63 protein-coding genes (2 of these 63 only partly in view) are annotated in these 54,353 nt (G+C 59.6%); 38 read left to right on the top strand and 25 right to left on the bottom strand.

Annotated features, from left to right (window positions below; translation table 11 throughout):
- The 4 genes from flgK to ACP15L_RS10825 form a co-directional block, all read right to left on the bottom strand.
- Positions 1-197: the 5' portion of a flagellar hook-associated protein FlgK gene (gene flgK, locus ACP15L_RS10810; protein ID WP_425084153.1), read on the bottom strand. It extends 1,255 nt beyond the left edge of the window; 197 of the gene's 1,452 nt are visible here — the first part of the coding sequence; it begins with the start codon at positions 195-197; its stop codon lies beyond the left edge, outside the window.
- A gap of 27 nt (positions 198-224) precedes the next feature.
- On the bottom strand, positions 225-1,520 hold the full coding sequence (locus ACP15L_RS10815; protein ID WP_425084154.1) for a flagellar hook protein FlgE: 1,296 nt from the start codon (positions 1,518-1,520) through the stop codon (positions 225-227).
- Positions 1,521-1,611: 91 nt separating this feature from the next.
- Positions 1,612-2,451, bottom strand: coding sequence for a flagellar motor protein MotB (locus ACP15L_RS10820; RefSeq protein ID WP_425084155.1), 840 nt, complete (start codon positions 2,449-2,451; stop codon positions 1,612-1,614).
- A gap of 87 nt (positions 2,452-2,538) precedes the next feature.
- Positions 2,539-3,876, bottom strand: a complete 1,338-nt coding sequence (locus ACP15L_RS10825; RefSeq protein ID WP_425084156.1) for a FliI/YscN family ATPase — start codon at positions 3,874-3,876, stop codon at positions 2,539-2,541.
- A gap of 87 nt (positions 3,877-3,963) precedes the next feature.
- On the opposite strand from ACP15L_RS10825, the gene ACP15L_RS10830 reads away from it, so the two are divergent.
- From ACP15L_RS10830 to ACP15L_RS10870, 9 genes are read left to right on the top strand one after another with little or no spacing between them, the layout of a single operon-like run.
- Positions 3,964-4,353 (top strand): FlgB family protein, encoded by a 390-nt coding sequence (locus ACP15L_RS10830; RefSeq protein ID WP_425084157.1) that lies wholly within the window; start codon positions 3,964-3,966, stop codon positions 4,351-4,353.
- Between the two features lie 12 nt (positions 4,354-4,365).
- On the top strand, positions 4,366-4,752 hold the full coding sequence (gene flgC, locus ACP15L_RS10835; RefSeq protein WP_170479807.1) for a flagellar basal body rod protein FlgC: 387 nt from the start codon (positions 4,366-4,368) through the stop codon (positions 4,750-4,752).
- A 12-nt stretch (positions 4,753-4,764) separates the two neighbouring features.
- Positions 4,765-5,055: a flagellar hook-basal body complex protein FliE gene (gene fliE, locus ACP15L_RS10840; protein ID WP_170463000.1), complete on the top strand. Its 291-nt coding sequence runs from the start codon at positions 4,765-4,767 to the stop codon at positions 5,053-5,055.
- Between the two features lie 3 nt (positions 5,056-5,058).
- Positions 5,059-5,331 carry a flagellar biosynthetic protein FliQ gene (locus ACP15L_RS10845; protein WP_425084158.1) on the top strand — a complete coding sequence of 91 codons (273 nt, stop codon included), beginning with the start codon at positions 5,059-5,061 and terminating at the stop codon, positions 5,329-5,331.
- Positions 5,331-6,041: a flagellar hook-basal body complex protein gene (locus tag ACP15L_RS10850; protein ID WP_425084159.1), complete on the top strand. Its 711-nt coding sequence runs from the start codon at positions 5,331-5,333 to the stop codon at positions 6,039-6,041. The genes ACP15L_RS10845 and ACP15L_RS10850 overlap by 1 nt, the downstream gene beginning before the upstream one ends.
- Positions 6,042-6,056: 15 nt before the next feature.
- Positions 6,057-6,842, top strand: a complete 786-nt coding sequence (flgG, locus tag ACP15L_RS10855; RefSeq protein ID WP_425084160.1) for a flagellar basal-body rod protein FlgG — start codon at positions 6,057-6,059, stop codon at positions 6,840-6,842.
- Positions 6,842-7,258: a flagellar basal body P-ring formation chaperone FlgA gene (flgA, locus tag ACP15L_RS10860; RefSeq protein ID WP_425084161.1), complete on the top strand. Its 417-nt coding sequence runs from the start codon at positions 6,842-6,844 to the stop codon at positions 7,256-7,258. The genes flgG and flgA overlap by 1 nt, the downstream gene beginning before the upstream one ends.
- The gene (gene flgH / locus ACP15L_RS10865) at positions 7,258-7,989 is read left to right on the top strand and encodes a flagellar basal body L-ring protein FlgH (protein WP_425084162.1); all 732 of its coding nucleotides are present in this window, start codon (positions 7,258-7,260) and stop codon (positions 7,987-7,989) included. The genes flgA and flgH overlap by 1 nt, the downstream gene beginning before the upstream one ends.
- Before the next feature lie 9 nt (positions 7,990-7,998).
- Entirely contained in the window at positions 7,999-8,520 is a 522-nt protein-coding gene (locus ACP15L_RS10870) for a flagellar basal body-associated protein FliL (protein ID WP_425084163.1), read from the top strand.
- Between the two features lie 5 nt (positions 8,521-8,525).
- Here ACP15L_RS10870 and ACP15L_RS10875 read toward each other — a convergent pair whose 3' ends face one another.
- The 8 genes from ACP15L_RS10875 to ACP15L_RS10910 form a co-directional block, all read right to left on the bottom strand.
- Complete coding sequence (locus ACP15L_RS10875) at positions 8,526-8,906, bottom strand: hypothetical protein (RefSeq protein WP_425084164.1); 381 nt, start codon at positions 8,904-8,906, stop codon at positions 8,526-8,528.
- Positions 8,903-9,988, bottom strand: coding sequence for a flagellar type III secretion system protein FlhB (flhB, locus tag ACP15L_RS10880; protein WP_425084165.1), 1,086 nt, complete (start codon positions 9,986-9,988; stop codon positions 8,903-8,905). The genes ACP15L_RS10875 and flhB overlap by 4 nt, the downstream gene beginning before the upstream one ends.
- The gene (locus ACP15L_RS10885; RefSeq protein WP_425084166.1) at positions 9,985-10,758 is read right to left on the bottom strand and encodes a flagellar biosynthetic protein FliR; all 774 of its coding nucleotides are present in this window, start codon (positions 10,756-10,758) and stop codon (positions 9,985-9,987) included. Before ACP15L_RS10885 ends, flhB begins: the two co-directional genes overlap by 4 nt.
- Entirely contained in the window at positions 10,755-12,782 is a 2,028-nt protein-coding gene (gene flhA / locus ACP15L_RS10890; RefSeq protein WP_425084208.1) for a flagellar biosynthesis protein FlhA, read from the bottom strand. Before flhA ends, ACP15L_RS10885 begins: the two co-directional genes overlap by 4 nt.
- Before the next feature lie 69 nt (positions 12,783-12,851).
- Positions 12,852-13,550, bottom strand: a complete 699-nt coding sequence (locus tag ACP15L_RS10895) for a lytic transglycosylase domain-containing protein (RefSeq protein WP_425084167.1) — start codon at positions 13,548-13,550, stop codon at positions 12,852-12,854.
- Positions 13,551-13,623: 73 nt separating this feature from the next.
- The gene (locus tag ACP15L_RS10900) at positions 13,624-14,052 is read right to left on the bottom strand and encodes an Lrp/AsnC family transcriptional regulator (RefSeq protein WP_425084168.1); all 429 of its coding nucleotides are present in this window, start codon (positions 14,050-14,052) and stop codon (positions 13,624-13,626) included.
- A 49-nt stretch (positions 14,053-14,101) separates the two neighbouring features.
- A complete protein-coding gene (locus ACP15L_RS10905) occupies positions 14,102-15,316 on the bottom strand; it encodes an MFS transporter (protein WP_425084169.1) in 1,215 nt (404 codons plus the stop codon).
- A 3-nt stretch (positions 15,317-15,319) separates the two neighbouring features.
- Complete coding sequence (locus ACP15L_RS10910) at positions 15,320-15,574, bottom strand: metal-sensing transcriptional repressor (protein ID WP_170641861.1); 255 nt, start codon at positions 15,572-15,574, stop codon at positions 15,320-15,322.
- A gap of 133 nt (positions 15,575-15,707) precedes the next feature.
- On the opposite strand from ACP15L_RS10910, the gene ACP15L_RS10915 reads away from it, so the two are divergent.
- From ACP15L_RS10915 to ACP15L_RS10945, 7 genes are all read left to right on the top strand, one after another.
- Positions 15,708-16,322 (top strand): ribonuclease D, encoded by a 615-nt coding sequence (locus ACP15L_RS10915; protein ID WP_425084170.1) that lies wholly within the window; start codon positions 15,708-15,710, stop codon positions 16,320-16,322.
- Positions 16,319-17,281, top strand: coding sequence for a KpsF/GutQ family sugar-phosphate isomerase (locus tag ACP15L_RS10920; RefSeq protein WP_425084171.1), 963 nt, complete (start codon positions 16,319-16,321; stop codon positions 17,279-17,281). The genes ACP15L_RS10915 and ACP15L_RS10920 overlap by 4 nt, the downstream gene beginning before the upstream one ends.
- A gap of 11 nt (positions 17,282-17,292) precedes the next feature.
- Entirely contained in the window at positions 17,293-17,892 is a 600-nt protein-coding gene (lptC, locus tag ACP15L_RS10925; protein ID WP_425084172.1) for an LPS export ABC transporter periplasmic protein LptC, read from the top strand.
- Positions 17,893-17,895: 3 nt separating this feature from the next.
- Positions 17,896-18,390, top strand: coding sequence for an LptA/OstA family protein (locus ACP15L_RS10930; protein ID WP_425084173.1), 495 nt, complete (start codon positions 17,896-17,898; stop codon positions 18,388-18,390).
- On the top strand, positions 18,390-19,148 hold the full coding sequence (gene lptB / locus ACP15L_RS10935; RefSeq protein ID WP_170379956.1) for an LPS export ABC transporter ATP-binding protein: 759 nt from the start codon (positions 18,390-18,392) through the stop codon (positions 19,146-19,148). Before ACP15L_RS10930 ends, lptB begins: the two co-directional genes overlap by 1 nt.
- A gap of 252 nt (positions 19,149-19,400) precedes the next feature.
- Positions 19,401-19,964, top strand: coding sequence for a ribosome hibernation-promoting factor, HPF/YfiA family (hpf, locus tag ACP15L_RS10940; protein ID WP_170379957.1), 564 nt, complete (start codon positions 19,401-19,403; stop codon positions 19,962-19,964).
- Between the two features lie 57 nt (positions 19,965-20,021).
- On the top strand, positions 20,022-20,486 hold the full coding sequence (locus ACP15L_RS10945; protein WP_170379958.1) for a PTS sugar transporter subunit IIA: 465 nt from the start codon (positions 20,022-20,024) through the stop codon (positions 20,484-20,486).
- A gap of 63 nt (positions 20,487-20,549) precedes the next feature.
- Here ACP15L_RS10945 and ACP15L_RS10950 read toward each other — a convergent pair whose 3' ends face one another.
- Positions 20,550-21,065, bottom strand: coding sequence for a CAP domain-containing protein (locus ACP15L_RS10950; RefSeq protein ID WP_425084174.1), 516 nt, complete (start codon positions 21,063-21,065; stop codon positions 20,550-20,552).
- 169 nt (positions 21,066-21,234) lie between these two features.
- Here ACP15L_RS10950 and ACP15L_RS10955 point away from each other — a divergent pair, with 169 nt between their 5' ends.
- Positions 21,235-21,834 (top strand): L,D-transpeptidase, encoded by a 600-nt coding sequence (locus ACP15L_RS10955; RefSeq protein ID WP_170470964.1) that lies wholly within the window; start codon positions 21,235-21,237, stop codon positions 21,832-21,834.
- Positions 21,835-21,974: 140 nt separating this feature from the next.
- Complete coding sequence (locus tag ACP15L_RS10960) at positions 21,975-22,157, top strand: hypothetical protein (RefSeq protein WP_425084175.1); 183 nt, start codon at positions 21,975-21,977, stop codon at positions 22,155-22,157.
- A gap of 75 nt (positions 22,158-22,232) precedes the next feature.
- On the opposite strand, the gene hemH is transcribed toward ACP15L_RS10960, so the two are convergent.
- Together hemH and ACP15L_RS10970 are read right to left on the bottom strand one after the other, a co-directional pair.
- Positions 22,233-23,282: a ferrochelatase gene (gene hemH, locus ACP15L_RS10965; protein WP_425084176.1), complete on the bottom strand. Its 1,050-nt coding sequence runs from the start codon at positions 23,280-23,282 to the stop codon at positions 22,233-22,235.
- Between the two features lie 56 nt (positions 23,283-23,338).
- Positions 23,339-24,169: a class I SAM-dependent methyltransferase gene (locus ACP15L_RS10970; protein WP_425084177.1), complete on the bottom strand. Its 831-nt coding sequence runs from the start codon at positions 24,167-24,169 to the stop codon at positions 23,339-23,341.
- Here ACP15L_RS10970 and ACP15L_RS10975 point away from each other — a divergent pair.
- Genes ACP15L_RS10975 through ACP15L_RS10990 form a run of 4 tightly spaced genes read left to right on the top strand, consistent with a single transcriptional unit; the run spans position 24,150 to position 26,495 of the window.
- The gene (locus ACP15L_RS10975) at positions 24,150-24,914 is read left to right on the top strand and encodes a double zinc ribbon domain-containing protein (protein WP_425084178.1); all 765 of its coding nucleotides are present in this window, start codon (positions 24,150-24,152) and stop codon (positions 24,912-24,914) included. The genes ACP15L_RS10970 and ACP15L_RS10975 overlap by 20 nt on opposite strands.
- 38 nt (positions 24,915-24,952) lie before the next feature.
- Positions 24,953-25,210: a glutaredoxin 3 gene (grxC, locus tag ACP15L_RS10980; protein ID WP_425084179.1), complete on the top strand. Its 258-nt coding sequence runs from the start codon at positions 24,953-24,955 to the stop codon at positions 25,208-25,210.
- Positions 25,210-26,040: a carbon-nitrogen hydrolase family protein gene (locus tag ACP15L_RS10985; RefSeq protein WP_425084180.1), complete on the top strand. Its 831-nt coding sequence runs from the start codon at positions 25,210-25,212 to the stop codon at positions 26,038-26,040. The genes grxC and ACP15L_RS10985 overlap by 1 nt, the downstream gene beginning before the upstream one ends.
- 14 nt (positions 26,041-26,054) lie before the next feature.
- Positions 26,055-26,495, top strand: coding sequence for a MarR family winged helix-turn-helix transcriptional regulator (locus tag ACP15L_RS10990; protein ID WP_170379967.1), 441 nt, complete (start codon positions 26,055-26,057; stop codon positions 26,493-26,495).
- 397 nt (positions 26,496-26,892) lie between these two features.
- On the opposite strand, the gene ubiG is transcribed toward ACP15L_RS10990, so the two are convergent.
- Complete coding sequence (ubiG, locus tag ACP15L_RS10995) at positions 26,893-27,639, bottom strand: bifunctional 2-polyprenyl-6-hydroxyphenol methylase/3-demethylubiquinol 3-O-methyltransferase UbiG (protein ID WP_425084181.1); 747 nt, start codon at positions 27,637-27,639, stop codon at positions 26,893-26,895.
- A gap of 49 nt (positions 27,640-27,688) precedes the next feature.
- On the opposite strand from ubiG, the gene pip reads away from it, so the two are divergent.
- The 7 genes from pip to ACP15L_RS11030 all read left to right on the top strand — a co-directional run bounded on the left by pip (position 27,689) and on the right by ACP15L_RS11030 (position 35,954).
- The gene (gene pip, locus ACP15L_RS11000; RefSeq protein WP_170470976.1) at positions 27,689-28,666 is read left to right on the top strand and encodes a prolyl aminopeptidase; all 978 of its coding nucleotides are present in this window, start codon (positions 27,689-27,691) and stop codon (positions 28,664-28,666) included.
- Positions 28,663-29,481 carry an ABC transporter substrate-binding protein gene (locus ACP15L_RS11005; RefSeq protein ID WP_425084182.1) on the top strand — a complete coding sequence of 273 codons (819 nt, stop codon included), beginning with the start codon at positions 28,663-28,665 and terminating at the stop codon, positions 29,479-29,481. The genes pip and ACP15L_RS11005 overlap by 4 nt, the downstream gene beginning before the upstream one ends.
- A gap of 160 nt (positions 29,482-29,641) precedes the next feature.
- Positions 29,642-30,232, top strand: coding sequence for a ribosome maturation factor RimP (gene rimP / locus ACP15L_RS11010; protein WP_170379971.1), 591 nt, complete (start codon positions 29,642-29,644; stop codon positions 30,230-30,232).
- Complete coding sequence (nusA, locus tag ACP15L_RS11015; protein WP_170463030.1) at positions 30,232-31,842, top strand: transcription termination factor NusA; 1,611 nt, start codon at positions 30,232-30,234, stop codon at positions 31,840-31,842. The genes rimP and nusA overlap by 1 nt, the downstream gene beginning before the upstream one ends.
- A 23-nt stretch (positions 31,843-31,865) precedes the next feature.
- Positions 31,866-32,489 (top strand): RNA-binding protein, encoded by a 624-nt coding sequence (locus tag ACP15L_RS11020; protein WP_425084209.1) that lies wholly within the window; start codon positions 31,866-31,868, stop codon positions 32,487-32,489.
- Positions 32,490-32,497: 8 nt separating this feature from the next.
- Positions 32,498-34,972, top strand: coding sequence for a translation initiation factor IF-2 (gene infB / locus ACP15L_RS11025; protein ID WP_425084183.1), 2,475 nt, complete (start codon positions 32,498-32,500; stop codon positions 34,970-34,972).
- A 217-nt stretch (positions 34,973-35,189) separates the two neighbouring features.
- The gene (locus ACP15L_RS11030; protein ID WP_425084184.1) at positions 35,190-35,954 is read left to right on the top strand and encodes a caspase family protein; all 765 of its coding nucleotides are present in this window, start codon (positions 35,190-35,192) and stop codon (positions 35,952-35,954) included.
- 28 nt (positions 35,955-35,982) lie between these two features.
- Here the strand turns inward: ACP15L_RS11030 and ACP15L_RS11035 are convergent, their stop codons facing one another.
- The 6 genes from ACP15L_RS11035 to ACP15L_RS11060 form a co-directional block, all read right to left on the bottom strand.
- Positions 35,983-36,822, bottom strand: a complete 840-nt coding sequence (locus ACP15L_RS11035; RefSeq protein WP_425084185.1) for an alpha/beta hydrolase — start codon at positions 36,820-36,822, stop codon at positions 35,983-35,985.
- Positions 36,822-37,697 carry a tryptophan 2,3-dioxygenase gene (locus ACP15L_RS11040; RefSeq protein ID WP_425084186.1) on the bottom strand — a complete coding sequence of 292 codons (876 nt, stop codon included), beginning with the start codon at positions 37,695-37,697 and terminating at the stop codon, positions 36,822-36,824. The genes ACP15L_RS11035 and ACP15L_RS11040 overlap by 1 nt, the downstream gene beginning before the upstream one ends.
- 64 nt (positions 37,698-37,761) lie before the next feature.
- Positions 37,762-38,790 carry an L-threonine 3-dehydrogenase gene (gene tdh / locus ACP15L_RS11045; protein ID WP_170667979.1) on the bottom strand — a complete coding sequence of 343 codons (1,029 nt, stop codon included), beginning with the start codon at positions 38,788-38,790 and terminating at the stop codon, positions 37,762-37,764.
- Between the two features lie 19 nt (positions 38,791-38,809).
- Positions 38,810-39,760 carry a PLP-dependent cysteine synthase family protein gene (locus ACP15L_RS11050; protein ID WP_425084187.1) on the bottom strand — a complete coding sequence of 317 codons (951 nt, stop codon included), beginning with the start codon at positions 39,758-39,760 and terminating at the stop codon, positions 38,810-38,812.
- On the bottom strand, positions 39,757-40,944 hold the full coding sequence (locus ACP15L_RS11055; RefSeq protein ID WP_425084188.1) for a glycine C-acetyltransferase: 1,188 nt from the start codon (positions 40,942-40,944) through the stop codon (positions 39,757-39,759). Before ACP15L_RS11055 ends, ACP15L_RS11050 begins: the two co-directional genes overlap by 4 nt.
- A 100-nt stretch (positions 40,945-41,044) precedes the next feature.
- The gene (locus tag ACP15L_RS11060) at positions 41,045-41,608 is read right to left on the bottom strand and encodes an XRE family transcriptional regulator (RefSeq protein ID WP_170689395.1); all 564 of its coding nucleotides are present in this window, start codon (positions 41,606-41,608) and stop codon (positions 41,045-41,047) included.
- A gap of 118 nt (positions 41,609-41,726) precedes the next feature.
- Between ACP15L_RS11060 and ACP15L_RS11065 the strand changes: the two genes are divergently transcribed.
- A complete protein-coding gene (locus tag ACP15L_RS11065; protein ID WP_425084189.1) occupies positions 41,727-42,902 on the top strand; it encodes an acetyl-CoA C-acyltransferase family protein in 1,176 nt (391 codons plus the stop codon).
- 97 nt (positions 42,903-42,999) lie between these two features.
- Here ACP15L_RS11065 and ubiB read toward each other — a convergent pair whose 3' ends face one another.
- Complete coding sequence (ubiB, locus tag ACP15L_RS11070; RefSeq protein ID WP_425084190.1) at positions 43,000-44,529, bottom strand: 2-polyprenylphenol 6-hydroxylase; 1,530 nt, start codon at positions 44,527-44,529, stop codon at positions 43,000-43,002.
- A complete protein-coding gene (ubiE, locus tag ACP15L_RS11075; RefSeq protein ID WP_425084191.1) occupies positions 44,530-45,282 on the bottom strand; it encodes a bifunctional demethylmenaquinone methyltransferase/2-methoxy-6-polyprenyl-1,4-benzoquinol methylase UbiE in 753 nt (250 codons plus the stop codon). It abuts the gene before it with no gap.
- An 86-nt stretch (positions 45,283-45,368) separates the two neighbouring features.
- On the opposite strand from ubiE, the gene mutM reads away from it, so the two are divergent.
- The 6 genes from mutM (at position 45,369) to recF (ending at position 51,965) form a co-directional block, all read left to right on the top strand.
- A complete protein-coding gene (gene mutM / locus ACP15L_RS11080; RefSeq protein WP_425084192.1) occupies positions 45,369-46,220 on the top strand; it encodes a bifunctional DNA-formamidopyrimidine glycosylase/DNA-(apurinic or apyrimidinic site) lyase in 852 nt (283 codons plus the stop codon).
- Positions 46,221-46,286: 66 nt separating this feature from the next.
- Positions 46,287-47,063 carry an enoyl-CoA hydratase gene (locus ACP15L_RS11085; protein WP_170379984.1) on the top strand — a complete coding sequence of 259 codons (777 nt, stop codon included), beginning with the start codon at positions 46,287-46,289 and terminating at the stop codon, positions 47,061-47,063.
- Between the two features lie 227 nt (positions 47,064-47,290).
- Positions 47,291-47,554, top strand: coding sequence for a 30S ribosomal protein S20 (gene rpsT, locus ACP15L_RS11090; RefSeq protein WP_142638226.1), 264 nt, complete (start codon positions 47,291-47,293; stop codon positions 47,552-47,554).
- A gap of 530 nt (positions 47,555-48,084) precedes the next feature.
- Positions 48,085-49,461: a chromosomal replication initiator protein DnaA gene (gene dnaA, locus ACP15L_RS11095; RefSeq protein WP_425084193.1), complete on the top strand. Its 1,377-nt coding sequence runs from the start codon at positions 48,085-48,087 to the stop codon at positions 49,459-49,461.
- Between the two features lie 225 nt (positions 49,462-49,686).
- Positions 49,687-50,808: a DNA polymerase III subunit beta gene (gene dnaN / locus ACP15L_RS11100; RefSeq protein ID WP_170351930.1), complete on the top strand. Its 1,122-nt coding sequence runs from the start codon at positions 49,687-49,689 to the stop codon at positions 50,806-50,808.
- Positions 50,809-50,867: 59 nt separating this feature from the next.
- Entirely contained in the window at positions 50,868-51,965 is a 1,098-nt protein-coding gene (recF, locus tag ACP15L_RS11105; protein ID WP_425084194.1) for a DNA replication/repair protein RecF, read from the top strand.
- Here recF and ACP15L_RS11110 read toward each other — a convergent pair.
- Positions 51,962-52,528, bottom strand: coding sequence for a carboxymuconolactone decarboxylase family protein (locus tag ACP15L_RS11110; RefSeq protein WP_425084195.1), 567 nt, complete (start codon positions 52,526-52,528; stop codon positions 51,962-51,964). The genes recF and ACP15L_RS11110 overlap by 4 nt on opposite strands.
- A 100-nt stretch (positions 52,529-52,628) precedes the next feature.
- On the opposite strand from ACP15L_RS11110, the gene ACP15L_RS11115 reads away from it, so the two are divergent.
- Positions 52,629-53,201: a TetR/AcrR family transcriptional regulator gene (locus ACP15L_RS11115; RefSeq protein ID WP_425084196.1), complete on the top strand. Its 573-nt coding sequence runs from the start codon at positions 52,629-52,631 to the stop codon at positions 53,199-53,201.
- A 102-nt stretch (positions 53,202-53,303) separates the two neighbouring features.
- Positions 53,304-54,353, top strand: partial view of a DNA topoisomerase (ATP-hydrolyzing) subunit B gene (gene gyrB, locus ACP15L_RS11120; protein WP_425084197.1) — the beginning only. It continues 1,368 nt past the right edge of the window; the window shows 1,050 of its 2,418 coding nt (coding positions 1-1,050); the start codon lies at positions 53,304-53,306; its stop codon lies beyond the right edge, outside the window.

Genomic DNA, 54,353 nt, shown 5'->3' on the forward strand with positions numbered 1-54,353 from the left:
AGAACCGGGTCCTGATGTCGAATGATGCCTGCGGTGCGGACGCCATTGCCTGAAATCAGGCTGGTGGTCAGCTCCAGTGAGCGTTTTGCGTAGCCGGGCGTCAGGGCGTTGGCGATGTTTCCGGAAACGACCGACGCGCCCCGGCTGGTGGCGGTCAGACCGGTCATGGCGTTGTTCAAAGCTGTCGACAGGTTCATCCGACGGGTCCTTTCCGAGGGTCAAAGTCAGCGTTTGATATTGGTGGTTTCCTGCAGCATCTCATCGACGGTCTGGATCACCTTGGCGCTTGAGGAATAGGCACGCTGGGTCTTGATCATCGAGGTCAGCTCGGTCGCGACATCCGTGGTGGATTCCTCGCGCGCAAAGGATACGAGGTCACCCGTTGGACCCTCGCCTGCATTCCACAGGAAGAACGTGCCGCTCTCACGCGACGGTGCGTAGGTTTGGCTATCCAGCGCGGTCAGGCCGTTTGGGTTTGGGACATCTGCCAGAGGGATCTGGAACATGCGGCGGCTGACGCCGGTGTCGTAGAAGGCGTAGACATATCCGTTTTCGTCAACCTGAACGCTGGTCATCGTTCCCACCGCTGACCCGTCGCGCGTGATCGAGACGGGGGCGAAGGTGTCCGACAATTGCGTGATCCCATCCGCATCGCCGATCTGGCCGATATTGATCTCCATCGGGCCGCCCGCGACGTTCACAACCACGCTGCCGGTTGCCGGATCATACGCGCCACCTGTTACCGGAGTGACCGTGGCAAGCGTACCGCCTGCGGTCCGGCTGTCAGTGAAGGTCAGAGTGTATTCGCCGATCACCGCCCCGCCTGACGCTGAATCGCGCATGATCATGGTCCATTCATTACTGGACCCTGTTGCCGGCACGGTCGGCACCAGCTCGATATCGACGCTTTCGGATTTGCCAAGGTTGTCGAAGTATTCAACAGACAGGGGCTGTGTATCACCTGGCGCGCCCGCATCTGTGGCAGTGGCGGGCAGGTTCATGCGCAGGTTCATCTGTGTTGTTGGGGCACCCGACAGCTGATTCACACTTAGTTGAATGGGCTCGAGCGCAGCTGGCGTATCCCTCGGCACAGCAGGGATCGAACCATCCGGATTCGCACGCCAACCGAGAAGCACCAGGCCCGACTCTGTCACCAGATACCCCTGATCATTGGTGCGAAACGACCCGGTGGTGGTCAGTAGCATCTCATTCGAGCCGCCTACAATCTGTGAGCTTGGCTGCACCGGTAGCATACCCCGCCCGCGCACGGCCAAATCGGTCGAGTTGTTGGTAGTGACCAGCGAGCCACGTTGATCGATCAGCCGCTGGCTTGTGGTGCGCACACCACCGGCGGAATAGCTACCCCCCTGGCCCGAGGTGACCATGGAATGAAAATCCGTCTCCACCCGCTTGTAGCCGTAGGTCGAGGAGTTGGCGATGTTGTCTGAAATCGTAGCCAGCCTGTTGGCATTGGCCTTCAACGCGGCCACACCGGCATTCAGCGAAGAGGAAATGGTCATTGGCACGCCCTTCTGTTGCGTCAATCGTTGATGCAACAGGTAACGCGCTGGGCCTTAACAGCGCGCTAACAGGTAAAATGCCACCTATCCTTTAGCCATTTCGCAAAAAGATCACCTCGATCCGGTTGTTGCGAACGGCCATGGGATTGCTGTTCGACAACTCTCGGTCCGCGTGCCCGGTCACCCGGTCAAGCCGTTGTTCTAAAAAACCTTTATCCTCAAGAAGCTGCCGAACAACCTGCGCCCGCGCGGTGGACAGATCCCAAGCCGGGTTGTCGGCCAGAACCACTGGAGACGCGCTGACATGCCCTTCGACGGCGACGTCATTGCGCACGAGATCCGATGATCGGGCCACCAACAGAGCAAGCGCGCGCATCATCGTGGTGGGCTTGTCTGTTCCCGATTCGAACAGAGGCTGATCCTCGGTGGCGAACAGTTCTACCACCAACCCTTCGTCGGTGACTCGCGTGACGATGTGCTTCAGCACCTTGTCCGACACCATACTCTCGCCCGTGCGTCCCAAAAGCTGCGCTTCGAGTGTCGAGAAATCCTCGGTCGTTCCCTTACCTGCGCCGTCGGCATCCACCCCGGTGGAGCCGCGCGCCTTTCGGGCATCGGTCGGGAAACGGGCGCTTGCGCCCGATCCGTCCATCACCATCGTTTTCTCGGAAAACATGTTGTTGCCGCCAAAGGCCCCATCGCCCCCACCCGAGACCGGATTCACCGGAATCGTTGGCGAGAAATAATCCGCCAGCCCTTTGCGTTGTTTTTCGGTCGTTGCATTCAGCAGCCACATCAACATGAAGAAGGCCATCATGGCCGTGACGAAGTCCGCATATGCGACCTTCCACGCGCCACCGTGATGGCCATCGCCACCTGATACACGCTTCTTCTTGATGATGATTGGCGCCGCATTGGTTTGCGCACCCATCTCCACCACCTTTTTATCACCCAGTTACAGGCGTAGCAGTGCAGGTCTTAAGGGCGACTTAACACTTAAAATGCTTCGGATTTCGCCTCATCTCGGCAAGCCTGCCGACGCCCTGCGCAGGATCAGGGACAGCCGGTTGAAACTGTTCTCAATACCCTCCGGATCGGTTTTGCCAAAGAAGCTGTCCAGCTCATCATGAACACGCACGGCCTGATCCAACAGCGGGTCCGAACCCTCGGCATAGAGACCGGCCCGGATCATCACCTCGGACTGCTCGTAGCTGCCCACAAGTTTGCGGGTTTCCGAGATCATCTGGTTCTGCGCCTCGGTCGCGGCAACGGGCAGGCTGCGCGATACCGACCGGCTGAGGTCGATCGCGGGGAATCGCCCGCGCTCGGCGATGTCGCGGCTCAGGACGATATGACCGTCCAGAACGCCACGCAGGATATCCGCAACGGGTTCGTCCATATCGGAACCAGCGACCAGAACGCTGAAAACAGCCGTGATGTCGCCTTGAGCCTGTGTGCCCGGACCGGCGCGCTCACACAGATTGGCGATCAAAGGGGTCACCGACGGTGGGAACCCGCGCAGCGAGGGGAATTCCCCCATTGCCACGGCGATTTCACGATGCGCCTCGGCAAAACGCGTGACCGAATCGGCCAGGAACAACACGTTGAGGCCCTGATCTCGCAGATACTCGGCCACCGACATCGCTGACCACGCGCAGCGGCGACGGGCCAGAGCGGACTGATCCGAGGTCGCCGCAACGACAATAGCGCGTTTCATCGCCTCGGGCCCCAGCGCATGGGCCACGAATTCATTCACTTCGCGCCCGCGTTCCCCGACCAGAGCCACGACAACCGCATCCGCCTGCATCGACCGGGCCAGAGTCGCCAGCAGCGTCGATTTCCCAACGCCCGAGCCAGCGAAAAGGCCAACGCGCTGGCCCTGCACGATCGGCAGCATGGTGTTAAGCACTGCCAGGCCCGTTGCCATCCGTTCACCCAGCGGTTTGCGCTCCACAGCGGGCGGAGGAGGTTGCACAATGTCCCGCGCCTGCGCCCCCGGCAGCAGCGGTTTTCCGTCCAGCGCCCGGCCAAACGGGTCAATGACCCGACCTAACCAATGCATCCCCGGCGCAAACTCGGGCGAGGCCTTCAGGCTCACACGGTCGCCAAGGCTGACGCCATCGGGCGCAGAGCCGGGAATCATGTGGATATGCTCGGCCCCCACATGCAGAACTTCGCCCTCAAGATCGGGACCCGCGCGGCGGTGGAGCGTCAACAGGTCACCGATTCGCGCGTGGTCCGTCAGGCCGCTGACCTCGATCACCCCATGCGCCACGCCGGAGACAAGGCCCACATGGCGCACCGCAGACAGCCTGTCGAATTCGTATTTCAGAAGCATCGGATCGAGATCGGACATTGTGGGTTCTCCAACTGGGTTCTGAAAACGGTTTCTAAAGGAATCGGGGTTAAGCCTTGATTGAAATTGATCGAGGGAGAAGCCCCGATGTTCTCTGACCTGAACGTCTTTAAGACAGCGTACGCAATGGCAACCCATGCCGGACAACGGCAGGCCGTCATTGCGCGCAACATGGCCAACGCTGATACGCCGGGCTACCAGCCCCGCGATATCGAGGCCTTCAAAACCGCATTCGAAAACACCTCGGCTAAGACCGAAATGACCGCCACCCGGCAAGGTCATCTGAACGGCAGCAGCCCAACCGGGCAGAACTGGGCCGAGTATGAGGCTGAGCCGCACGGTGATCCCAATGGCAATGGCGTTTCGCTGGAAGGCGAGATGCTCAAAGCGATTGAGGTCAAGCGCCAGCATGACCGCGCCCTGGCGATCTATCGCTCGTCCATTGGCATTCTGCGCACCAGTCTGGGCCGCGGGTAAGGAGCGTTTGATATGAGCGATTTTTCCCATTCCCTGTCTGCCTCGGCCAGTGCTTTGCGCGCGCAAGCGGCCCGCTTGCGGCACGTGTCCGAGAATATCTCGAACGCGGATACGCCCGGATACCGGCGTAAAACCGTCCCTTTTGAGACCGTCCAGCAGGATGGAAAAGCGATGGTTCAGGCGGGCCGCGTGCAGCTGGATCGCCGCGACCTGTCTCGCATTCACGACCCGAGTCATCCGCTTGCCGATGAAAGCGGGCACTACCTCGGCTCGAATGTCGATCTGATGATCGAGATCGCAGACGCGCGTGAGGCCCAGCGAAGCTATGAGGCCAATCTGAAGATGTTCGATCAGACGCGGCAGATGTCGTCGTCACTTATGGAATTGCTTAGAAAATAAAGGAGAACCAGAATGGATATCCGATCCCTGACCGCCGCACAGAACTATACTGTCGCCCGCCCTGCAACGCAGGCCAATCCCGACCATGAAGGCATGGCACAAGGCCTGCGTTCAACGTTTCAGGACTTTGCCACAACCCTCAAGCAAAGCGAGCAGATGTCGCAGGCCGCGATGACCGGGCAGGCCGACCCGCATGCGCTGGTGCAGGCTCTGGCCCAGACGGAACTGGCCGTCGAAACCGCCGTGATCGTCCGAAACAAGGTGGTCGAGGCCTATCAGGAAATCCTGAGAATGCCGGTCTGAGCCATGCTGAGCGAAGGTCTTTTCTACGATATCGTCCGTCAGTCGCTTTGGGTCGCGGTGATCACCTCGGTCCCGATCCTGACGGTGGCGCTGATCTCGGGCCTGATCGTAGGTCTGTTTCAGGCCCTCACCTCGGTGCAGGAGATGACGCTGACCTTCGTGCCCAAACTGATCGCCATCGTTGTCGTGTTCTGGATTTCGATGGGGTTCATGACCCAGACACTTGTCACGTTTTTCACGGGAACCCTGGTTCCGCTGATCGCAGGAGGTCGCTGATGGATACCGCCTATGTCACCCTGTCCCGCCAATCCGGGCTGATGAATGAAATGCGGCTGGTGGCGAATAACATCGCCAATGCCAACACTACCGGCTATCGCGCGCAGGGGCTGGTGTTCTCGGAATTTGTCCGCGACATGCCGGGTAATCCGTCTCTGTCCATGAGCCGGGCCGAGGCGCGCAATACCTCTCAACAGCAAGGGGTCCTGACCGAAACCGGAGGGCAGTTCGACTTTGCTATCGAAGGGGACGGTTTCTTCATGGTTGAAACACCCGAAGGCAACCGGCTGACCCGTGCGGGCAGCTTCTCCCCCAATGCTGAGGGTGACTTGGTCGCTCCGGATGGCGCGCGAGTGTTGGACAGCAATGGCTCGCCGGTTTTCATCCCGCCCGACGCGGCCTCGATTGATGTGGGCGCCGACGGAACGCTCAGTGTCGAGGGGCAATTGCTTGGACAGATCGGGGTCTACCGGGTCGAAGACCTCAAGGATCTGGTGCGTGAAGGCAATGCGCGGTTCAGCGCGACAGGCAATATTGACCCCGTTGATGAGCCGGTTGTCCTGCACCGATTTCTCGAAGGTTCGAATGTCAACGCCATCGCTCAGGTGACTCGGCTGATCGAAATCCAGCGCGCCTACGAATTGGGTCAGAGCTTTCTCGAAACCGAACATGAACGGGTACGCGGCGCGCTCAAGGCGCTGATGCGCTAAGAAAGGAGATATCCCATGCGGGCATTGAAAATCGCAGCGACAGGTATGACCGCACAGCAAATGCGGGTCGAGACGATCTCGAACAACCTCGCGAATATGAACACTACCGGATACAATGCGCGCCGGGCCGAGTTCGCGGATCTGCACTACCAACAGATGGCGCGGGCCGGGGCGGTCAATGCGTCCGATGGGACGGTGCTACCAACGGGTATTCAGTTGGGTCTGGGCGTTCGCCCGGCCGCTGTGACAGTGCAGCTGGCACAAGGGGCCGTGTCGGCCACGGGCAATGATCTGGACGTGGCCATTGAAGGGCGCGGCTATCTTGAGGTGACGCTGCCCAACGGTCAGGCCGCCTTTACGCGCGATGGCAGTTTGAAACGCTCGGCCGAAGGGCTGATCGTGACATCGGACGGGTTCGCCGTCTCACCCGAGATCACAATCCCGGACGATGCACGGTCCATTTCGATCAATGCCTCAGGCGAGGTCTACGCCTATTTCGACGATGTCCCCGAAGGCCAACGCCTGGGTGAGTTGACCTTGACCAGTTTCTCAAACGCCAAGGGCCTGGAGGCCATTGGCAGCAACCTGTTCAAAGAGACCGAGGCTTCCGGCGCGCCGGTGCAGGGCGTCCCTGGCGAGGACGGTTTGGGCACATTGCGGCAGGGATATCTCGAGGACAGCTCGGTCGATGCTGTGCGCGAGGTGACCGAACTGATCGAGGCCCAGCGGGGCTATGAAATGAACGCCAAGGTCATCACCGCCGTCGATCAAATGATGAGCGCAACGACGCAGGTGCGCTGATGCGTGTGTTGCTGCTTGGCCTGACCCTGATGGTGCCGGTTGGAGCCCTTGCCGAGATCGTGGTGCCGACCCGGACGATCCGCGCGAAAGAGATCATCTCGCCCGAAGATCTTGAGACAAAGCCCCGCGATCTGCCGGGGGCTGTAACCGATGCGAATGCACTGGTCGGGCAGGAGGCTCGCGTTGCGCTCTATCCTGGCCGCCCAATTCGCGCGGCGGATGTCGGTCCGCCCGCGCTTGTGGATCGCAATGATCTGGTCGTTCTGGTGTTCAGCAGCCAGCCGCTGTCGATCACCACCGAAGGCCGCGCGCTGGGCCGGGGCGCGGTGGGGGACCGAATTCGTGTAATGAACCTGTCCTCGCGGACAACAGTGACGGGCCGGATACGGTCTGATGGTCAAATCGAGGTAAAGTGATGTCACGATTGTCAAAACCCCTTCTTCTTGCGGTACTTGCGATTTCGGCCTGCGGGCGATTGGATCACCTGGGCAAACCGCCCAGCTTCACCCCGACCGAGGATTCGCCGGAACAGGTGGCGATGCTGTGGCCGGGTCTGCCTTTGCATACTCAACCGCAGCGAACGGTGGATCGGTCGTCGCTTTGGAGTGGGGGGCAGCAGTCGCTGCTTGGTGACCAGAGGGCCATCAAGAAAGGCGATATCCTGACCGTCGTGATCGAACTGGACGAAGAGGCTGAGATTTCGAACAACACCAACAGGTCGCGGTCAGGATCTGAAAACCTGTCCGTGCCGAACTTGCTTGGACTACCGCAAAGGGCACAGGATAAACTGCCCGAAGGGGCCTCGTTCGACGAGGCCGTTGGGATCGAATCTGAGGCCTCAAGTTCCGGCCGCGGATCAGTGCGGCGGAATGAGAAACTGACCCTGCGCGTGGCCGCAACGGTGGTTGACGTGCTGCCGAACGGAGTTCTCTCGATCTCGGGCGCGCAAGAGCTGCGGGTGAATTTCGAACTGCGAGAACTGCTGGTGGCAGGTTATGTGCGCCCGCAGGATATCTCGCGCAAGAATGAGATCACCTATGACAAGATTGCTTCGGCACGTGTGTCCTATGGTGGTCGCGGGCAGATCACGGATGTGCAACAGCCGCGCTACGGCCAGCAGATCCTCGATACCGTTTTGCCGTTCTAAGGGGCTCTCATGATCAAGAAACTGCTTCCCGTGATCCTTCTGGTCGTTGGTACGGGCGCCGGCATCGGCGCCGGGACCTTCCTTGGGTCCGGTGAACCGAAGAAAGAGACTGAGGGGACTGAAAAGGTTGAAAAGGCCGATAAAGAAAAAAAGGAAAAACCCACCGAGTCCAAGGAAAGGGACAAAGGGAAAAAAGGTGAGGGCGGAGGCTTCGAATACCTCAAGCTCACCAAGCAATTTGTCGTGCCGATTGTGGAGGATGAGGAGATCTCAGCCCTCGTCACCATGTCCCTGAGCCTTGAAGCGAACTCGGCCATCACCGAAACCTTTTATGCGATCGAGCCCAAGTTGCGGGACGGTTTTCTGCAAGTATTGTTCGATCACGCCAATACCGGAGGGTTCGACGGTGCTTTCACGCATTCCGACAACCTCGGCACCTTGCGAAAATCTCTGCTTGAGGTGGCGAAGAAGGATCTGGGCGACGATGTCTCCAAGGTTTTGATCATGAGTGTCAGCCGCCAGGATACCTGAGGTCGTCACGGTTTAGGCCGTGACCGCGCGCGCTTCTGTTCGGCCTTGAGGGTGTCATTCAAACGTTCAACGGCTTGTTTGCGCCCAAAGGCCTGACGCAGTTGCTGCAGGGCTGCAAGTTTCTGTGCCCTGCATCGCGCCAGTTCCATGTTCAATTGCCGCCGTGTCGCGGCCTCCCACCCGTTCCACAAGACATCGGTTCCGGTGATTTGATACCCATCGGCCACTGCGCTGTCCTGACGGGTTTGCACGACCTGTGCGTCCAGACGCGCCAACTGAGCTTGCACACGCGCTTCGGCCTCCAACACGGGGCGCAGCTTTTGATATTCGCTTTGATAGACCGCTTCGGTGACCGATTTCAGGTCGGGCAGTTCGTGGCGTTTCATCCAATTTGTCCTTTCGCGCGCTTTCGCATGGCTTCGGCAAAACGGATCGCAGCAGCGACCGGGCGGTAGTGTTCTTCGGCGATCTCCTGCCCGATCTCGACGGTCGCGTGAATCGCGCGCGCCGTTGGCGGGTCCGAATGGATGGGAACGCCAGCCCCGCCCGCAGCCGACCGGATTGCGGCGGCCACCTCATCGACGCCCTTGGCCACGCAGACAGGGGCCGTCCCAGGCCCCCGGGACCATTTCAAAGCGACCGCATAGTGGGTCGGGTTCACGATCACGACGTCGGCTTTAGGCACATCGGCCATCATCGGATTGGTCGCAATCTCCTGCGCCCGTGCGCGGCGCTGTTGTTTGACATGCGGGTCGCCCTCGGCGTCCTTGGTCTCATCCTGGATTTCCTTTCGCGACATCCGGTTCTTGCGCATGTGTTCGGCATATTGCCAAACGTAGTCGACGACCCCGATCGCAAGCGCGATGGCGATTACAATGAACAGAAAGCGAAATAGCAGGTTCATCATCAGCAGGATCGAGCTGTGGGCTGGAGCGGCGCTGGCGGAAACGATCTCGGTCAGGTTGGCCTTGAGGAACAGGGCCAGACAAGTGCCGTAGATCACCAGTTTGGCAAAGCTCTTGGCGAATTCGAACAGCCCGCTCCGCCCGAACTTGTTCTTGGCGTTGTACAGGAGCGAGATCCGCGAGAGTTTGGGTTGCAACTTGGTGGGTGCAAAAATCAACGCACGCTGGGCGATAAGGCTCAGTAGAACCGCTGCTGTCGGAAGCGCAAACAGAAGGGCCACCGGCAAAAGCGCGCCTTTCAGCATTCCGGCGACCGGTGCTGATGCAGGCCCCGAAGTAACAAGCTGCGCGATGTCATCCGACTGGTCGATCAGAACCACAAACAATGTGCCCATCTGATCGACTGTAAACTTTCCGACCGTCAGTAGCGCGATCAGCAAACCGGTATAGGCGGCAACAACGGACAGATCGTTGGACTTTGCTACCTCACCTTTTTCGCGCGCTTTCTGAAGCTTCTGTGGCGTCGGGTCAAAGGACTTGTCACTGTCGTCGTCCGCGCTCATCGACCGGATTCCAGCGGGTTGAGGGTGAATGAGAACAACGCATCCGCCCATACAGACAGGATCAAGGGCGCTCCGGCAAACAGCAGGAACAGCCCGGCAAAGGTGATCGCCGGGGCGCCGACAAAGGCAACCATCAGCTGCGGCATCGCCCTGTTAATGACCCCGAGGGCGAGGTTGTAGATCAATGAGGCGATCACGAACGGAGTGGCCAGCGCAAAGGCCAACCCAAAGCTATGGGCGACTTGCCTGACGCCCCATTGTGATAGATCAGGGGCCGAGAGGGCCCGCCCCATCGGGAACATGGCGTAGCTGTGGATCAGGAACTCGGCAACGCGGATGTGCAGCCCCATCAGTACTGCTAGGGCCAGTCCGGCCAGGGTCAGGAACATCCCCAGCGCGGGGGCCGGATCGGCGGCCGCGCCACCCAGAAGCTGGGACAGCGACGTCGATTGCGCCGCGATGGACCCGGCGGTCTGCAGGGCCAGCACAAACAGGCGCAACCCCATGCCCAGAACCATGCCGACCAGAACCTCGGTGCCGACCAGGCGCGCCATCGGCAGCAGGCCCGGACCGGATTGCGGGGAGGGCACCGCTGGCAACACGATCAGGGTAAAGGCCACGGCGACCGCAAGCTTGACCCGGACCGGGATGCTGCGTTCGCCAAAAGCGGGCAAGAGGGTGACCACAGCGGACACCCTCAGAAAAACGGCAAACGCATGCCACAGCCCCGTGCCGAGTTGTCCCAACAGCTCGGGCGGCAGGGCGATCATGCGGGTACGGTTCCGACCAGGGCGGGGCGAGCCTCGAGCCCGATTTCTTCGAAGGAGAGAACCGGATTGGACACCCCGCGCGCCTGCATGATCGAGCGCAACAGGCGGCGCCGGCGGGTCGAGGTCACGACGGCTGGAAACAACCCGTGATCGGCGGATTGTGCGACGCTGTCCACCACACCGTCGGCCAGCTTGTTGAACAGGTTGGGGGGCAATGCCACGTCCAGCCCAGCGGCTGGGCCGTCAATCTGGTAGCTGGCAAACGTATCCTCCCATTCGGGGGCCAGTTGGATCAGCGGGATTGAGCCATCCTCACGCTTCATCTCGGCCACCAGCTGAAAGCCCAGCCGCTGGCGGACCAGTTCGCAAATGCCTTCGGGCTGGGTGGTGGTCAGGCGTGCTTCGGCTACGCTTTCCAGGATCAGGGCCATGTTGCGGATCGAGACACGCTCATCCAGCAGCAACCTCAGAACCGCGTGCAGCGTATCGATCGGCACCTTGTCGGGGATCAGTTCATCCAGCAGCTTGCGATTTGCCTCGGCCCGGACAGGATCGCTGAGGCGGGTCATTTCGGACAACAGACGTCGCAAGGACTTCAATGTCAGCAGGCGTGAGAAGTTCTGCTTGATGATCTCCAGCAGATGGGTCGCCAGAATCTCGGGCGGTGAGACGATGGTGGCCCCGTTCAGGGCGGCATCCTCTTGATCTTTGGGCAGAATCCAGCGTGCGGGGGCACCGTAGACAGGCTCGGTCACGTCATTGCCGTCGGGCAGAAACTCATGCCCGTCCTGCACCAGCGCCAACACCAGATCGGGGTTCAGCACGCCACGTGCCTGTTCGACGCCCTGCACCTTGATGACATAGGTGCCGGTGGGCAGTTCGGCGCGGTCGGTCAGGCGAATCTCGGGCAGGATGAGGCCAAAGGTCGAGGCCACATAGGTCCGCATATTCGCAATGCGCGCGTCCAACCCGGTTCCGGGATTAAGCACCATGCTGACAAGGTCGGGCGCGAATTCCAGATGCACGTCGTCCAGATCCAGAATATCTCCGATTGCTTGCGAAACAGGGGTTTCCGCTTCGGACGCGGGGGTCTGGGCCTGAAGCACCTCGGCCTTCTGTTTTTGATGGACCCTGAAGGCCGCGTATCCCAAGACACCCGCGCCCAGCATGAAGGGCAGGAAGGGCAGGCCGGGGACGAGGGCGAAAAGAACCATCAACACAGCCACCGTGCCCAGCGCAGCCGGGTGTTTGCCCAGTTGCGAGAAGATGGCGTTGTCGGTCGCGCCCTGCGTGCCGCCGCGCGCCAGCAATAGCGCCGAGGCGATCGAGATGATCACCGCCGGGATTTGCGAAACCAGACCATCGCCCACGGTCAGAATGGCGTAGGTTTCAAAGGCAGATGTGACCGGCATGCCATGTACGATCACGCCCATGACCAGCCCAATCACAAGGTTCAACAGCGTGATCAACAGCCCGGCAACCGCATCACCCTTGACGAATTTTGATGCGCCGTCGAGCGAGCCGAAAAAGGTCGTCTCTTGCTGTTCGCGTTCGCGCCGCTCTTTGGCTTGCTGGTGGTCGATGGCCCCGGCGGACATGTCGCTGTCGATGGCCAGCTGTTTACCCGGCATCCCGTCCAGAGCAAAGCGCGCGCCGACCTCGGCCATTCGTGCCGCGCCTTTGGTGATCACCATGAAATTCACGATCAACAACACGCAGAACACCACCAGGCCCAAAAAGATGCTGCCGCCCATCACGAAATTTGCGAAGCCTTCGATCACGTTGCCCGCCGCATTTGGCCCGGTATGGCCCTGACCGATGATCAGTTTGGTGGATGAGACGTTCAGCGACAGCCTCAGCATCAGCGAGGCCAGCAGGATTGTCGGGAAGGATGAGAAATCCAGCGGGCGTTCGATGAACAGCGTCAGGGTGAAAATCAGAATGGCCAGCGCGAAGGAGGCGGCCAGCCCAACATCCAAAACCCAGGCGGGCATCGGCAGGATCATCATCACGATGATGGTCATCAGCACCAGTGCCAAAAGGACGGTGGGCGAGAACAGGGATCGGGCGTTTATGGTGGTCACGCTGACCTCCTAGTTGAATGCGATGAAGGCGGTGGCAGCACCCGCCGCTGGAACCAAAGATCCCAGAGATCTGTCATTGGAATCAACCGGTTGCACCGGGATCAGCGGGGCGGCTGCCCCTGTGAAAGGGTCCCGCGATGCCACATGAGTTTGGGGTGGAACGGCCCCGTCCAGCTGCGCCAGAACGGTCTGGAACCGACCGCGATAGGCCTCGGCCAAAGAAGGTGTGCGCGAATGATAGGCCCCGGCGGCGGCGGGCCAGGATCCAAGCTCGGCATAGAGGTCTTTGAGAAACCTTGCGGCGTAGGTGGCGTTCTCCTGCGGGTCGAACATCGCGTCGATCGAGCGGAAGGCTTTGCCGTGCCAGCGGTAGTTGATCTGAAAACACCCGATGTCAAAGCTGCGCTTGCCGGCTTTGAAAATCCGGAAAACATAGGTTTTTGCCTCAACTTCGGAGGTGAACCAATAGCCCTGCCCTTCGACATTGATGGTCCAGGGCCAGGGTTGCAGCCGCCCGCCATGGGTGCGCCCCGTCTCAACCCGTGAAATGGCGCGCAGGACGTCCAGTGGTACGCCTTCGGACAGTGCCGCGCGGCGTGCGGCATGATCGCAGATATCGCCCGCGCGGGCATCCGGCATGGCACGCCCGGCCTGCGCAATCAGCGCAAGCGTCAGCACAAAGACGATCGAGACGAAACGATGGGGCATTCTGCCGGTCCGGGATTCGGGTCATTCCGGGCCAAGCTAGCCAGTGATCGGTTTACAGAGGGTTATCGCCCCATCATTTTCGGTCGATCCGACGCCCGAACACGACGCTGGTATTGGTGCGCAGAACGCCGGGGATTTTGGCCAGTTCATCGACCAGAATATCCAGATCCTCAATCCGGGGGGCCTCGGCAGACAGTAGCAGGTCAAACTCACCATTGATCGACAGGCAGCGTTTGACCTCGGGATAGGCCTCAAGCCGTTTGATGATGCGGGTGGTTTCCTTTTGCTGGACCTCAAGCATCACGATCACCTGCACGCGCGAGGTATCGTCGGTGGCGTGCAATTGAACGGAATAGCCCGCGATCACGCCACGCTCTTCCATGCGCTTGATCCGCTCATGCACGGTGGTGCGGGCCACGCCCAACTTGGCCGCGATATTCGTGGTCGATTCACGGGCATTGTGCTGCAGCGCGGTGATGATGCGGCGGTCGAGCTGATCCATGGGGCCTCCGGCAGGGTCGCTTTGGTTTACGGTAGAAGCGCCCGGAGGCTCAAGGCTTCTGCGCTGAGGGGGCTCTGTCGGATCGCGGCCAGATGACCAGTGCAGCAGCGATGCCCAAGGCAGAAACGCAGGTTGTGGTGGTCATGACCACGGTTGCGCCGAAACGGGTCATCAGCCACCCCGATAGTGGATAGAGGACCAGCCAGCAGGCATGTGATAGGGTGAACTGGGCGGCAAATACGGCGGGTCGGTCCTCGGGCTGGGCCGAGCGGGTCAAAAGGCGTCCCGAAGGGGTCAGGGTCATTGAATAGCCGAAGCCCACGCAGGCCCAGAAGGCCGTAAGCAGCGGTAGGGAGAGTGCTCCGGATGTCATGGCTGCTCCGGCCATGGCCAGCGCGCCAAATGTCGCCCCGGTCAGCATGACCCGGCGGTCCTTGAACCGATCCAGCAGAGAGGGAAGCACGAAGGCCGCAATCATCGAGCCGCCGCCGAATCCGGCCAAAGCAATGGCCACGGCGCTTTCGGACAGGCCCAAATCCGCGCGCACAAGGACCACAGTATTGACGATCACCATAGAGCTCAGCGCGGCTGCAGACCAACTGAGTGCCAGAAGGCCGCGCAAACGTGTTGTCGATAGATAGATACGGATGCCGCGCGTTGTCCGGTCGTATATTCCGCGTCGCTCTGTGGGTTTGGGCGAGGGCAGAACTACGGAGACCACCAGCAGCGCAGAGGCAATAAACCCAGCTCCGGTTCCCCAAAACAGCGTATCAAAGCTGACAAAGACCAGTAACGCGGCCGCCAGCATCGGGCTGAGCAGGCTTTCCAGATCATAGGCAAGGCGAGACAAGGACAGCGCGCGCGTGTAGTCCTGCTCATCCGTCAGGACGTCGGGAATAGTGGCCTGAAACGCGGGGGTGAACCCGGCTGAGGCCGATTGCAGGACGAAAATCAGCACATAGACCTGCCAGACCTCGGATACGAAGGGCAGGCACAGGGCGACCGCGGCCCGGATCAGATCCAGCACCACCAGCATCCTGCGCCGGTCGAGCTGTTCCGCAAACGCCGCCGCCAGTGGGGCGATCCCCACATAGGCTACCATCTTGATGGTCAGAGCCGTGCCCAACACCATCCCTGCAGCCTCGCCCGCCAGATCATAGGCCAGCAGGCCCAACGCGATCGTCGCCAGCCCGGTCCCCGTCAACGCAACGACCTGAGCTGCCAGAAGGTGGCGATAGGTGCGATTTTGCAGGACACTGAGCATTGGTCAGAGGTACTTTGTGATGGTTTTGAAATCTTCGATGGCCGAACCGTCCTCGGATGTCAGGCAATGGTCGATATGGTCGTGGATCAGAACCCGTTTGGCATTGGTGATTGCTTTCTCGACCGCAAACAGCTGCTGGGCAACGTCGGAGCAGGGCGCGTGATCTTCGAGCATGGCAATGACTTTCGCCAGATGACCATGCGCCCGTTTCAGGCGGGCAGTGATTTGCGGGTGCGATTCATGCGTGTTATCAGTCATGATATATCCTTATCCTCCCCATGGGGATAATATCAAGCCCATAAAGCGACAGAATGCCCAGCTACAGGGTCAGCGTTGAGTTTGCCGGATAAACCGCCTATCTCGGGGTCGAGACCGCACAAAGGAAACCTCTGTGGCAAACCACCTGTATAAAAACGACCTGCCCGACGGGCTGGACCTTGGGCCGATCGTGGCCATCGACTGTGAAACCATGGGGCTGAATCCGCATCGGGATCGCTTGTGCGTAATCCAGATGTCCGGCGGCGACGGCGACAGCCATATCGTTCAGGTTGAAAAGGGACAGACCGATGCTCCGAACCTTTGCGCGATGCTGGAAGACGCAGATGTGCTGAAACTGTTCCATTTCGGGCGTTTCGATATCGCAGCGATGTACCATGCCTTTGGGGCACTGGCCGCACCGGTCTATTGCACCAAGATCGCCAGCCGCCTTGTGCGCACCTATACCGACCGCCACGGGCTAAAAAACCTGTGTCAGGAACTGATCGGCGTCGATATCTCGAAGCAACAGCAGATGAGCGATTGGGGGGCCGAGACCCTGTCTGAGGCCCAGCTGGAATACGCGGCTTCGGACGTGTTGTACCTGCACCGCCTGCGGGATGAGCTGAACAAGCGGCTGGCCCGCGAAGGCCGGACCGAGATGGCGCAGGCCTGTTTTGACTTCCTGCCGATGCGTGCGAAACTCGACCTCGCAGGCTGGCCCGAAACTGATATTTTTGCGCACTCATGACCGATACCGAAGCATTCCTGAAAACCGCCCGTCAGGTTGTCACCGATGAGGCTCGCGCGCTGGATGTGCTGGCCGAAAGCCTGAACGAGGATTTTGCCGAAGCGGTGCAGCTGATCCTGCAGGCCACCGGTCGCATCATCATCAGCGGTATCGGCAAGTCGGGCCATATCGGCCACAAAATTGCGGCCACATTGGCCTCGACCGGCACGCCTGCGTATTTCGTCCATCCCGCCGAAGCGAGCCATGGTGATCTGGGCATGGTGTCCAAGGATGATGTGGTTCTGGCGATCTCGAATTCCGGCGAGGCGCCGGAACTGGTCAACCTTCTGGCCTTTACGCGCCGCTTCGGCATTCCGCTGATCGGTCTGTCCAGCAAGCCGGAAAGCACGTTGATGAAGCAAGCTGACGTGCATCTGCTGATCCCGTCTATGGGTGAGGCCTGTGGGTTCGGCATGGTGCCCTCGATCTCGACCACGCTGACGCTGGCCATGGGCGACGCGCTGGCGATCGCGCTGATGAAACACCGCGATTTCAAGCCCGAGGATTTCCGCGCTTTTCACCCTGGCGGCAAACTGGGCGCGCAACTCTCTACCGTGCGCGACCTCATGCATGCCGATCTGCCCGTGGTGCAGTCCGGCACCTCCATGAGCGAGGCGTTGCTGGTGATGAGCCAGAAGAGCTTTGGCGTGGTGGGTGTGACAGATGATGCGGATCGCCTTTTGGGCATCGTCACCGATGGCGACTTGCGCCGCAATATGGACGGGCTTTTGAACAAGACCACGGATGAGGTCATGACCCGCGATCCTCTGACCATCGCGCCCAACGCCATGGCGGAAGAGGCCGTAGGCATCATGAATGACCGCAAGATCACATCGCTGTTCGTGGTTGATCCTGAAGCGGATGGGCAGGCGCAGGGTCTGTTGCATATCCACGACTGCCTGCGCGTCGGTCTGGGTTAGGGAGCGATACGGTGGATCGCTATTCCCGCATGGTTCAGTTCCTCAAGGTGCTGCTGCCTCTGACGGCGATTGTCTTGCTGTCCACCGTTTTCCTTCTGTCGCGCAGCATCGAGACTGATGTCTCAGTGCCCTTCTCGCAGGAGGATATCGAAGATCGCCTGGCCGGGCAGGTCATTACGCAACCCAACTACCGCGGCACCACCAAAAAGGGCGAAGAGGTCCAGATTGAGTCGACCAGGGTGACCCAAGGGTCCGAGGGTGAAGAGCCGACGGCATCGCTGTTTCGCGGGCGGTTCGGGATGCTGAACGGCGGTGAAATCAAGCTGGACTCCAACTCTGGCCTGATCCGGCCCGACAAGGGGACGGCGACCTTTGTTGGCGATGTGGTGATTACCACCTCGGACGGCATTCAGGTCACGACCGACCTTTTGAATACATCGCTGGAAGAAATACGTGGCGACACTCCCGGTCAGGTCGATGGCACCGGCGTCATCGGAACATTCTCTGCCGGTCGTATGCAATTTGGCACTGAAAAAAAGGACGGACCGGTCCATATTCTTTTTACAGACGGCGTGAAGTTGGTATATGAGCCAACAAAAGCAGAAAGATAACCTGTGATCCATTTTCGATTTCTCTTTGTTTGCATGGCTCTGTTGATGGGCCCGGTTTCTGCCATCGCACAAGAAGCGCAGGTTGCATTCGGTTCGGTCAAGGCCGACCCCAGCCTGCCGGTCGAGGTGACCTCGGACTCACTGAACGTCAATCAAGAGGATGGATCGGCCGAGTTTCTCGGCAATGTGATCGTGATTCAGGGGGAAATGCGCCTGTCTGCTGAGCGGGTTCTGGTGATCTACAGTCAGGACCGCTCCTCCATCGAACGGATGGAAGCGACCGAGAATGTCGTTCTGGTCAGCCCTCCGGATGCCGCCGAAGGGGATCAGGCGGAATATACCATCGACACCGGCGTGATCGTGATGAAGGGCAACGTGCTGCTGACACAGGGGCCCAGCACGATCAGCGGCGACCAGATGGTTGCGAACCTGACCTCGGGCACCGCAACGATGACGGGCCGCGTCAAAACCATTCTTCAGCAGGGTGGCGGAAACTGATGGCTGCCCCAACCTTGTCTGTCGCGGAAGGAAGCGCAGGTCTGCGCATCGAGAAACTGCGCAAATCCTATCGGAAAAAAACTGTGATCCGGGATGTGTCCATGACGCTCGACCGGTCCGAAGTAGTCGCACTGCTGGGTCCGAACGGGTCGGGTAAGACGACGACCTTTTACTCCGTCGCCGGGCTGGTTTTCCCCGAAGCCGGTAAGGTCACGATAGACGGGCAGAATGTCACGACGCTGCCGATGTATCGCCGCGCTCGTCTTGGGATCGGCTATCTTCCGCAGGAGATGTCGATTTTTCGCGGCATGAGCGTCGAGGACAATATCGCCTCGGTTCTGGATATCACCGTCAAGCACGCCCATCGCCGGAAAGAGCGGTTGGAGGAGCTGCTGTCGGATTTCTCGATCGAACACCTGCGCCGCGCGCCCGCGCTTGCCCTGTCCGGTGGTGAGCGGCGCCGGGTAGAGATCGCGCGCTGTCTGGCCGCCGATCCGAAATATCTGCTGCTCGACGAACCCTTTGCGGGCGTTGACCCGATCAGTGTGGGGGATATCAGGCATCTGGTGGCTGATCTGAAGAAGCGTGGGATCGGCGTGTTGATCACCGATCACAACGTACGCGAAACGCTCGAGATCGTGGATCGCGCCTATATCCTGCATGACGGGCAGGTTCTGATGTCAGGTACACCTGACGAGGTCGTTGAGAACGAAAACGTGCGCCGGGTTTATCTGGGCGAAAACTTCCGTATTTCATAGGGTTGGGCGATTTTTCGCCGGACGCTTAGCGGAAATCGCGTATATACACCTCTGTTTTGATTGACTCTTCCGCCGCCTCTTGTCTCAATTGGGGTATGGCATTTATTCGGTTCCAGTCTGGATCTCGATACCCCTTCGCTGAAGGGCTGGGACGGCAGCAACCGATCAAAATGTCGATATCCCCCACCCGATAAAAACAAGCATGTTGCGTGACGCAACGTCAGAATGGGTGTGAATTGTGAAGGAGATCACATGCGTTACCAAATCAGCGGAAAACAGATCGACATCGGTGCGGCCCTGCAGACCCACGTGCAGACCGAACTGGGCGAAGTTGTTGGCAAATATGCCCAGCGCCCGACCGACGCCAATGTCGTCTTTTCCCGTTCGGCGCATGAATATGTATGCGAAACTACAGTACATTTATCTACCGGCCTGACCGCTCAGGCCAAGGCCCACGCAACCGAGATCTATGCAGCGTTCGAGGCATGCTGTGACAAGATGGAAACACAGTTGCGCCGCTACAAGCGCCGCCTGAAGGACCATCACAAGGATCGTTCTGAGCCTGTTGAACTCTTTGGGGCGTCCTCTTATATCCTCGCCTCTGACGAATCGAACACGGCAGATGAACCCGAATCGCTACAGCCCATGATTGTGGCTGAGATGGAAACAAAGATCCCATCGCTCAGCGTTGGTGAGGCCGTAATGCAAATGGAACTTGCCGGAGCGCCGGTGTTAGTGTTCCGGAATGAGAACAAGGATGGGTTGAATGTCGTGTATCGTCGCGATGACGGCAATATCGGCTGGATTGATCCTTAAACAGGCAAGTTGAGAGAGATCGGCCTTAGCACGCAAAGGCCGCTATGGAGCATGATCATGGAGCTTTCGAGCATTCTCAAGCCCGAAGCAGTACGTGTGTTATCTGCCGCGTCTAGCAAGAAGCGGCTGTTTCAGGAAATCGGCGACGTCGCTGCCGGTGCTTTGGACCTGGATACCCAGGTCGTCGTGGATTGCCTGCTGGAGCGCGAAAGCCTCGGCCCCACGGGTGTGGGTCATGGCGTGGCATTGCCACATGCGCGGCTGGGCGGGATTGAGTCGGTCTCGGGCGTTTTTGTGATGCTTGAAAAGCCGATCGACTTTAGTGCAGTTGACCGCCAGCCGGTGGATATCGCCTTTGCGCTGTTTGCGCCCGAAGAGGCGGGTGTGGATCACCTCAAGGCTTTGGCACTGGTGTCGCGCACCCTGCGTGACAGCGCTGTTTGCGCCAAGCTTCGGGCGAACCCCGATCCGGTCAAGCTATACGCGATCCTGACCGAAGCGCAGTCCATGCAAGCCGCTTAAATCCTAGTGAAATTACAAAAAGCCCGCGAAAACCGCGGGCTTTTTTTTGGACGGGGCGGGTTGTTAGCCTCCGTTGCCCATTTCTAGCGTCCACCAGATCTTACCACCGTTTTCCTGATGCCAAGCAAAGCCCATCTGCGTCGCCTTGGGGTCAAGGATTACAGAACGGGGGCCGGGTTCCTGCATCCAGGCGGCCAGTGTCTCGGTTTCCGTCTCATAGGTTTCCGAGATCGCTTCGCCCAGGAATGTCCCGAAATAGCCCACACGTGCTGCACGGTCGATCGGGGAAGAGCCATCCGATCCGAAGTGCCAAGGGCGATTCTGCCGGGCCATATCCTTGGAATGCGTAGCGGCCGCCGCGTTCAACTGAGAGTTCAGTTGTACGGACTGCAAGCCCTGCGCCTGCCGCAGCGCATTCACCGAATCGAGCATGCGGAACTGCAGCTTCTCGGGGTTGCCACGGATTTTGTAGACTGAGGGCAAGGGGCGTCCATCGGCACCCAGTGCCGTGGTGCTCGTGTCGGTACATGCCGCCAAGGCGACAAGGCAAATCAACAGAAAAGAAAAGATACGCGTCATGATCGACCTGATTATTGTGTCGCTAACGGGCATAACGCGCTAGGCTGTCTTGAGCAAACGCACAATGACCAAAGCCTGCATGATTCTGCCGGTTTGGTTTGCGACTGAAGCATTCTGGCAATAAAATGGGCCAGATTTTCCATTTCGCCATAACGAAGGACCTTTTGTCATGGTTAAAAAGCACATTCCTCTTTCGACCCGCCGGGGGTTTCTGGCCGGAGCCTCGTCTCTGCTGGCCGCACCTGCGATCGCGCAGTACATCCCGGGCGACCCGCTGCGACCTGCACCTGAACCCGAAGCGCCGGTCCGGCGTAATGTCTCAGGATTCCGCGCTCAGGACTGGCGGCCTTATTTCTCGAACACCAGAAACGGGGCCATTCTGGTCGATACCACGTCGCGAGCGCTGCATTATTGGTCAAATGATCAATCTGTATACAAACTCTACCCCTCTTCGGTTCCTTTGACCGAGGAGATGACCCGTCGCGGGCGCACCAGCGTCATTCGCAAGGTTGAGGGGCCAAGCTGGTCTCCAACGCCGTCGATGAAGAGGCGAAACCCCGAATGGCCCGATTACATCCCGCCTGGACCCGATAACCCATTGGGAACGCACGCTTTGTACCTTGGATGGAAGTACTACCGCATCCACGGCACCCATGACACGCGCAAGATTGGACGGAAATCTTCGAATGGCTGCATCGGCCTTTTCAACGAAGACATCGCCGAGCTGTTCTCTATGGCGAAGGTCGGCACGCAAGTGTTGCTAATTTGACGACATTTTCGCTCACCGACTCGATTAATCGGCAAGTTGCAATTGCATTCCAACCGCTTTGCTGATTAGAAAAATATCACGAGGTAAGTCTTAGTTGTGCGGTTCCGCGGACTGGAGCCGTGCAGATTCTGGAGGTTAATATGAAGAAACTCGTTCTCGCCGCTGCACTGACCGCTGCTGCTTCGACCGCTTATGCTGGTAACCTGGAAGAGCCGGTTGTTGAGGCACCTGTTGTTGTTGAAGAAACTCAGGGCACGTCGCAGGGTATCGTCCTGCCGCTGATCCTGCTGGTTATTGTTGCCGCAGCTATTGCAGCAAGCTAAGTCGACGAGCACAATCCAGAGAAAAGGCGGTGGAGCATTCCACCGCCTTTTTTCATATCTAGCTATCGGGGTTTGTTAGTCCAGCCAGCCGTTCAGGTTGTCTTCGATGATCTTGCCCAGAGCAGCGATATGCGACTCATCGTCATTGAGGCAGGGGATATAGGTGAAGTGTTCACCGCCGGCCTCTTCAAAGCTTTCCTTGATCTCTTCGTTGATCTCTTCCAGCGTCTCGATGCAATCGGCCGAGAACGCCGGCGCAATCACCGCGATGTTCTTTTTGCCCTGTTTCGCCAGATCGGCCACGTGATCGACCGTATAGGGCTTCAACCATTCTTCGGGGCCAAAGCGCGACTGGAAGGTTGAAACCAGCTGATCGTCCGACCAGCCGAGCCGCTCTTTCAGCAATCGTGAGGTCTTGACGCATTGGCAATGATAGGGATCGCCCTGTTGCAGATAACGTTCAGGCATCCCGTGGTAGGAGCAAACCAGAACATCAGGCTTGGTCTCCATCTTCGCATAAGCGCGTTCGACGGATTGGGCCAACGCCTCAATATAGGTGGGTTCGTCGTAATAGGCGGGTACCGTACGGCTGGCAGGTTGCCACGGTTCCTCCATCAGGCAACGGAAGAACTGGTCGTTGGCGGTTGCCGTCGTGGCCCCGGCATAGTGCGGGTAGAGCGGGAAGAACAGGATGCGGTCACAGCCTTCCGCCACCATATTTCGGACCTTGGATTTGGTCGACGGATTGCCGTAGCGCATGCAGAAATCGACCATCACCTGATCGCCATAGCGGGCCTGCATCGCATCGCGCAGCTTGGCGGTCTGGTCCTTGGTGATCGTCATCAGCGGGCTTTCACCCTTGTCGTGATTCCAGATCGACTTGTAAGCCTCACCCGAGCTGAAGGGACGCTTGGTCAGGATGATCGCCTGCAGAATCGGCTGCCATTTCCACGCCGGATAGTCGATCACGCGGCGGTCCGAGAGGAACTCGTTCAGATAGCGGCGCATTGGCCAATAGCTGTAGTGATCGGGCGTGCCCAAATTGGCCAACAGGATGCCCACGCGCCCCATTTTAACCTTGGGGTGGTCGGCTGGTGCATGCACGGGGCGTGTGGCGTCAAACATTTGGGTCTTCCTGCATTTTCTAGGTCTGGCCTGAGATAAGGGGAAATATCCGGTCGTCAATCGGACAGTTTGCCCTCGCTGGTACCAAGGGCTTCGGCAAGGCGCATCCGGGCGGATCCGGGGCGCAGCGGTTTGGGTTGGCTATCGTCGGGCGACCAGCCGGTCAGGCAAATCAGCTCGAACGTTGCGGGCAGGCGGCCTTGAGGCGTCGCGAAATGTTCTGCGTAGATGCTCTGCGCGCGTTCGAACACTTTGCGGCGGGTCGGGGTTTTCAATCGGTTGGTCAGCACGTTGGTCTCGGCCATCGCGCGCAGGTCCTGCATCAGATGGGTCAGGTCGCGATATTCTGCCGTCACAGGCACTGCATCCGCCACTGGCAGCGCCAACCCCGCGCGTTGCAGCAGAGCGCCTAAATCCCGCAGCTCTCCCATCGGAGCGATTCGGGGGCTGAGGCCGCCGGTCACCTCAATCTCGGCCTGCACGAGGGCGGCGCGCAGCTGGTGCAGGGTTTCTCCGCCCAGACAGACGGTCAGAAGCAGCCCGTCCGGGCGTAAGGCGCGGTGACATTGGATCAGCTGGCCGACCGGGTCATTGGCCCAATGCAGGGCCATCGCATGAACCACCAGATCATGCGCGCCGGGCGTAAGCTCCAGCGTTTCCTCATCCGCCACGCGTGTTGCGCCGTGCAGGGCATCCCGCCAGATATGCGCAAACGGGGTCACAATCGCGGGCGCCGTAAAGACTCTTTTAACCATGCTCAGCCGATCCTGCACCTCGTCCACAGCGGCGCGGTGCAGGAACAGGGCCTCATCCTTAACCCGCGCGCGGCGGTGGCGCAGGGTGGCTCGGTCGAACAGAGAGGGTGCATTGGACGCAGGCATTTTCATACCCCGCAGGTATCGCATTTGGCCCCGAGTTCAAACAGCGTTGCACCTGATCTATCCCCCGCGTTGCATGAGTTGCGGAGAGCTGACCGAATCCGACTTTGGCCTGTGTGCCACATGTTGGCGGGACACGCCGTTCATCGGAGGGACGGTCTGCGACAGTTGCGGCATGCCCGTCACCGGCGAAAGGGACGGTTTTCGGATCGACTGTGACGATTGCCGAAGAACGCCGCGTCCGTGGCAGGACGGGCGCGCGGCGTTGCTGTATAAAGGGCGGGCGAAATCCCTGATCCTGGCGTTGAAACATGGTGACCGGCCCGAACTGGCCAAACCCGCCGCGCGCTGGATGGCGCAAGCGGGCCGAGAGGTTCTGAAGCCCGACATGCTGATCGCTCCGGTTCCGCTGCACTGGTCCCGTCTGGTGAAACGGCGATACAACCAATCGGCGCTTCTGGCACAGCATCTGGGGCGCGAGACAGGGTTAGAGGTCTGCCCCGACCTTTTGGTGCGAACGGCGCGCACGCCGGTTCTGGACGGCAAAACAGCTGCCCAACGTACCGAGGCACTGGATGGGGTCATTGCGCCTCATCCCAAACGGCATCAGCGCATCAAAGGGCGCGATATCCTGTTGGTGGATGACGTGATGACTTCGGGTGCCACGCTGGCAGCCTGTACGCGGGCATGCCTTGCCGCGGGTGCAAATCATATTTTCGTGTTGGTGCTGGCGCGCGTTGCCAAGGATGCCTAATTCGCACAAGATCGTGTGAAACCCGAAGGGACGGATTTATGAAACCAGTTGAAATCTACACATCGCCTCTGTGCGGCTTCTGCCACGCGGCCAAACGCCTGCTGAAGCAAAAAGGGGTCGAGTTCAAGGAAATCGACGTGCTGATGCATCCCAAGCGCAAGCCCGAGATGATCAAACGTGCCGGCGGCAAACGCACCGTGCCGCAGATCTTCATCGGCCCCGATCACGTGGGCGGCTGTGATGATCTCTATGAGCTCGACCGTAAGGGCAAGCTGGACCGTCTTCTGGCGGCGTGATGAAGACCGCTCTGCTGCAAATCACCTCGTCGGACGATCCGGTTGCGAATCTGCAAATGGTGCGCGCCATGATGGCCGAGGCCGCCGAGCAGGGCGCGCAGTTCATCCTGACCCCCGAGGTCACAAATTGCGTGTCCAACAGTACCACGCGGCAGCGCGAGGTGTTGCAGCATGAGGAAGACGACACAACTCTGGCCGGTCTGCGTGCGCAGGCGGCCGAGTTGGGCGTTTGGCTGCTGATCGGATCATTGGGGATCAAGACCCATGATGCGGATGGCCGTTTTGCCAACCGGTGCTACATGATCGACCCCAAGGGGCAGATCGTGGCGCGCTATGACAAGATCCACATGTTCGATGTGCAGGTGACCGAAACGGAAACTTTCCGCGAATCGGCCAATTACCGCCCCGGCGATAAGGCCGTCATCGCCGAGACGGAGTTCGGCAAGGTCGGCCTGACCATCTGCTACGATATCCGCTTTCCGCATCTGCATGCCGCGCTGGCACAGGCCGGAGCGCGGATTTTGACGGTTCCGGCGGCGTTTTCGCCTGTCACAGGGGCAGCGCATTGGGAATCGCTGCTGCGCGCTCGCGCGATTGAGACCGGCTGCTGGGTTCTGGCCCCCGCGCAAACTGGCACGCATCCCAAAACGCGGGGCAAAACCCGCCACACCCACGGTCACAGCATGGTCGTCGCCCCTTGGGGAGAGGTTCTGATCGACGCAGGGACCGATCCGGGCATTCACTTTTTCGAATTGAATGATAGTTCTGTGTCCGAGGCGCGCCGTCGCGTGCCCTCTTTGACCCATGTGCGGGCTTTTGACGGCCCCTGAACCAGAACCGGACCATGACAGACGACACCAATGCCCTTGCGGTTACGCTTTTCAGCGAGATCCTGACCGCCGACCAGCTATTGCGCAACCGGCTGAGCCGGGTGCTGCCCAAGGGCATGGAAATCTCGCATTTCTCGGTGCTGAACCATCTGGCCTACGCCGGAGGAGAACGGACACCCGCGCAACTCGCCAGCACCTTCCACGTCACCCGAGGGGCGATGACCAACACCTTGGCCAAGCTGGAATGGGCCGGCTACATCCACATCCGCCCCGACTGGGACGACGCCCGCCGCAAGATGGTCGCCATCAGCCCCGCCGGCCGCCGCGCGCGCGATCAGGCGATTTCCTCGATTGCCCCGCTGATCAACCGAGTCGTTGGAGAGCTGGGGTTGGAGCGCGTCCGCAGCACGCTGCCCGTGTTGAGGGATTTGCGGTTGCAGTTGGAGGGGGAGTAGCGGTGAGAAATGCTACTCTGCACCAGAATTGGGCTCTTTAGAACGCGAGGCGATCTTGCTTTAGTCCTCAGAATCATAGCTTTCGCGAATAGGGCAACCACTAATTCTCAGCTGAGAATAGACGCCAAAATTCCGCCACAGTAATTCGCATGCTAGGCACATCACCATAAACACTGGTTTCACCAGCGTGATGATAAGAAGCGCCAATACAAGTTCTGATATTGGTATTGAAACTCCGGTGATCTCTTCAATCGCAAGCATCAACACGCTAATCGCGATGAGCGAAGAAGATATGCAAGCTAAGCCCAAAACGCTTCCGGCAAACGGATTTCGATCATAGAGCGGAAGGAACCACCCAATTGTCCAGTTGCTGATTGTTTTGAAATTTGTGCTGAATCTACCCCGGCTTCACACTCGCCGTCACATAATTCACGCTCAAGTCGCGGTCCGAGATCGACCAGCTCCAGAGGATTGGATTGAACACGAAGCCCTTGCGGTCCACCGGCTCCAGCCCGGCTTGGCGCAGCAGGTCGAACAGCTCATCGGGGGTTATGAACTTGTTCCACTCATGTGTGCCGCGGGGCAGCCAGCGCATGACGACCTCGGCCCCGAAGATGGCCATCGCATAGGATTTCGGGTTGCGGTTGATGGTCGAGCAAATCTCGAGCCCGCCGAGTTTCAGCAATTGTTGCGTGGCGGTCAGGTAGCTAAGCGGGTCGGCGACATGTTCAACCACTTCCATGTTCAGCACCACGTCGAACTGCTCGCCTGCGGCTGCCATGTCCTCGGCGGTGGTGTGGCGATAATCGATCTCAAGCCCCGATTGCTCGGCATGGATGCGGGCGACGGGCAGGTTGCCCGCAGCAGCGTCGGCCCCCACGACCTCGGCCCCAAGGCGGGCCATGGGTTCGCTCAGCAGCCCTCCACCGCAGCCGATATCCAGAAGGCGAAGGCCTTCGAACGGCATAGGCGCGGTTAGGTCGCGGTCAAACTCACCCGCAATTTGCTGCGTGATATAGTCCAGACGGCACGGATTCAGCATGTGCAGAGGTTTGAATTTCCCATGCGGGTCCCACCATTCCGCTGCCATCGCCTCGAATTTAGCGATCTCGGATGGGTCGACCGTGTTCGGATGCGCTTGCATTCCTGTCTCCGTGTGCTCTTTTACGTCTTAAGGACTATATAGGGCCATAATGGACAAGTACCCGGACCAAAAGCGCGCAGTACAATATCTCTACCCGCCGATCGATCCATTTGATCAGCGGTTGGTCAGTGTGGGCGATGGGCACCAGATTTATATGGAGCAAAGCGGCAATCCCGATGGGGTGCCGGTGGTTGTGCTGCATGGAGGGCCGGGCGGTGGCTGCAGCCCTGCGATGCGGCGGTACTTTGATCCGCGCGTGTTCCGAGTGATTCTGTTCGATCAGCGCGGATGCGGGAAATCGCGGCCTCATGCCTCGGTCGAGGATAACACGACGTGGCATCTGGTCGAGGATATTGAGCGGCTGCGGTCGCTGCTGGATATCGACGAATGGACCGTGTTTGGTGGCAGCTGGGGCGCGACTCTGGCGTTGATTTATGCGCAGGCGCATCCGGATCGCGTTAGCCGTCTGGTTCTGCGCGGCGTATTTCTTGCGACGCAGGCCGAGCTGGATTGGTTCTACGGCGGCGGCGCGGGCAAGTTCTGGCCCGAGCAGTGGGCAAAATTCACCGCCCTGCTGTCCGAGGAAGAGCTGTCGGATACGATTGCGGCCTACAACAAACGCCTATTTTCGGGCGACCGGGCGACCGAAGTTCTGTACGGGCGCGCTTGGTCAGCGTGGGAGAACGCCCTAGCGTCGATCCATTCCAACGGATCGACCGGTGAAAGCCCCGGTGAATATGCGCGGGCCTTTGCGCGGCTTGAGAATCACTATTTCACCAACAATGCCTTTCTGCAGAAGGATGGGCAGATTCTGGATCAGATGGATCGCATCGCGCATATCCCCGGACATATCGTGCAGGGGCGCTACGACATGATCTGCCCGCCTCAGGCGGCGTGGTCTTTGGCCGAGCGCTGGCCCAATGCCGAACTGAAGATGGTTCGCCATGCAGGCCACGCCCTCTCGGAACCCGGAATAAGTGCCGAGCTGGTTCGCATCATGGACCGCGTGGCCGAGGGGGTCGCATGACCCGGATGGACCGTCGTGCCCTGTTTGCATCGGGCGCCGCCGCAGCGCTGCTGGCGGCCACGGGCGCGTCTTTGGCCGATACTCCGAAGAAAGGTGGCGCGCTGCGGCTGGCAGTTCCGCGCGATGACAGTTTGGAGCAGTTGGCCCGTGGGGCCGTCTTCGACACCCTGACCGAGATCGCGCCGGATGGCACGTTGCGCGGAGAGTTGGCGACAGGGTGGCAGACCGAAGACAACGCGCGCATCTGGCGGTTTGATCTGCGCCAAGACGTCTCGTTCCACGATGGATCGGCGCTGCACGCTGATGATGTTGTGGCCGTGCTGGCTGATCTTGGTCAGGCCGAAGCCCTGGCTGCTGATCACGTGCGGCTGGAACTGGCCGAGGCCAATCCCGGTCTTCCCTTCCTGCTGGCCGATAGCCGCTTTGTCGTAACCCGCGATGGGCAGGCGGTGACGCCTTTGCACGAGGCCAACGGGACCGGATGCTACCGGGTCGAGCGGGCCGAGGATGGGCGCCATTTCCTGGGCTGCAAAGTCGCGGGTCATTACAAGGACGGTCAGGCCGGTTGGGCCGATACAGTGGAAATCATCGTGATCCCTGATGCGCGCGTCCGTGCCGAAGCCTTACGCGACGGGTATGTGGACATTGCCGCCCTGCCCGAAAGAGGCGAACTGAAATCCCAGCGGGCGCTGCGCTACTACCCAAGCGAATCGGATATGGCACTGGCGGTGGCGGCTCAGGTCGGGATGCCGAGGCAGATCGGCAAAGCGACGCTGGATGATGGCCGTATCGCCGAACGGTGGTGGTTGGCGTAAAACCGATCACGAATCGCGCCGGGGGTTGCAGACTCGGGAACTCCTGCGTATATGCAGTTGCAACAGCGGCGCGTTGGACTTCTGGTCCAAGGCTCCACCGGAAAATTCGACGGGCCGCGCGCCCGTTTTTTTGTGCCCGATCGATAGGGTAGAGAACCTGATGACAAACGACCTGATAGCCAAAGCGGCCATTGACCGGCGACTGGCCGAGATCATCACCCCCGTGATCGAGGATCTGGGGTATGAACTCGTCCGCGTCCGTTTGATGAGCGGCAAGCAAACCACGCTGCAGATCATGGCTGACAAGCCCGATGGCGGTATCGAAGTGGATGACTGCGCCGAGATTTCCAACGCGGTCAGCGCCACGCTGGATGTCGAGGACCCTATCCTCGACGCCTATACCTTGGAGGTCTCGAGCCCCGGTATCGACCGCCCTCTGACCCGTCTCAAGGACTTTGAAAATTTTGAAGGGTATGAGGCCAAGATCGAAACTGCCGAGCTGATCGACGGTCGCCGCCGCTTCAAGGGTGAATTGGCCGGGATCGAAGGGGATGAGGTTCTGATCAACATCCCCGAGGGGTCTGAGACGATCACCATCGGTCTGCAATTCGACTGGCTGAGCGACGCCAAGCTGGTCCTGACCGACGACCTGATCAAGGAAATGCTGCGCCAGCGCAAAGACGCGGGTGCCCTGAACGAAAACGCTTTCGACGAGATTGAGACCGAAGGGTCCGAAGAGGAGACGAACTGATGGCAATCACCTCAGCCAACCAGCTGGAGCTGCTGCAGACCGCCGAGGCCGTGGCCCGCGAAAAGATGATCGACCCCGGTCTGGTTGTCGAAGCGATGGAGGAGTCGCTCGCCCGTGCGGCCAAGAGCCGTTATGGCGCGGAAATGGACATTCGTGTCTCCATCGACCGCAAGACCGGCAAGGCGACCTTTACCCGCGTCCGCACCGTGGTCGAGGAAGAGGAACTGGAAAACTACCAGGCCGAGATGACCGTCGAGCAGGCGCGTCAGTACATGGAATCGCCCGAGGTTGGCGACGTCTTCGTGGAAGAAGTGCCGCCGGTTGAAATGGGCCGTATTGCTGCGCAATCCGCCAAGCAGGTGATCCTGCAGAAGGTCCGCGAGGCCGAGCGTGATCGTCAGTACGAAGAATTTAAGGATCGTGCTGGCACCATCATCAACGGTGCGGTCAAGCGCGAGGAATTCGGCAATGTCATCGTCGATCTGGGCGGTGCCGAGGCCGTTCTGCGCCGCAATGACAAGATCGGTCGCGAAAGCTATCGCCCGAATGACCGCGTGCGCGCTTACATCAAAGAGGTTCGCCGCGAAGTGCGTGGCCACCAGATCTTCCTGTCGCGCACCGCGCCGGAATTCATGGCCGAGCTGTTCAAAATGGAAGTGCCGGAAATCTATGACGGCATCATCGAGGTCAAGGCCGTAGCCCGTGACCCCGGCTCGCGCGCCAAGATTGCCGTGATCTCGTATGACGGCTCGATTGACCCCGTCGGCGCTTGCGTTGGTATGCGCGGCAGCCGCGTGCAGGCCGTGGTAAACGAGCTGCAGGGAGAGAAAATCGACATCATCCCGTGGAACGAAGATCAGCCGACTTTCCTTGTCAACGCTCTGCAGCCCGCCGAAGTTTCAAAGGTGGTTCTGGACGAAGAAGCCGGCAAGATCGAAGTGGTTGTCCCTGAAGAGCAGCTTTCGCTTGCAATCGGTCGTCGTGGTCAGAATGTGCGTCTGGCCAGCCAGCTGACCAACCTGGACATCGACATCATGACCGAAGCCGAGGAATCGGCGCGTCGTCAGAAAGAATTCGAAGCCCGCACCCAGCTGTTCATGGACAGCTTGGATTTGGACGAGTTCTTTGCCCAGTTGCTGGTTTCCGAAGGCTTCACCAACCTCGAAGAGGTTGCCTATGTTGAGCTGGACGAACTGCTTGTCATCGACGGCGTTGACGAAGGCACCGCGCAGGAACTGCAGGCCCGTGCCCGCGATTTCCTTGAGGCGCAGGCCAAGGCCGCATTGGATGCCGCGCGCGCTCTGGGCGCCGAGGACAGCCTTATTGAATTCGAAGGCCTCACACCCCAGATGGTAGAAGCGCTGGCCAAGGATGATGTGAAGACGCTCGAAGACTTCGCAACCTGTGCCGACTGGGAACTGGCCGGTGGCTGGACCACGGTTGATGGCGAGCGTATCAAAGATGACGGTGTGCTCGAGCCGTTCGGCGTAACGCTGGAAGAGGCGCAGGATCTGGTTATGACGGCTCGTATCATGTTGGGCTGGGTTGATCCGGCTGAGCTAGAGCAGGCAGAAGAAGACGTCGAAGCCGAAGAGGAGGCCGAGGCCTGATCTCAGGGCCTCGGGTGGCTGAGATGGGTCGCGGTGGCGTCCATAAGGATCGGTCCGACGGACCTGAGCGTAAGTGCATCGCCACGGGCGAGGTTCAGCCCAAATACGGGTTGATCCGCTTTGTGACGGGGCCGGATGGTCAGGTCTATCCCGATGTCGCGGCGAAATTGCCGGGGCGTGGGGTCTATGTGGCGGCAGATCGCGCAGCCTTGGACAAGGCGGTCAGCAAAAAGCTGTTCTCGCGCGGGTTCAAGGCTCAGGTCTCGGCCCAAGCGGACCTGGCCGATGAGGTCGAAAAACAAGTCGCGCGTCGTGTGGTTGAGCTTCTCAGCCTGGCGCGCAAGTCCGGCGATGCGGTCGCCGGATACGAAAAGGTCAAGACGTGGCTGGACCGGGAAGAGGCTCAGGTACTGATTCAGGCCAGCGATGGATCGGGGCGCGGCAAGTCGAAACTCAGCACGCCGCACTTCGGAAAATACATCGGATGGCTCACTGCGGACGAGTTAGGGGCGGCATTTGGGCGCCAAACCGTGATTCATGCGGCGCTGGCCTCTGGCGGACTCGCCAAACGTGTTGTAGAGGAAGCGCAGCGCCTGCGTGGCTTGCGCGAAACGGATGACGGCGGCAGGGGCCGCGCGGAAGGGTAAGAAGCTTTATGAGCGATAATGACGGCAAAAAGACATTGGGTCTTCGTGGCGGGGCACGCCCCGGAAATGTGAAACAGAGTTTCAGCCACGGACGCACCAAGAATGTCGTGGTGGAAACCAAACGCAAACGCGTGGTGGTCCCCAAGCCGGGTGCCGGAAAGCCGGGTGGCGGAGCAACGCCCTCGGGTGATCCGTCGCGCCGTCCTGCCGGGATCTCCGACGCGGAAATGGCCCGCCGGATGAAGGCATTGCAAGCCGCCAAAGCGCGCGAGGTCGAAGAGGCCGCCGCCCGTGAGGCAGCTGAAAAGGCGCGTGAAGAAGAACGCGCCCGTCGCCGCGCGGAACAAGAGGCCAAGGAACGCGAACAGCGTGAGGCCGAAGAGAAAGCCCGTGTCAAGGCCGAAGAAGAAGAGCGTAAGCGCCAAGAGGCGGAGGAAGCTGCCAAACGCGCGGCTGCCGCCCCGGCCCCGGAAGAGCCCAAAGCGACACGTAGCCCGGTCAGCAAGCCTGCGCCCGCGGCTGCACCGCGCAAGCAGGATCGTGAGCGTGAACAGCGCGGTCGTGGCAAAGGCCGCGACGACAACCGCCGCTCAGGCAAGCTGACACTGGGTCAGGCCACCGGTGGCGAAGGCAACCGCCAACGCTCGATGGCCGCGATGAAGCGCAAGCAAGAGCGTGCGCGCCAGAAAGCCATGGGCGGTTCGGTCGAACGCGAAAAGGTCATTCGTGACGTTCAGCTGCCCGAGGCCATCATGGTTTCGGAACTGGCCAACCGTATGGCCGAGCGTGTGGCTGATGTTGTCAAATCGCTGATGCAGATGGGCATGATGGTTACTCAGAACCAGACCATCGACGCTGACACTGCGGAACTGATCATCGAAGAGTTTGGCCACAAGGTCACTCGTGTCTCCGATTCGGATGTTGAAGACGTCATCAAAGAGGTTGAAGACAGCGAAGACGATCTGCAGCCGCGTCCGCCGGTCATCACCATCATGGGTCACGTTGACCACGGTAAGACTTCGCTGCTGGATGCTATCCGCGACGCGCGCGTTGTGGCAGGTGAGGCCGGTGGCATCACCCAGCACATCGGCGCCTATCAGGTGAAAACCGATGGCGGCACAACGCTGACCTTCCTGGATACCCCGGGCCACGCGGCGTTTACTTCGATGCGTTCGCGCGGTGCTCAGGTCACGGATATCGTGGTTCTGGTTGTTGCGGCTGACGACGCCGTGATGCCGCAGACCATCGAGGCGATCAACCACGCCAAAGCGGCCGGAGTGCCGATGATCGTGGCGATCAACAAGGTCGACAAGCCCGATGCAAACCCGGACAAGGTGCGGACCGATCTGCTGCAGCATGAAGTGATCGTCGAGAAAATGTCGGGTGATGTTCAGGACGTTGAAGTCTCTGCTATCACCGGTCAGGGTCTGGACGAACTGCTGGAAGCCATCGCGCTGCAGGCCGAAATTCTGGAGCTGAAAGCCAACCCCGACCGCGCCGCCCAAGGCGCCGTGATCGAGGCGCAGCTGGATGTGGGCCGTGGTCCCGTAGCCACCGTTCTGGTTCAGAACGGCACGCTGCGCCAAGGCGATATCTTCGTCGTGGGTGAGCAATACGGTAAGGTCCGTGCGTTGATCAACGACAAGGGCGACCGCGTCAAGGAAGCCGGCCCCTCGGTTCCGGTCGAGGTTCTGGGGCTCAACGGTACGCCCGAAGCGGGCGACGTTCTGAACGTGACCGAGACCGAAGCGCAGGCGCGTGAGATTGCTGCCTATCGCGAGCAAGCCGCCAAGGACAAACGTGCCGCCGCCGGTGCCGCGACCACCCTTGAGCAGCTGATGCAGAAGGCCAAGGAAGACGAAAACGTCACCGAGCTGCCGATTCTGATGAAAGCAGACGTACAAGGTTCGGCCGAAGCCATCGTTCAGGCGATGGAAAAGATCGGCAACGACGAAGTGCGCGTGCGCGTGCTGCATTCGGGCGTGGGTGCGATCACCGAAACGGATGTCGGTTTGGCCGAAGCCTCAGGTGCGCCGATCTTTGGGTTCAACGTCCGTGCCAACGCATCGGCGCGGAACACCGCGAACCAGAAGGGTGTCGAGATCCGCTATTACTCGGTGATCTATGACCTCGTGGATGATGTGAAAGCGGCCGCATCTGGCCTGCTGAGCGCCGAAATCCGCGAGAAGTTCATCGGTTACGCCGAGATCCGCGAAGTCTTCAAGGTTACCGGCGTCGGCAAGGTTGCGGGCTGTCTGGTCACCGAAGGCGTTGCCCGCCGCTCCGCAGGCGTCCGTCTGCTGCGCGACAACGTGGTAATCCACGAAGGCACGCTGAAGACGCTGAAGCGCTTCAAGGACGAAGTGGCCGAGGTTCAGTCGGGTCAGGAATGCGGTATGGCGTTCGAGAACTACGACGATATCCGCGCAGGCGACGTGATCGAAATCTTTGAGCGCGAAGAAGTCACCCGCACGCTGGATTAATCCGGTTACGCAAATAAGTTTGAAAGCAGCGGCTCAACTTGGGCCGCTGTTTTTTTGGCACATCGCGATCTACCTCTATTTTTTGGTTCAACGTGTTCCTCGTTACATTCAAGCTCTGCAGGGGGCTGTAACAAGTTCGTATATGGACTTTCGAGGCCCGGTCTTGATTTACTGTTGGTCGCGATTGAACGGACCTCGACAGGATTTGGAGATAGATTTGACGCGTATTTTTACAGCACTCTGCTTCGTCATCACCCTGATTGCCGGGCCCGCATTGGCGCATGAGCGGTTCGCCCTCGTGATCGGGAATGCTGGGTACACAAGTGTCCCCGCCCTCGACAACCCTGTGAACGACGCGCGCTTGATGAGCGAAGAGCTGCGCGACGCGGGATTTGCGGTCACGACACTGACGGATGCAAGCCGCGCAGAGATGGAGCAGGAGGTTGAAGCTTTTGCCAGCACCGTGCGCGCAGCGGGGTCCGAGGCTTTGGCGGTGTTCTATTTTGCCGGGCACGGCGTGCGCAGTGATGAGTTCAACTACCTTCTTCCACTGGGCGTGAACATTCAGTCCGAGGCCGATATTGCAGACCAGGCTGTTCCGGCCGAGTGGGTTCTGGATCGCATTCACACGCCTCAGGCCGTGAGTGTCATGATTCTGGACGCGTGCCGCGACAATCCATTTGGCAGAGAAACGGACGGTGCACTGGATGTCGGCGACGGGCTTGCGCGTATGACGGCCCGCACCAACAACCTGATCGCATATGCCACCGGACCCGGCGACGTCGCATTGGACGGGACTGGGACCAACAGCCCTTACACAGCAGCCATTGCGCGCGCGATCGGGACCCGAGGTCTAACACTAGAGCAGATGTTTGATCAGGTGCGCACGGAAGTGATTGGCGAAACGGACGGAGTGCAATCCCCTTGGGCGCGGTCATCCCTGAACATACGGATTGGCATCAAGGACCTGAGTTTGAATTGACAGGTGCCAGCCCCGTGCATCGCGAAGGCTAGGGCGTTGCCGACTGCTTTGAAGCTGTGAACGTCCCGGGATGCATGATGATGTCGAAATGCTGCATCCCCTTTTTCAGATCGAAGCTGACGGAATGCCCGGCCTTGCGTAGGTGTTCGGCGTAGTCGCGGCTTTGGCGGATGAATTCCGGCGTGTCCCTTTCGGCCACGGTCACGTGGTAGCGCGGTCCGGGGCGGGGCACGTGACGGATGGGGGACAGGTCGTTGACCTCAACCGGGGTCAGTTGCAGCGGATCATTGACCGAGGTCAGGCTGATCGGCTCCAGATCGTAAACCCCGCTGATCAGGATCACATCGCGCACCCGCAACCCGGCGCGGGCCAGAGCGTTTGCAGACTGCGCCATGACCATGCTGGCCAGTTGCGCCCCGGCGCTGTGCCCTGACAAGGTGATCCTGCTGGGGTCAAACCCCAGCGACTCAGCCTGCGTCGCCAACCAGAGCAGTGCATCGCGGCACTCGTCGATCATGTCCGCGATGCGGGCATCAGGGGCCAGCCTATAGTTCAGCGTCGCAAAAGCCTGACCCGCTTCAATCAGCGCCGGCGCCATCATGGCGGACTCGCGCTGGCTAAGGGCCTGCCAATAGCCGCCATGGATAAACACATGCAGCGGCGCGCCTGTCTCGGCCGCCGGGAAGAAATCCAGAACCTGTGCGGGACCTGCACCATAGGTCAGATTTTCCTGAACCGTCAGACTCGCCCTCGCCTGCGCGCTGAGGGCGCTATAGCTGGCAAGGTAAGGCGTCAGATCACCGCCGATCATAGATCTCGGCGAATATTCCTGTTCCAGTTCAGCCTGTGAAAACCCGCGATACAGCATCAGTCCCCCGCATAGATCAGTTCTGTGCGCATATCATACAAATCGTGGAAGAAGCGCAATTCCAATGCTTTGCGTAAGAAGCCGACGCCGCTGGAGCCTCCTGTTCCCGGCTGCATCCCGATAACACGTTCAACGGCGGTCGCGTGATCGAACCGCCACCGTTGGAACAGGCATTCCACATCCATCAGCTTTTCGGCCAGCGCATAAAGCTCCCAGTGTTTTTCGGTCTCGCGAAATACCTGAACCCAGATTTTGACCACCCGAGGATCGCCGGAGTAGGGCTGCGCATAGTCCCTCTCCAGCAAGTCCTGCGGCACGTCGAAGCCCTGGCGGGACAGCATGTGCAGCACCTCGTCATAGAGCGACGGCTTGGTAAGTGCTGCGTTCAGCATCTCCATGACTTCGGGATCATGGGCGTGGACCTTCAGGGTCGAGGGGTCCTTGTTGCCCAGAATGAACTCGATCTGGCGGTAGCCATAGCTTTGGAACCCGGAGGAACTGCCCAAAGCGTTGCGGAAGGTCATGTAGTCGGCGGGCGTCATGGTCAGCAGCGTTTCCCATGCCGCGATCAGCTGATGTTGGATGGCTTTGATGCGGTCGAGGTTTTTCATCGCCGGACCAAACGCGTCGTGCTGCAGGAAGCGGCGTACCTCGACCAGTTGATGGTGCATCAGTTTCAGCCACAGCTCGCTGACCTGATGGATGATGATGAACAACATCTCGTCGGGCTGGGCTGGGTCCTGAAACGTCTTCTGCAGGTTCAGCAGCGTCTTGAGTTGCAGAAAATCGCCATAGCTTTTGCGATGGGTTTCGGTGAAATCGGTGACCAGCGAGTCTTCGATCCCGCGTTCCAGATACCTGTCAGTGTCGCTCATTTGCTCCTCCAAACGCCTGAGGTTCCCCGATGTGTAAGGGGTCAGCCCGCGCAGCGCCAGAGGGTCAGGTCCAGTCGAGAACCACCTTGCCGGATTGACCAGATTTCATGGCGGCAAACCCTTCGGCAAAATCGTCGACCTTCATCTGGTGGGTGATCACACGGCTGACATCCAGACCGTTTTGCAGCATGGCGATCATCTTGTACCAGGTCTCGAACATCTCACGCCCGTAGACGCCCTTGATGGTGATGGCCTTGAACACGATGCGGGACCAATCGACCGGGGATTTGCCGGGCGGAATACCCAGCAGAGCGATCTTGCCACCCATCACCAGCGCCTCGACCATTTGGTCCAGCGCGATTTGCGAGCCGGACATTTCCAGCCCCACATCGAAACCTTCCTTCAATCCTAGCTCGGCGATGACATCCTGCAGGTCCTCATTGGAGACGTCGACTGTGCGGACCGTTGGCACCACGTGTTCGGCCAGTTTCAGGCGGTCAGGGTTGATGTCGGTAATGACCACATTGCGCGCGCCTGCGTGGCGGGCGACGGCAGCGGCCATGATGCCAATCGGTCCAGCGCCAGTGATCAGAACATCCTCGCCCAGCAGATCAAAACTGAGGGCGGTGTGAACGGCGTTTCCCAGCGGGTCGAGAATGGCTCCGATTTCGTCAGGCACGTCGTCGGGCAGGGGGACGACATTGAAGGCTGGCAGTTTCAGGTATTGCGCAAACGCGCCTTGTTCGTTGACGCCTATGCCGCGCGTGCCCGGGTCGAGGTGGAACTTGCCCGCGCGGCTCTGACGGCTGTCCGTTCCGATCAGATGGCCCTCGCCCGAGCAACGCTGCCCGATCTCAAGCCCGGTTACATTGCGGCCGATCTCAACGATCTCACCCGCGAACTCATGGCCGGTGATCATTGGAACGGGAACCGTGGCAGCCGCCCAGTCGTCCCAGTTCCAGATATGAATGTCGGTCCCGCAGATGCCGGTCTTGTTGATCCGGATCAGCACCTCATCCGGGCCGATCTCGGGCACCGGGGCCTGTACCATCCACAGGCCTTCCTTGGGTTCGGATTTTTCCAGTGCTTTCATTGTGTTGGGACGCATTGCACTACTCCCATAAATCGGTGGACAGGTATTTCAGGCCACTGTCGCAAATGACGATCGCGACGCAGCCGCCACGCTCCGGGCCGCGCAGCAGCTCGATCGCACCAGCAAGGTTCGCGCCGGCTGAGTATCCGGCAAAGATCCCTTCGCTGCGTGCGAGCAGCCGGGCGCAGTCTCGGGCCGTGTTGCCAGATACCGAAAGGTGCCCGGCGAGGGGGACGCCGTTCATATGGGTCAGGTCAGCCATGGCATAGCCGCCGCCCTGTATCGGATGGTCGGGCGTGTCGACGACTTCACCAGCCATGGCCCGTGCGCCCTCGGGTTCGATGGCGTAACACCGCACGCCATGCGGCGCGAAGAATGCCGCTGCTCCGGCCAAGGTGCCGCCTGAACCGGCGAAATCACAGAAGGCCGTGACCGCACCGCCAGACTGCTCCCAGATTTCCGGCCCGGTCCCTGTTGAATGGGCTATTGGGTTACCCAAATGACCGAACTGATCCGCGCGAAACGCGCCGCGTTCTGCTGTGACTTTCTGCGCCGCCTCATCTACCAGCGCCAGATCAGCGCCCGAAACCTCACCCGGTTTGCTGCCAGGGGCCTGAGGCACGATGATCACCTCAGCCCCCAGCGCCCGCATCATGCGCGCGCGCTCGACCGAGTTTCCGGCGCTCATCACTGCGACAAAGGGATGGCCCATGATCCCGCAGACAATCGCCAGACCGGTTCCCATATTGCCCGAGGTCAGCTCGACCACAGTTTGGCCCTGTGTAAGCGTTCCGTCGGTGCGGGCCATTTCGATGATGGATTTGGCCGCGCGGTCTTTTTTCGAGAAGCCAGGCAACAGATAATCCAGCTTGGCCAGAATGCGACCGTCCAGCTGAACCTGCTGGCAGATGCGCGACAAGTCCACCAAAGGGGTATCGCTGATGGCGTCGATGACAGAGGCAAAGGTCATTTGATGACTCCAAGCTCTTTGCCGACTTTCTCAAAAGCGGCAAGCGCCTGGTCAAGCTCCTGCCGTGTCAGTGCGGCGTTCATCTGGGTTCTGATCCGGGCCTGCCCGCGCGGAACTACAGGGAAGAAAAAGCCCGATACATAGACACCTTCATCAAACAATCGAGCCGCCATGCCCTGCGCTAATGTCGCATCGCCCAGCATGACGGGAATGATCGGGTGTTCACCGGGCAAAAGGTCAAACCCCAGCTTCTCCAACCCCGCCCGCCAGTATTTGGCATTGCCGAACAACTGCGCGCGCAGCATGTCGCCTTGTTGGACCAGACGGATGGCCTCAATCCCGGCGGCGACGATGGATGGCGGCAGCGAGTTCGAGAACAGATAGGGCCGCGCCCGCTGCCGCAGCAGGTCGATCACTGGCTGCGGCCCGGCGATATAACCGCCGATTGCCCCCCCAAGTGCTTTTCCCAAGGTTCCCGTCAGGATGTCGACATCGACACCGAAATGATCCGGCGTGCCCGCGCCGTTCGGTCCCATAAACCCGGTAGCGTGGCAATCATCGACCATGACGATGGCGTCGTATTTATCGGCCAGCTCACGGATTTTCGGCAGGTTGGCGAGGTAACCATCCATTGAAAACACGCCATCAGTCGCGATCATGATATGCCGCGCCCCGTCCTCGCGCGCTTGCTTGAGCCAGGCCTCAAGATCGTTCATATCGTTGTTCAGATAGCGATAGCGCTTGGCCTTGCACAACCGAACCCCGTCGATGATCGAGGCGTGGTTCAGACTGTCCGAGATAATGGCGTCCTCGGGGCCGAGAAGGGGTTCGAACAGCCCCCCGTTCGCGTCGAAACAGGCGGCGAACAGGATCGAGTCATCCTTGTTCAGGAACTCGGCCAGCTTCTGTTCCAACTCGCGGTGAATGTCTTGCGTGCCGCAGATAAACCGGACCGAGGCCATGCCGAACCCTTTGGGGCCCATCGCTGTTGTGGCTGCGTCGATCAGCGCGGGATGATCGGCAAGACCAAGGTAGTTGTTGGCGCACAGGTTGATGACCTGCTTGTCGCCCACTTTGATTTCGCCGCCCTGAGGCGATGTAATCATGCGTTCGCGTTTATACAGACCTTCGGATTCGATCTGCGCGAGGGTGTCCGTGATATGGGACAGGAATGCATCTGCCATGGCGACCTCCGTTCATCTGAGTCGGGTGTCTAACATAACGGATGCAATTCCCAAATAGGAGAATTACACTATACGGGAAAAATATCCGTGAAGACGGAATTTAAGCGTTTTTGACTATCAGAAAGACCCGCGCGGGGCCTTTCGAAGCAATGGAATGGGTCACATCAGCTGCATATCGGGCGGTGTCGCCCTGTTGCATCTCAGATATCGCAGTGCCCGAGGTGACGCGCACCGCGCCTTCCAGAACCGTCAACTGTTCACGTGTGCCGCGGGCATGCGGCTGGCTGTTCAGTGTGCCGTCGTGGTCAAAGCGGATGTCGTAGACCTCATGCCCTCCGGCCTCTTCCGGGGGCGACAGGATACGGATGCGGCAGTTCTGTCCCATATTGTCGATGCTGGGCACCTCGGCCTGGCGCAGAACCTCGATCTGGTCCGAGGTTTTGGTCTCTTCCAGCAGCCCTGCGAAATCCACCTGCAGGGCCCGCGTCAGGTTCCACAGGGTCGAGATGGTCGGGCTGCTTTCGCCCCGTTCGATCTGACTGACCATTGATCGAGACACGCCGCTGAGATTGGCAACAGCTTCCAGCGACAGACCCTTGGCGCGGCGTGCCTCCTTCAGGCGGGCGGGCAGAAGGGTCAGGATATCGTCTGTGTTTTCCGTCATGACGGAATCTGATGCGCTTTTCCCGATGGGTTGTCAATTCTGCTTGTGACGGTACGTCGTATAGGACAACGCGCCAACTGGGCGTAATAGTGCCGCCAAATCCAAGAGGAGAAGAGACATGAAAGATATCGTCATTCTGGATGGGGCCCGTACGGCTGTTGGAACGTTTGGGGGTGCTCTGGCCTCGACCGCACCGATTGATCTGGCGACCGTTGTAACCGAAGCCGCGATGGAGAAATCGGGCGTCGAAGGCGGCCAGATTGGCAATGTTGTGTTTGGCCATGTGATCAACACCGAACCGCGCGACATGTATCTGTCGCGTGCGGCGGCCAAACAGGCAGGTATCCCGGTCGAAACCCCCGCGATGAACGTGAACCGTCTGTGTGGATCGGGGGCGCAGGCGATTGTGTCGGCGGTACAGTCGCTGATGCTGGGCGATGCCGACTTTGCTGTGGCTGGTGGGGCCGAGAGCATGTCGCGCAGCCCCTACATCCTGCAGCAGGCGCGCTGGGGTGCCAAGATGGGCGATATCAAATCGCTGGACATGATGTTGGGTGCGCTGAACTGCCCCTTTGGTACCGGCCATATGGGTGTGACAGCTGAGAACGTCGCTGATGAACATCAGGTCACACGCGAGCAGATGGATGAGTTTGCTCTAACCAGCCAGACCCGCGCCGCTGCGGCCATTGAGGCCGGATATTTCCAAAGCCAGATCACGCCGGTTCAGGTCAAGGTCAAGCGCGACATGGTTGATTTCATGGTCGACGAGCATCCCAAGGCGACCTCGATTGAGGCGCTGGCGGGTCTGCGTCCGGCGTTCCAGAAGGATGGCCGGGTGACCGCGGGCAACGCCTCTGGCATCAATGATGGCGCGGCAGCGATGGTTCTGGCCACGGCAGGCGCGGCCGAGAAGGCTGGTCTGAAGCCGAAAGCGCGTATTCTGGGTTACGGCCACGCCGGTGTCCGCCCCGAGGTGATGGGCATTGGTCCGGTGCCTGCGGTTCAGAACCTGCTGGCCAAGACCGGCCTGATGGTGGAAGACTTCGACGTGATCGAAAGCAACGAAGCCTTTGCTTCGCAGGCTCTGGCCGTGAATAAAGAGTTGGGTCTGGATGCCGCGAAGGTAAACCCGAACGGTGGTGCGATTGCGTTGGGTCACCCGGTGGGTGCGACAGGTGCGATCATCACGCTGAAGGCGTTGTATGAGTTGGAGCGGACTGGAGGCTCCAAAGGTCTGATCACCATGTGTATCGGCGGTGGTCAGGGTATTGCGATTGCCATAGAGCGGCTCTGACCTCGAGTTGGGCAGGGGGGCTGTCTGCCCCCCATCGCGCCTTGAGCGCAATTCCCCCCGAGGATATTTTCAGCCAGATAAAGCAGGCGGATTGTGCCTAGCTGAGTGCTGTTAGCAGCAGGACCAGAGCAGCGCCTACCACGGCTCCGAGCGCGGCGGGAAGGGTTTTGGACCACAGGCGGGAGTTGTTCTGATCGTCTTTTTGGGTTTGAGCGATCAGGGCGTCTTCCACCAGCGCGGGCAGGCGCGGGCCGAACCGGGCCAGAACTAAAGCGGTTTTGCCAAAGTCCCGGAGCGCTGCGCGGGGGCCGATGGATTTCTTGATGTAATCCTCGACGACCGGACGGGCGACCTCCCATATATTGATATGTGGATCGAGTGAGCGCGCGACGCCTTCGACCACAACCATGGTGCGTTGCAGCAGGATCAGCTCGGTTCGGGTTTCCATGCCGAAGCGTTCGGTGACTTCGAAGAGGTAGTTCAGCAGGCGGCCCATCGAGATATGGGTGGCGTCCATGCCGAAGATGGGCTCGCCCACGGCGCGCAGGGCGCGGGCGAATTCGTCGACATCTTGATTGGCGGGGACGTATCCGGCCTCGAAGTGCACCTCGGCCACGCGTTTGTAGTCGCGGCGGATGAAGCCAAACAGAATCTCGGCATAGACCCGGCGGGTGTATTCGTCGATATGGCCCATGATGCCGTAGTCATAGGCGATGATATCGCTGTTGGCGGCGACCTTCAGGTTGCCCTGGTGCATGTCAGCGTGGAAGTAGCCATCGCGCAGGGCGTGCAGCAGGAACAGGCGTAGGACACGCTCAGCCAGATCGCGGCGGTTATGGCCCGCGGCGTCCAGAGCGTCGTTGTCGCCAAGCGGGATGCCATCCGCCCAGCTGAGCGTCATAACCCGGCGCGCGGACAGAGACCACACGACCGGAGGCAACCAGAACCCGGCATCATCCTTGGTGTTGGCGGCGTATTCCGAGGCTGCCGAGCTTTCCAGACGCAAGTCCAGCTCACCCCGTACCACGCCATCGAAGTGTTCGATCACTTCCATTGGACGGAGGCGGCGCGCGCCAGGGGCGCAGAGCTGTACCATGCGGGCGGCGAAATAGAACGCGTCGACATCCTTGCGGAAGGCGCGTTCGATGCCCGGACGCAAGACTTTGACGGCGACGTCTTCGCCTGTGGTCGCCAGCTTGGCCTTGTGAACCTGAGCGATCGAGGCCGCAGCGATCGGTTCGCTGAATTCGCTGAACATGTCCGAGATCGGTTGCCCCAGCTCTTTCTCGACCTCAGTCATGGCCTCGGCCTTCGGGAAAGGCGGCAGCTTGTCCTGCAATACGCGCAGTTGCTCGGCCAGTTCGTTGCCAACCACGTCGGGTCGGGTCGACAGGACCTGTCCGAATTTGATGTACGCCGGACCCAGCGCCGTCAGGGCGCGTGTGGCAGGGGGCATCTCGGGGTCGCCCTTGTACCCAAGCCATTGAAAAGGTTTGCCAAGCGCGTGGGCGACAAAGCGGACCGCGCGGGGGGCTTCGAACGCGTCCAGCACGACACCCATGGCGCCCGTGCGCTCTAGCGTGGCGCCTGTGCGGATCAGGCGTATGATGTTGTGAGGGCCGCGCATTTAGATTTTCCAGCCGGAATGCAACGCGGCGATTCCCATGCTCAGGTTGCGGTATTTGGCGTTTTCGAAACCGGCGCTGCGGACCATACCTAGGAATGTCTCCTGATCGGGGAACTTGCGGATCGATTCCACGAGGTACTGGTAGCTGTCGTAGTCATTGGCGATCAGCTTGCCCATGCGCGGGATGACGTTGAAGCTGTAGAGATCATAGAGCTTTTGCAGACCGTCATTGGGCAACTGGCTGAACTCCAGCACCATCAGGCGGCCGCCGGGTTTCAACACGCGGTAGGCCTCGTTCAGCGCCTCTTGCGGGCGAGTGACGTTCCGAATGCCGAAGGAGATCGTGTAGACGTCGAAGGTGTTGTCCTCGAACGGTAGGGACATCGCATCGCCGACGACCCAGTTCAGGCTCTCCGACATTTGGTCGGCCTCAGCCCGTTGGCGGCCCTCGACCAGCATCGGCTCGGTCAGGTCCAGAACGGTGGCGTGGCCATAGCCCGCGCGTTTGAGGAAGCGGAACGAGATGTCTCCTGTGCCGCCAGCAACGTCCAGCAGGCGCTGACCGGGGCGCGGGGCAAGCCAGTCCATCATTGCGTCTTTCCAGACCCGGTGGATGCCCATCGACATGACATCATTCATCACGTCGTATTTCGAGGCCACCGAGTTGAAAACGCCCTGTACGCGCCCGGCCTTGTCAGCCTCGCGCACGGTTTCGAACCCGAAATGAGTCGTCTTGTCGCTGTTGTCGGACATTTGCCTTGCCGTTTGTCGAATTTCGCCTCTGTTATAGGGCCATCAGAGGCGGGCACAATGCGGCCCTTTGGAATAGGAGCCATCTAATGCCCGAATTGCCTGAGGTCGAGACAGTAAGACGCGGCCTGACCCCTGCGATGGAGGGGGTGGTAATCGAGCGTGCAGATGTGAACCGCCCCGATCTGCGCTGGCCCTTCCCGGAGCGTATGGCCGAGAGATTGACGGGACAGCGGGTGGATCGGCTAAGGCGACGTTCCAAATACATTCTGGCTGACCTCAGCAGTGGCGAGACGTTGTTGATTCACTTGGGTATGTCGGGGCGTATGACGGTATCAGGTGACCCGTTGGGGCAGTTCGTCCATGACCATCCGATGCCCGAAAAGCATGACCATGTAGTGTTCCACATGGCCAATGGTGCCCGCGTGACCTTCAACGATCCGCGCCGGTTCGGGGCCATGGATTTGCTGCCAACCGCAACCGCAGAAAACCACAAACTGCTGTCCGTTCTGGGGCCGGAACCATTGGGCAATGATTTTCACGAACAGCACCTGATTGACGCGTTCAAGGGCAAGAACAGGCCGGTCAAATCGGTACTTCTGGATCAGGGAATCGTTGCCGGGTTGGGGAATATTTACGTTTGCGAGGCGCTTTATCGCGGCAAGGTGTCGCCACGTCGCAAAGCCGGACAAATTTCTGCGGCGCGTGTCGCAGCCCTTGTGCCGATCATCCGGCAGGTGTTGCAGGACGCGATCGAAGCAGGGGGATCGTCACTGAAAGATTTCCGTCAAGCCGATGGAGAACTTGGATATTTTCAGCACAGCTTTGATGTTTACGGCCGCGAAGGCGAACCCTGCCGAACCCAGGGTTGCGGTGCCGAAATCAAGAGAATCACCCAGTCTGGTCGCTCATCCTTCTACTGTGCACAATGCCAAAGATAGCTTGATCCAGCGAAATCGCGTGTTAAGGAATCGTACCTGAACGGAACAACCGGAAGCTTATACCTCATGGCTTTTGAGACGATCATCGTCGAAATCGAAGACCACGTCGCCCTTATCAAACTCGACCGACCAGATGCGATGAATGCGCTGAACACCCAATTGGTGGGTGAGCTGTGCGACGCGCTGGAAGAGGCGGATCAGAACGACAAAGTGCGCTGCATCGTGCTGACCGGCTCGGACAAGGCGTTTGCCGCGGGTGCGGACATCAAGGAAATGTCCGAGATGAGCTTTGTCGACGTTTTCAGCACCGACCTGTTTGCCTCGGTCAACGAGCGTGTCTCGGCCATTCGCAAACCCATAATCGCGGCGGTTGCGGGCTACGCGCTGGGCGGCGGCTGCGAATTGGCCATGATATGCGATTTCATCATCGCCGCAGACACCGCCAAGTTCGGCCAGCCCGAGATCAATCTGGGCGTTATAGCCGGTATCGGCGGCACCCAGCGCCTGACCCGCTTTGTCGGCAAGTCCAAGGCGATGGACATGAACCTGACCGGTCGCTTCATGGACGCCGAAGAAGCTGAGCGCGCGGGTCTTGTCAGCCGCGTGGTTCCGGCGAAGAAGCTGATCGAAGAAGCCGTGGGTGCAGCCCATAAGATTGCTGAGAAGTCTTTGCTGACGGCCGCAGCCGCGAAGGAAGCGGTGAATCGCAGCTATGAGCTACCGCTGAGCGAAGGTTTGCTGTTTGAGCGTCGCGTCTTTCATTCAATGTTCGCGACCGAAGACCAGAAAGAGGGCATGGCGGCGTTTCTGGAAAAACGCGCCGCGCAATTCCGCGACAAGTAAGGTCGCAGCAAGGAATTCCGGAAGGGCAGGCTGTGGCCTGCCTTTATTTGTTGGACATATGAGGCAAGAATCGGCTTGGCAAACCCGTAAAACTTGGGTAGAGACCGCCTTCATACATGCGCGTGCGGCCCGCTTGGCCCGACTCACACTCGTGATTTCTGATCCGGTGCGGATAACTCCGTGGCGCGCAACCCTAGATAACCGTACCGAATAAAGGTTAGAGACACATGGCAAATTCGCCCCAGGCAAAGAAACGCGCCCGTCAGAACGAAAAGCGTTTCGCCGTAAACAAAGCGCGCCGTTCGCGCATCCGCACCTACCTGCGCAAAGTTGAAGAAGCGATCGCTTCCGGCGACAAAGACGCTGCAACCGCAGCTCTGCGCGCAGCTCAGCCTGAACTGATGCGCGGTGTCACCAAAGGCGTTTTCCACAAGAACACCGCATCGCGTAAAATGTCGCGCCTGTCGGCACGCGTAAAAGCGCTGGGTTGATTCCCGCTAGGACGCGTCAAGCGTTTTCCTACGTAAAGGCGTCGCGCATTGCGGCGCCTTTCGTGTTTGTTGCCAGAAAGCCGCGACCTCACGAAGTCGAGAGATTCTTTCGCCCTGAACCCCGAGTCAATATCAGAGTTTCGTTGCTGCGACAGGCAACATCTTGCTACCACTGAGTCAGCGATTCACTCGCTTGGGGGGACAGGCTGTTCCAGACATCTGACTGACGGGCATCAGTCAGACATCAGGAACCAGCGTTCGAAAACCGGCCTTGGCCGGTGAAACGATCTGCTCTGGGTCTCGGGTTTTCCGAAGATCTCAGCCCTGTCAAACAATTGGGTTACGACGCGTGCCCCGGTTTTCCGGGATCCTGCTGCGGGATACAATTTGTGCGTGCTGAGTGTTCATTTACCCGCCGGATGGGACAGTCCGGCGCAGGGTACCCTTGTGCGTGAACGTCAATGACCGGGAAACCGGCGACGATTGATAAGACCGACAGGTCAAAAAAAATGGGATGCGTGAGGCGCTTGATGACACAAGAGAAATGGGGACAACTGCGTAACAAACTATTGAAGGCCGTTGGCAAGAACAACTTCACCACCTGGATTGAGCCTCTGGAATTTCAGGAGCTGCAGGATGGTGTAGCCGTGTTCTCAGTGCCAACCAACTTCATGGGGAATTACGTCAGCCAGAATTTCGCAGATTTGATTCTGTATGAACTGAATACCGCGGGTGAGACCGTCCAACGTCTTGCGTTCAAGGCGGCAGCCAATTCGACCACCCGACCGGCAGTTGTCACGGATGAACCCAAGTTGACCGCAGCTGCTGCACCAGTTGCGGAATCTGCCAATGCGGCGCTCGAGGATCTACAGGCCGCACCCTTGGATACGCGTTTTACCTTCGACAGTTTTGTTGTCGGCAAACCCAACGAATTGGCCCATGCCGCCGCGCGCCGCGTAGCTGAAGGTGGCCCGGTCACGTTCAATCCGCTGGTTCTCTACGGCGGTGTTGGGTTGGGTAAAACGCACCTGATGCACGCGATCGCGTGGGAGCTGAAAACCAAAAGCCCCGAGCTGAACGTGCTTTACCTGTCGGCGGAACAGTTCATGTATCGCTTTGTTCAAGCTCTCCGCGAACGCCGGATGATGGATTTCAAACATCTGTTCCGCTCGGTCGATGTGCTGATGGTGGACGATGTGCAGTTCATCGCGGGCAAGGACTCGACCCAAGAAGAGTTCTTTCACACCTTCAACGCTCTGGTGGACCAGAACAAACAGATCATCATCTCGGCGGACCGCGCACCGGGTGAGATCAAGGATCTGGAAGATCGCGTAAAATCCCGCCTGCAATGTGGTCTGGTCGTCGATCTGCATCCCACCGACTACGAATTGCGTCTGGGCATTTTGCAAAACAAGGTCCAGCAACACATCGCCACCTATCCCGATCTTGTTATCGCCGATGGCGTGCTGGAGTTCCTGGCGCATCGCATCTCGACCAATGTGCGCGTTCTCGAAGGCGCTCTGACCCGTCTGTTCGCCTTTGCCTCGCTAGTGGGGCGTGAGATCGACATGGAGCTGACTCAGGACTGTCTGGCGGATGTGCTGCGCGCCTCAGAGCGCAAAATCACCGTCGAGGAGATCCAGCGCAAAGTGTCGGACTACTACAACATTCGCCTGTCCGACATTATCGGCCCCAAGCGCCTGCGGTCCTATGCTCGTCCGCGTCAGGTAGCCATGTATCTGTGCAAGCAACTAACCAGCCGCTCTCTACCAGAGATCGGCCGTCGGTTCGGAGGGCGCGACCACACAACCGTCATGCACGGGGTCAAGCGCATCGAAGAGCTGAAGACGACTGATGGTCAGATCGCAGAAGACGTGGAAATGCTGCGCCGCTCGCTCGAGGCCTGAGCCGCACCCATTGTCAGTAAATGCCCCGGGTCAGTGCGTCCGGGGCATTTTCTTGTGCGCTTATCTCCACGGTTGCAGAGGAAAGGACGCGTTTCGCACGCGTACCTCTTGACCACCGGGGTATTCCCACCCAGAAATCGGTAAAAAATCCTTGTGCCTCAGGGCTGAGACGCTAACGTGCCAGTCCCGCCCATTTTCGGCACGCAAGTCAGAGGAACAGAGGGTATGAAGATCAGCATCGAACGCGGCACCCTTCTCAAGGCCGTTTCCCAGGCCCAATCCGTTGTGGAACGTCGCAACACGATCCCGATCCTTGCCAATGTGCTAATCGAGGCCGAAGGCGACCAAGCCCTGTTCCGAGCCACTGATCTGGATATCGAGGTTGTCGACAAAGCGCCTGCGCAGGTCGAAAAGGCGGGTGCGACGACTGTGGCTGCTACGACCCTGCATGAAATTGTGCGCAAACTGCCGGATGGCGCGCTTGTCACCCTGACGGCGGACAGCGCAGCTGGCCGTTTGACGGTAGAGGCGGGGCGGTCGAACTTCTCTCTGGCGACCTTGCCGAAAGAGGATTTCCCGGTCATGGCGTCCTCGGAATACCAGTCGAATTTCACCGCGTCGGCGGCGTTGCTGCGTCGGTTGTTCGACAAATCGAAATTCGCCATCTCGACCGAAGAGACGCGGTACTATCTGAACGGTGTCTACATGCACGTCGCGGACGGGTCCGAAGGCGGCAAGGTTCTGCGCTGCGTGGCCACCGATGGTCACCGTCTGGCGCGGATTGATGCGGACCTGCCGGATGGTGCTGCGGACATGCCGGGTGTGATCGTGCCGCGTAAAACCGTGGGTGAGCTGCGCAAGCTGCTGGACGATGACGAGATGGACATCGCTGTCTCGGTCAGCGAAACCAAGGTACGCTTTGCCACGCCGGATATCACGCTGACGTCGAAGGTCATTGATGGCACCTTCCCCGATTACACCCGCGTTATTCCGCAGGGCAACACGCGCCAGTTGGAAGTGGATGCTGCTGAATTTGCGCAAGCCGTGGACCGGGTTGCAACGGTTTCATCAGAGCGTTCGCGCGCCGTGAAGCTGCAACTGGATGCGGATAAGCTGGTATTGTCGGTCAACGCGCCGGATAGTGGCGCGGCTGAGGAAGAGTTGGCCGTCGCTTACGGTGACGAACGGCTGGAGATAGGGTTCAACGCGAAATACCTGCTCGAGATTGCATCGCAGGTGGATCGTGAGAACGCGGTATTCCTGTTTAACTCGGCCGGTGACCCGACTTTGATGCGCGAAGGCAACGATCTGAGCGCGGTTTACGTCGTCATGCCGATGCGCGTCTGATCGCGCTGGCGCGCGATGCCTCCGGCGGAGGTATTTTTGAACAGAAGAAGGGAGGGGTCATGGGATTGGCCCTGACCGAACTTACGGTCTCGCATTTTCGGTCTCATAAATTGGCGCGTTTGTCTTTGGATGGGCGCCCGGTGGCCATTCATGGGCCGAACGGGGCCGGGAAGACCAATATTCTGGAGGCAGTGTCTCTGTTCTCGCCCGGTCGCGGGATGCGGCGGGCCAGTGCGGCGGAGATGACCCGGCGGCCCGAAGCCCTGGGCTGGAAACTGTCCGGTCTGCTGAGCGCGCAGGGCGGGCGGTATGAGATCGAGACGTGGTCCGAAGGTGGCGCGGCGCGTCAGGTTCGGATTGATGGCAAGGCCGCCAGTCAGATTGATCTGGGCAAGCTCGCGCGCGTGGTGTGGTTGATCCCGTCGATGGATCGGCTGTGGATCGAAGGGGCTGAGGGGCGGCGGCGATTTCTGGACCGCATCGCGCTGAGCTTTGATCCCGCGCATGCCGAGGCTTCGCTGACCTACGAAAAGGCTATGCGTGAGCGGAACCGGCTATTGAAAGATCAGGTCCGGGACGCCCATTGGTACACGGCTTTGGAAGGTCAGATGGCCGAGACAGGGTATAGGATCCATGCGGCGCGTCTTGCAGCATTGGATCATTTGCGTGCCGCGCAGGATCAGGCCGAAACGGCGTTTCCTTCAGCCGAATTGGAGTTGATCCAAACAGAAGGTGCGATGCCCGAGACAGCGGATGATCTGCGGGAGGCGTTGAGCGAAAGCCGTTTCCGTGATCTTGCAGCAGGGCGGACTCTGGTCGGGCCGCATCGCTCGGACCTGTATGGGGTGTTCGCTGCCAAAGGGGTTCCGGCCAAAGATTGTTCCACGGGTGAGCAGAAGGCGCTGCTGGTGTCCCTGATCCTGTCGAACGCACGGGCTCTGGCGGGAATGGTTGGCGCGCCGCCGATCGTGTTGCTGGATGAGGTGGCTGCGCATCTGGATGCCGGGCGACGCGCGGCGCTCTATGATGAGATCTGTGCGCTGGGCGCTCAGGCCTGGATGACAGGCACCGGGCCTGAGCTGTTTGCGGAATTGGGAGACCGGGCCCAAACGCTGGTTGTTACCGAAGGCGATGAGGGCTCGGTCGTGTCGGCTTAGGCCGGTTCGTTGACTTTACGTTCCCACAGGAAACCGCGCATGACCTGATCGACCGGAGTTTTGGCCATGTGGTTGACGTAGTTCGACATGGTTTTCTGCGCCAGACCCAGAATCACATCCAGAACGGCGCGGTGCGAGTAACCGGCGTCAAAGAACGCCTGCAGCTGTTCTTCGGTCGGGTTGCCGCGGGTTTCCATCACTTGCAGGGTGAAGGTGCGCAGCGCTTCCAGCTTGGCAGTCGGCAGCGGGGTTTCGTTGCGCAGGGCTTCGGTGATCTCGTCCGAAATCTTCATCATCTTGGCGATGCCGGTATGGGCGGGGACACAGTAGTGGCACTCATTCTCAACGTTGATGGTCTGCCAAACCACGGTTTTCTCATCATTGTCGAAATCGGTTTGCAGGAAGAGGCCGTGCAGAACCTGATAGGCCTCAAGGTGTTGCGGGCTTTCCGCCATCACCTTGTGCAGACCGGGCAGGCGTCCAAAGGCGGCTTGCGATTTCTCCAGCAGCGGTTTGGACCCCTCAGGGGCGGATTCGAGGTCGTGAGACGGGAAGTTGGCCATGTCAAAACTCCTGATTTCTGGCGCGATGAGTCGTATTTAGGGTTTCTTGAGCGATCACTCAAGTATATATTTGAGCAAATGCTCAAGAATTGGTGATCCAATGCCCCGCAAACCCGCATATGACCGAGACGCACTGATCGCGCAGGCGCGTGATATCTTCTGGCGTCATGGCTGGGCCGGGACGTCGCTGAAAGACCTAGAGCGCGAGTTGAAGCTGAAGCCCGGCAGTTTCTATGCGGCGTTTGGCTCGAAAGATGCCCTCTATGCGCTGGCGCTGGAGCGTTACGCGCAAGACGGGGTTGCCAGTATGCTGGCCTTGGCTGAGGAGCTGGGGCCGCTCGGGGCGCTCAAGGCGCAGCCCTATCGCGTGATTGCTGCCTCTGACCTGCCGACCAAAGCTTGTATGCTGGCCAAGACCTATGCCGAGTTGCAGGCAAAGGATCACGAACTGGCGGGTCAGGCAGGCGCGCATATGATCGCAATGAAATCCTGTTTCGCAGACCTGTTTCGCCGCGCCCAAAAGGCCGGAGAGATAAGCTCTGATCACGATCCCGAACGCCTTGCTGCGCGCTATCAGTCGGATCTTTTGGGCCTGCGATTGACGGCCGAACGGGACGACGTCAACGCCGCCGAAATTGCCGCTGATATAGCGGCAGACCTCGATCGGCTTTGATCCGAAGTTAAATCGGATCTCAACCACAAAATCTTGGGGGAGCGCGTGACATTCCCCACCAGAAAACGTATAAGTTACCAAAATAATATAGGTACTAACGGCATGTCCGAAGACGCACAGGCACCCCAGGAATACGGCGCAGATTCCATCAAAGTTCTCAAAGGCTTAGAGGCGGTTCGCAAACGTCCCGGTATGTATATCGGGGATACGGACGATGGCTCGGGTCTGCACCATATGGTGTATGAGGTCGTGGACAACGGAATTGATGAGGCTCTCGCCGGTCATGCCGACCATGTGACCGTAAAAATTCACGCCGATTCCAGTGTCTCGGTCAGTGATAATGGCCGTGGCATCCCGGTGGATATTCACCCCGAAGAGGGCGTCTCGGCGGCCGAGGTCATCATGACCCAGTTGCACGCGGGCGGTAAGTTCGACAGCAACTCGTACAAGGTGTCAGGCGGTCTGCACGGCGTGGGCGTTTCGGTTGTGAATGCTCTGTCAGAATGGCTGGAGCTGCGCATCTGGCGCGCGGGCAAGGAGCATGTTGCACGTTTTGAGCGTGGTGAGACCGCTGAGCATCTGAAAGTCGTCGGCGAGTGCGGCGATCGCACCGGGACCGAGGTGCGCTTTCTGGCCTCGACCGATACGTTCTCGAACCTCGAATACTCGTTTGAGACGCTGGAGAAACGCCTGCGTGAGCTGGCCTTTCTGAACTCGGGCGTGCGGATCATCCTGATTGATGAGCGCCCTGCAGAACGTTTGGAGACCGAGCTATTCTATGAGGGCGGCGTCAAGGAATTCGTCAAATACCTCGACCGGTCGAAGACCCCGGCGATGCCAGAGCCAATCTATATCAAGGGCGAGCGGGACGACATTGGTGTCGAAATCGCGATGTGGTGGAATGATAGCTACCACGAGACGGTTCTGCCCTTTACCAACAACATCCCTCAGCGGGACGGTGGCACGCACGTGGCCGGTTTCCGCGGCGCTCTGACCCGGACTATCAACAACTATGCGCAGTCCAGCGGGATCGCGAAGAAGGAAAAGGTCAGCTTTACCGGCGACGATGCACGCGAAGGTCTGACCTGCGTGCTGTCGGTGAAAGTGCCGGACCCAAAATTCTCGTCGCAAACCAAAGACAAGCTGGTGTCG

This window comes from Ruegeria profundi (assembly GCF_049800715.1).
In the GTDB taxonomy this organism is placed as follows: Bacteria; Pseudomonadota; Alphaproteobacteria; order Rhodobacterales; family Rhodobacteraceae; genus Ruegeria; species Ruegeria profundi_A.

Excerpts from the sequence above, each read along its gene's own strand:
- ACP15L_RS11005 (WP_425084182.1), top strand. The coding sequence starts at position 28,663 with ATGACCCGGATGGACCGTCGTGCCCTGTTTGCATCGGGCGCCGCCGCA.
- dnaN (WP_170351930.1), top strand. The coding sequence starts at position 49,687 with ATGAAGATCAGCATCGAACGCGGCACCCTTCTCAAGGCCGTTTCCCAG.
- ACP15L_RS10905 (WP_425084169.1), bottom strand. The coding sequence starts at position 15,316 with ATGCTCAGTGTCCTGCAAAATCGCACCTATCGCCACCTTCTGGCAGCT.
- ACP15L_RS10815 (WP_425084154.1), bottom strand. The coding sequence starts at position 1,520 with ATGACCATTTCCTCTTCGCTGAATGCCGGTGTGGCCGCGTTGAAGGCC.
- ACP15L_RS11110 (WP_425084195.1), bottom strand. The coding sequence starts at position 52,528 with ATGGCCAACTTCCCGTCTCACGACCTCGAATCCGCCCCTGAGGGGTCC.
- mutM (WP_425084192.1), top strand. The coding sequence starts at position 45,369 with ATGCCCGAATTGCCTGAGGTCGAGACAGTAAGACGCGGCCTGACCCCT.
- ACP15L_RS11020 (WP_425084209.1), top strand. The coding sequence starts at position 31,866 with ATGGGTCGCGGTGGCGTCCATAAGGATCGGTCCGACGGACCTGAGCGT.
- ACP15L_RS10945 (WP_170379958.1), top strand. The coding sequence starts at position 20,022 with ATGGAGCTTTCGAGCATTCTCAAGCCCGAAGCAGTACGTGTGTTATCT.
- ACP15L_RS10970 (WP_425084177.1), bottom strand. The coding sequence starts at position 24,169 with ATGAAAATGCCTGCGTCCAATGCACCCTCTCTGTTCGACCGAGCCACC.
- fliE (WP_170463000.1), top strand. The coding sequence starts at position 4,765 with ATGGATATCCGATCCCTGACCGCCGCACAGAACTATACTGTCGCCCGC.
- ACP15L_RS11060 (WP_170689395.1), bottom strand. The coding sequence starts at position 41,608 with ATGACGGAAAACACAGACGATATCCTGACCCTTCTGCCCGCCCGCCTG.
- ACP15L_RS11050 (WP_425084187.1), bottom strand. The coding sequence starts at position 39,760 with ATGACCTTTGCCTCTGTCATCGACGCCATCAGCGATACCCCTTTGGTG.
- ubiE (WP_425084191.1), bottom strand. The coding sequence starts at position 45,282 with ATGTCCGACAACAGCGACAAGACGACTCATTTCGGGTTCGAAACCGTG.
- ACP15L_RS11115 (WP_425084196.1), top strand. The coding sequence starts at position 52,629 with ATGCCCCGCAAACCCGCATATGACCGAGACGCACTGATCGCGCAGGCG.
- flgA (WP_425084161.1), top strand. The coding sequence starts at position 6,842 with ATGCGTGTGTTGCTGCTTGGCCTGACCCTGATGGTGCCGGTTGGAGCC.
- ACP15L_RS10825 (WP_425084156.1), bottom strand. The coding sequence starts at position 3,876 with ATGTCCGATCTCGATCCGATGCTTCTGAAATACGAATTCGACAGGCTG.
- ACP15L_RS10875 (WP_425084164.1), bottom strand. The coding sequence starts at position 8,906 with ATGAAACGCCACGAACTGCCCGACCTGAAATCGGTCACCGAAGCGGTC.
- dnaA (WP_425084193.1), top strand. The coding sequence starts at position 48,085 with ATGACACAAGAGAAATGGGGACAACTGCGTAACAAACTATTGAAGGCC.
- pip (WP_170470976.1), top strand. The coding sequence starts at position 27,689 with ATGGACAAGTACCCGGACCAAAAGCGCGCAGTACAATATCTCTACCCG.
- ACP15L_RS11055 (WP_425084188.1), bottom strand. The coding sequence starts at position 40,944 with ATGGCAGATGCATTCCTGTCCCATATCACGGACACCCTCGCGCAGATC.
- recF (WP_425084194.1), top strand. The coding sequence starts at position 50,868 with ATGGGATTGGCCCTGACCGAACTTACGGTCTCGCATTTTCGGTCTCAT.
- flhA (WP_425084208.1), bottom strand. The coding sequence starts at position 12,782 with ATGACCATCATCGTGATGATGATCCTGCCGATGCCCGCCTGGGTTTTG.
- hpf (WP_170379957.1), top strand. The coding sequence starts at position 19,401 with ATGCGTTACCAAATCAGCGGAAAACAGATCGACATCGGTGCGGCCCTG.
- ubiG (WP_425084181.1), bottom strand. The coding sequence starts at position 27,639 with ATGCAAGCGCATCCGAACACGGTCGACCCATCCGAGATCGCTAAATTC.
- ubiB (WP_425084190.1), bottom strand. The coding sequence starts at position 44,529 with ATGCGCGGCCCTCACAACATCATACGCCTGATCCGCACAGGCGCCACG.
- rpsT (WP_142638226.1), top strand. The coding sequence starts at position 47,291 with ATGGCAAATTCGCCCCAGGCAAAGAAACGCGCCCGTCAGAACGAAAAG.
- ACP15L_RS10830 (WP_425084157.1), top strand. The coding sequence starts at position 3,964 with ATGTTCTCTGACCTGAACGTCTTTAAGACAGCGTACGCAATGGCAACC.
- grxC (WP_425084179.1), top strand. The coding sequence starts at position 24,953 with ATGAAACCAGTTGAAATCTACACATCGCCTCTGTGCGGCTTCTGCCAC.
- ACP15L_RS11085 (WP_170379984.1), top strand. The coding sequence starts at position 46,287 with ATGGCTTTTGAGACGATCATCGTCGAAATCGAAGACCACGTCGCCCTT.
- ACP15L_RS10870 (WP_425084163.1), top strand. The coding sequence starts at position 7,999 with ATGATCAAGAAACTGCTTCCCGTGATCCTTCTGGTCGTTGGTACGGGC.
- ACP15L_RS11065 (WP_425084189.1), top strand. The coding sequence starts at position 41,727 with ATGAAAGATATCGTCATTCTGGATGGGGCCCGTACGGCTGTTGGAACG.
- ACP15L_RS10845 (WP_425084158.1), top strand. The coding sequence starts at position 5,059 with ATGCTGAGCGAAGGTCTTTTCTACGATATCGTCCGTCAGTCGCTTTGG.
- flgC (WP_170479807.1), top strand. The coding sequence starts at position 4,366 with ATGAGCGATTTTTCCCATTCCCTGTCTGCCTCGGCCAGTGCTTTGCGC.
- ACP15L_RS10950 (WP_425084174.1), bottom strand. The coding sequence starts at position 21,065 with ATGACGCGTATCTTTTCTTTTCTGTTGATTTGCCTTGTCGCCTTGGCG.
- ACP15L_RS11035 (WP_425084185.1), bottom strand. The coding sequence starts at position 36,822 with ATGCTGTATCGCGGGTTTTCACAGGCTGAACTGGAACAGGAATATTCG.
- tdh (WP_170667979.1), bottom strand. The coding sequence starts at position 38,790 with ATGAAAGCACTGGAAAAATCCGAACCCAAGGAAGGCCTGTGGATGGTA.
- ACP15L_RS10990 (WP_170379967.1), top strand. The coding sequence starts at position 26,055 with ATGACAGACGACACCAATGCCCTTGCGGTTACGCTTTTCAGCGAGATC.
- ACP15L_RS10985 (WP_425084180.1), top strand. The coding sequence starts at position 25,210 with ATGAAGACCGCTCTGCTGCAAATCACCTCGTCGGACGATCCGGTTGCG.
- flgH (WP_425084162.1), top strand. The coding sequence starts at position 7,258 with ATGTCACGATTGTCAAAACCCCTTCTTCTTGCGGTACTTGCGATTTCG.
- ACP15L_RS10910 (WP_170641861.1), bottom strand. The coding sequence starts at position 15,574 with ATGACTGATAACACGCATGAATCGCACCCGCAAATCACTGCCCGCCTG.
- flhB (WP_425084165.1), bottom strand. The coding sequence starts at position 9,988 with ATGAGCGCGGACGACGACAGTGACAAGTCCTTTGACCCGACGCCACAG.
- ACP15L_RS10900 (WP_425084168.1), bottom strand. The coding sequence starts at position 14,052 with ATGGATCAGCTCGACCGCCGCATCATCACCGCGCTGCAGCACAATGCC.
- ACP15L_RS10850 (WP_425084159.1), top strand. The coding sequence starts at position 5,331 with ATGGATACCGCCTATGTCACCCTGTCCCGCCAATCCGGGCTGATGAAT.
- ACP15L_RS10955 (WP_170470964.1), top strand. The coding sequence starts at position 21,235 with ATGGTTAAAAAGCACATTCCTCTTTCGACCCGCCGGGGGTTTCTGGCC.
- infB (WP_425084183.1), top strand. The coding sequence starts at position 32,498 with ATGAGCGATAATGACGGCAAAAAGACATTGGGTCTTCGTGGCGGGGCA.
- ACP15L_RS10820 (WP_425084155.1), bottom strand. The coding sequence starts at position 2,451 with ATGGGTGCGCAAACCAATGCGGCGCCAATCATCATCAAGAAGAAGCGT.
- lptB (WP_170379956.1), top strand. The coding sequence starts at position 18,390 with ATGGCTGCCCCAACCTTGTCTGTCGCGGAAGGAAGCGCAGGTCTGCGC.
- ACP15L_RS11040 (WP_425084186.1), bottom strand. The coding sequence starts at position 37,697 with ATGAGCGACACTGACAGGTATCTGGAACGCGGGATCGAAGACTCGCTG.
- ACP15L_RS10895 (WP_425084167.1), bottom strand. The coding sequence starts at position 13,550 with ATGCCCCATCGTTTCGTCTCGATCGTCTTTGTGCTGACGCTTGCGCTG.
- rimP (WP_170379971.1), top strand. The coding sequence starts at position 29,642 with ATGACAAACGACCTGATAGCCAAAGCGGCCATTGACCGGCGACTGGCC.
- ACP15L_RS10960 (WP_425084175.1), top strand. The coding sequence starts at position 21,975 with ATGAAGAAACTCGTTCTCGCCGCTGCACTGACCGCTGCTGCTTCGACC.
- hemH (WP_425084176.1), bottom strand. The coding sequence starts at position 23,282 with ATGTTTGACGCCACACGCCCCGTGCATGCACCAGCCGACCACCCCAAG.
- flgG (WP_425084160.1), top strand. The coding sequence starts at position 6,057 with ATGCGGGCATTGAAAATCGCAGCGACAGGTATGACCGCACAGCAAATG.
- ACP15L_RS10920 (WP_425084171.1), top strand. The coding sequence starts at position 16,319 with ATGACCGATACCGAAGCATTCCTGAAAACCGCCCGTCAGGTTGTCACC.
- ACP15L_RS10885 (WP_425084166.1), bottom strand. The coding sequence starts at position 10,758 with ATGATCGCCCTGCCGCCCGAGCTGTTGGGACAACTCGGCACGGGGCTG.
- nusA (WP_170463030.1), top strand. The coding sequence starts at position 30,232 with ATGGCAATCACCTCAGCCAACCAGCTGGAGCTGCTGCAGACCGCCGAG.